The sequence below is a fragment of the Shewanella pealeana ATCC 700345 genome, from assembly GCF_000018285.1.
In the GTDB taxonomy this organism is placed as follows: Bacteria; Pseudomonadota; Gammaproteobacteria; order Enterobacterales; family Shewanellaceae; genus Shewanella; species Shewanella pealeana.
The window spans coordinates 992,402-1,050,072 of sequence record NC_009901.1; the positions used below are offsets into that span (position 1 = coordinate 992,402).

General features: G+C 44.6%; 50 protein-coding genes (2 of these 50 running past the window's edge). 29 read left to right on the forward strand and 21 right to left on the reverse strand.

The genetic code is table 11. The annotated features are described in order from the left end of the window. The 3 genes from SPEA_RS04210 to SPEA_RS04220 all read right to left on the reverse strand — a co-directional run. A protein-coding gene (locus SPEA_RS04210; RefSeq protein WP_041411278.1) for an efflux RND transporter periplasmic adaptor subunit crosses the window boundary here: on the reverse strand, window positions 1-1,004 show its 5' portion. 217 nt of this gene lie to the left of the window's left edge; only the first 1,004 of its 1,221 coding nucleotides appear in the window; the start codon lies at window positions 1,002-1,004; its stop codon lies beyond the left edge, outside the window. A gap of 218 nt (window positions 1,005-1,222) precedes the next feature. Beyond that, window positions 1,223-2,449, reverse strand: a complete 1,227-nt coding sequence (srmB, locus tag SPEA_RS04215) for an ATP-dependent RNA helicase SrmB (protein ID WP_041410837.1) — start codon at window positions 2,447-2,449, stop codon at window positions 1,223-1,225. Between the two features lie 78 nt (window positions 2,450-2,527). After that, window positions 2,528-3,322 (reverse strand): tRNA1(Val) (adenine(37)-N6)-methyltransferase, encoded by a 795-nt coding sequence (locus tag SPEA_RS04220; RefSeq protein WP_012154064.1) that lies wholly within the window; start codon window positions 3,320-3,322, stop codon window positions 2,528-2,530. A gap of 520 nt (window positions 3,323-3,842) precedes the next feature. Between SPEA_RS04220 and brnQ the strand changes: the two genes are divergently transcribed. From brnQ to recJ, 4 genes are all read left to right on the forward strand, one after another. After that, window positions 3,843-5,186 (forward strand): branched-chain amino acid transport system II carrier protein, encoded by a 1,344-nt coding sequence (gene brnQ, locus SPEA_RS04225; protein ID WP_041411279.1) that lies wholly within the window; start codon window positions 3,843-3,845, stop codon window positions 5,184-5,186. A gap of 517 nt (window positions 5,187-5,703) precedes the next feature. Further along, window positions 5,704-6,606, forward strand: a complete 903-nt coding sequence (xerD, locus tag SPEA_RS04230; protein ID WP_012154066.1) for a site-specific tyrosine recombinase XerD — start codon at window positions 5,704-5,706, stop codon at window positions 6,604-6,606. Between the two features lie 224 nt (window positions 6,607-6,830). After that, window positions 6,831-7,556, forward strand: coding sequence for a bifunctional protein-disulfide isomerase/oxidoreductase DsbC (gene dsbC / locus SPEA_RS04235; RefSeq protein WP_012154067.1), 726 nt, complete (start codon window positions 6,831-6,833; stop codon window positions 7,554-7,556). Between the two features lie 167 nt (window positions 7,557-7,723). Continuing rightward, window positions 7,724-9,448 (forward strand): single-stranded-DNA-specific exonuclease RecJ, encoded by a 1,725-nt coding sequence (gene recJ, locus SPEA_RS04240; RefSeq protein ID WP_012154068.1) that lies wholly within the window; start codon window positions 7,724-7,726, stop codon window positions 9,446-9,448. A gap of 547 nt (window positions 9,449-9,995) precedes the next feature. On the opposite strand, the gene SPEA_RS04245 is transcribed toward recJ, so the two are convergent. Continuing rightward, window positions 9,996-10,475, reverse strand: a complete 480-nt coding sequence (locus tag SPEA_RS04245; RefSeq protein ID WP_012154069.1) for an Lrp/AsnC family transcriptional regulator — start codon at window positions 10,473-10,475, stop codon at window positions 9,996-9,998. A gap of 218 nt (window positions 10,476-10,693) precedes the next feature. Here SPEA_RS04245 and SPEA_RS04250 point away from each other — a divergent pair, with 218 nt between their 5' ends. The 4 genes from SPEA_RS04250 to SPEA_RS04270 all read left to right on the forward strand — a co-directional run bounded on the left by SPEA_RS04250 (window position 10,694) and on the right by SPEA_RS04270 (window position 16,866). Next, the gene (locus SPEA_RS04250) at window positions 10,694-11,995 is read left to right on the forward strand and encodes an L-cysteine desulfidase family protein (protein ID WP_012154070.1); all 1,302 of its coding nucleotides are present in this window, start codon (window positions 10,694-10,696) and stop codon (window positions 11,993-11,995) included. Window positions 11,996-12,951: 956 nt separating this feature from the next. Continuing rightward, window positions 12,952-14,211: an SLC5/6 family protein gene (locus SPEA_RS04260; RefSeq protein WP_086024347.1), complete on the forward strand. Its 1,260-nt coding sequence runs from the start codon at window positions 12,952-12,954 to the stop codon at window positions 14,209-14,211. A 729-nt stretch (window positions 14,212-14,940) separates the two neighbouring features. Then, window positions 14,941-16,323, forward strand: coding sequence for a hypothetical protein (locus SPEA_RS04265; RefSeq protein ID WP_012154072.1), 1,383 nt, complete (start codon window positions 14,941-14,943; stop codon window positions 16,321-16,323). A 129-nt stretch (window positions 16,324-16,452) separates the two neighbouring features. Continuing rightward, window positions 16,453-16,866, forward strand: a complete 414-nt coding sequence (locus SPEA_RS04270; protein WP_012154073.1) for an NUDIX hydrolase — start codon at window positions 16,453-16,455, stop codon at window positions 16,864-16,866. 448 nt (window positions 16,867-17,314) lie between these two features. Here SPEA_RS04270 and SPEA_RS04275 read toward each other — a convergent pair whose 3' ends face one another. Continuing rightward, window positions 17,315-18,640 (reverse strand): NAD(P)/FAD-dependent oxidoreductase, encoded by a 1,326-nt coding sequence (locus SPEA_RS04275; RefSeq protein ID WP_012154074.1) that lies wholly within the window; start codon window positions 18,638-18,640, stop codon window positions 17,315-17,317. Window positions 18,641-18,765: 125 nt separating this feature from the next. Then, window positions 18,766-19,797, reverse strand: a complete 1,032-nt coding sequence (locus SPEA_RS04280) for a GlxA family transcriptional regulator (protein WP_012154075.1) — start codon at window positions 19,795-19,797, stop codon at window positions 18,766-18,768. A 127-nt stretch (window positions 19,798-19,924) separates the two neighbouring features. Here SPEA_RS04280 and SPEA_RS04285 point away from each other — a divergent pair, with 127 nt between their 5' ends. Then, window positions 19,925-20,539: a LysE family translocator gene (locus SPEA_RS04285; RefSeq protein WP_012154076.1), complete on the forward strand. Its 615-nt coding sequence runs from the start codon at window positions 19,925-19,927 to the stop codon at window positions 20,537-20,539. A gap of 213 nt (window positions 20,540-20,752) precedes the next feature. Here the strand turns inward: SPEA_RS04285 and rpiA are convergent, their stop codons facing one another. Beyond that, window positions 20,753-21,412, reverse strand: a complete 660-nt coding sequence (gene rpiA, locus SPEA_RS04290) for a ribose-5-phosphate isomerase RpiA (protein ID WP_012154077.1) — start codon at window positions 21,410-21,412, stop codon at window positions 20,753-20,755. A gap of 305 nt (window positions 21,413-21,717) precedes the next feature. Here rpiA and SPEA_RS04295 point away from each other — a divergent pair, with 305 nt between their 5' ends. Together SPEA_RS04295 and SPEA_RS04300 are read left to right on the forward strand one after the other, a co-directional pair. Next, window positions 21,718-22,662: a DUF808 domain-containing protein gene (locus tag SPEA_RS04295; RefSeq protein ID WP_012154078.1), complete on the forward strand. Its 945-nt coding sequence runs from the start codon at window positions 21,718-21,720 to the stop codon at window positions 22,660-22,662. 53 nt (window positions 22,663-22,715) lie between these two features. Then, entirely contained in the window at window positions 22,716-23,855 is a 1,140-nt protein-coding gene (locus tag SPEA_RS04300; RefSeq protein ID WP_012154079.1) for an endonuclease/exonuclease/phosphatase family protein, read from the forward strand. A gap of 25 nt (window positions 23,856-23,880) precedes the next feature. On the opposite strand, the gene SPEA_RS04305 is transcribed toward SPEA_RS04300, so the two are convergent. Then, window positions 23,881-24,381, reverse strand: a complete 501-nt coding sequence (locus SPEA_RS04305; RefSeq protein WP_041410839.1) for a toxin-antitoxin system YwqK family antitoxin — start codon at window positions 24,379-24,381, stop codon at window positions 23,881-23,883. Between the two features lie 198 nt (window positions 24,382-24,579). Between SPEA_RS04305 and SPEA_RS04310 the strand changes: the two genes are divergently transcribed. Both SPEA_RS04310 and SPEA_RS04315 read left to right on the forward strand, forming a co-directional pair. Then, entirely contained in the window at window positions 24,580-26,349 is a 1,770-nt protein-coding gene (locus SPEA_RS04310; RefSeq protein WP_012154081.1) for an alkaline phosphatase D family protein, read from the forward strand. Between the two features lie 524 nt (window positions 26,350-26,873). Beyond that, window positions 26,874-27,434 (forward strand): phosphoribosyltransferase, encoded by a 561-nt coding sequence (locus tag SPEA_RS04315; RefSeq protein WP_012154082.1) that lies wholly within the window; start codon window positions 26,874-26,876, stop codon window positions 27,432-27,434. A gap of 380 nt (window positions 27,435-27,814) precedes the next feature. Here SPEA_RS04315 and SPEA_RS04320 read toward each other — a convergent pair whose 3' ends face one another. From SPEA_RS04320 to SPEA_RS22630, 5 genes are all read right to left on the reverse strand, one after another. Further along, window positions 27,815-28,027 (reverse strand): hypothetical protein, encoded by a 213-nt coding sequence (locus SPEA_RS04320; RefSeq protein ID WP_012154083.1) that lies wholly within the window; start codon window positions 28,025-28,027, stop codon window positions 27,815-27,817. Between the two features lie 430 nt (window positions 28,028-28,457). Continuing rightward, a complete protein-coding gene (gene pepN / locus SPEA_RS04325) occupies window positions 28,458-31,127 on the reverse strand; it encodes an aminopeptidase N (protein WP_012154084.1) in 2,670 nt (889 codons plus the stop codon). Between the two features lie 218 nt (window positions 31,128-31,345). Next, the gene (gene lpoB / locus SPEA_RS04330; RefSeq protein ID WP_190272095.1) at window positions 31,346-31,939 is read right to left on the reverse strand and encodes a penicillin-binding protein activator LpoB; all 594 of its coding nucleotides are present in this window, start codon (window positions 31,937-31,939) and stop codon (window positions 31,346-31,348) included. Window positions 31,940-31,962: 23 nt separating this feature from the next. After that, entirely contained in the window at window positions 31,963-33,330 is a 1,368-nt protein-coding gene (locus SPEA_RS04335) for a COG3014 family protein (RefSeq protein ID WP_012154086.1), read from the reverse strand. 274 nt (window positions 33,331-33,604) lie between these two features. Next, the gene (locus tag SPEA_RS22630) at window positions 33,605-33,817 is read right to left on the reverse strand and encodes a SlyX family protein (RefSeq protein ID WP_012154087.1); all 213 of its coding nucleotides are present in this window, start codon (window positions 33,815-33,817) and stop codon (window positions 33,605-33,607) included. A gap of 451 nt (window positions 33,818-34,268) precedes the next feature. On the opposite strand from SPEA_RS22630, the gene fkpA reads away from it, so the two are divergent. After that, window positions 34,269-35,036 (forward strand): FKBP-type peptidyl-prolyl cis-trans isomerase, encoded by a 768-nt coding sequence (fkpA, locus tag SPEA_RS04345; protein WP_012154088.1) that lies wholly within the window; start codon window positions 34,269-34,271, stop codon window positions 35,034-35,036. A gap of 264 nt (window positions 35,037-35,300) precedes the next feature. Further along, window positions 35,301-35,672, forward strand: a complete 372-nt coding sequence (locus SPEA_RS04350; protein WP_012154089.1) for a YacL family protein — start codon at window positions 35,301-35,303, stop codon at window positions 35,670-35,672. An 81-nt stretch (window positions 35,673-35,753) separates the two neighbouring features. Here SPEA_RS04350 and SPEA_RS04355 read toward each other — a convergent pair whose 3' ends face one another. Together SPEA_RS04355 and narQ are read right to left on the reverse strand one after the other, a co-directional pair. Further along, window positions 35,754-36,383 carry a response regulator gene (locus SPEA_RS04355; protein WP_012154090.1) on the reverse strand — a complete coding sequence of 210 codons (630 nt, stop codon included), beginning with the start codon at window positions 36,381-36,383 and terminating at the stop codon, window positions 35,754-35,756. Window positions 36,384-36,474: 91 nt separating this feature from the next. Next, on the reverse strand, window positions 36,475-38,187 hold the full coding sequence (gene narQ, locus SPEA_RS04360) for a nitrate/nitrite two-component system sensor histidine kinase NarQ (RefSeq protein WP_012154091.1): 1,713 nt from the start codon (window positions 38,185-38,187) through the stop codon (window positions 36,475-36,477). Window positions 38,188-38,429: 242 nt separating this feature from the next. Here narQ and nrfA point away from each other — a divergent pair, with 242 nt between their 5' ends. Then, entirely contained in the window at window positions 38,430-39,833 is a 1,404-nt protein-coding gene (gene nrfA, locus SPEA_RS04365; protein WP_012154092.1) for an ammonia-forming nitrite reductase cytochrome c552 subunit, read from the forward strand. Between the two features lie 569 nt (window positions 39,834-40,402). Here the strand turns inward: nrfA and SPEA_RS04370 are convergent. Beyond that, a complete protein-coding gene (locus SPEA_RS04370) occupies window positions 40,403-40,945 on the reverse strand; it encodes an isochorismatase family protein (RefSeq protein WP_012154093.1) in 543 nt (180 codons plus the stop codon). Between the two features lie 258 nt (window positions 40,946-41,203). Here SPEA_RS04370 and SPEA_RS04375 point away from each other — a divergent pair, with 258 nt between their 5' ends. The 5 genes from SPEA_RS04375 (at window position 41,204) to aroG (ending at window position 46,170) form a co-directional block, all read left to right on the forward strand. Next, window positions 41,204-41,542, forward strand: coding sequence for a P-II family nitrogen regulator (locus SPEA_RS04375; RefSeq protein WP_012154094.1), 339 nt, complete (start codon window positions 41,204-41,206; stop codon window positions 41,540-41,542). 12 nt (window positions 41,543-41,554) lie between these two features. After that, window positions 41,555-42,805 carry an ammonium transporter AmtB gene (locus SPEA_RS04380; RefSeq protein WP_012154095.1) on the forward strand — a complete coding sequence of 417 codons (1,251 nt, stop codon included), beginning with the start codon at window positions 41,555-41,557 and terminating at the stop codon, window positions 42,803-42,805. A gap of 284 nt (window positions 42,806-43,089) precedes the next feature. After that, window positions 43,090-43,425, forward strand: a complete 336-nt coding sequence (locus SPEA_RS04385; protein WP_012154096.1) for a hypothetical protein — start codon at window positions 43,090-43,092, stop codon at window positions 43,423-43,425. 119 nt (window positions 43,426-43,544) lie between these two features. Beyond that, complete coding sequence (locus tag SPEA_RS04390; protein ID WP_041410841.1) at window positions 43,545-44,720, forward strand: tetratricopeptide repeat protein; 1,176 nt, start codon at window positions 43,545-43,547, stop codon at window positions 44,718-44,720. Between the two features lie 394 nt (window positions 44,721-45,114). Continuing rightward, on the forward strand, window positions 45,115-46,170 hold the full coding sequence (gene aroG, locus SPEA_RS04395) for a 3-deoxy-7-phosphoheptulonate synthase AroG (protein ID WP_012154098.1): 1,056 nt from the start codon (window positions 45,115-45,117) through the stop codon (window positions 46,168-46,170). A 76-nt stretch (window positions 46,171-46,246) separates the two neighbouring features. Here aroG and SPEA_RS22940 read toward each other — a convergent pair whose 3' ends face one another. After that, the gene (locus tag SPEA_RS22940) at window positions 46,247-46,423 is read right to left on the reverse strand and encodes a hypothetical protein (protein ID WP_086024293.1); all 177 of its coding nucleotides are present in this window, start codon (window positions 46,421-46,423) and stop codon (window positions 46,247-46,249) included. Window positions 46,424-46,755: 332 nt separating this feature from the next. Here SPEA_RS22940 and SPEA_RS04400 point away from each other — a divergent pair, with 332 nt between their 5' ends. Continuing rightward, on the forward strand, window positions 46,756-48,528 hold the full coding sequence (locus SPEA_RS04400) for an ABCB family ABC transporter ATP-binding protein/permease (protein ID WP_012154100.1): 1,773 nt from the start codon (window positions 46,756-46,758) through the stop codon (window positions 48,526-48,528). 128 nt (window positions 48,529-48,656) lie between these two features. Then, window positions 48,657-48,920, forward strand: coding sequence for a hypothetical protein (locus SPEA_RS04405; RefSeq protein WP_012154101.1), 264 nt, complete (start codon window positions 48,657-48,659; stop codon window positions 48,918-48,920). Window positions 48,921-48,964: 44 nt separating this feature from the next. Here SPEA_RS04405 and SPEA_RS23050 read toward each other — a convergent pair whose 3' ends face one another. Together SPEA_RS23050 and SPEA_RS04415 are read right to left on the reverse strand one after the other, a co-directional pair. After that, the gene (locus SPEA_RS23050) at window positions 48,965-49,162 is read right to left on the reverse strand and encodes a hypothetical protein (RefSeq protein WP_041410842.1); all 198 of its coding nucleotides are present in this window, start codon (window positions 49,160-49,162) and stop codon (window positions 48,965-48,967) included. Window positions 49,163-49,195: 33 nt separating this feature from the next. Then, window positions 49,196-49,789 (reverse strand): histidine phosphatase family protein, encoded by a 594-nt coding sequence (locus SPEA_RS04415; RefSeq protein ID WP_012154103.1) that lies wholly within the window; start codon window positions 49,787-49,789, stop codon window positions 49,196-49,198. Window positions 49,790-49,905: 116 nt separating this feature from the next. Between SPEA_RS04415 and SPEA_RS04420 the strand changes: the two genes are divergently transcribed. From SPEA_RS04420 to SPEA_RS04440, 5 genes are all read left to right on the forward strand, one after another. Beyond that, the gene (locus tag SPEA_RS04420) at window positions 49,906-50,655 is read left to right on the forward strand and encodes a ferredoxin--NADP reductase (RefSeq protein ID WP_012154104.1); all 750 of its coding nucleotides are present in this window, start codon (window positions 49,906-49,908) and stop codon (window positions 50,653-50,655) included. Window positions 50,656-50,970: 315 nt separating this feature from the next. Continuing rightward, window positions 50,971-51,978 (forward strand): Fe(3+) ABC transporter substrate-binding protein, encoded by a 1,008-nt coding sequence (locus tag SPEA_RS04425; protein WP_012154105.1) that lies wholly within the window; start codon window positions 50,971-50,973, stop codon window positions 51,976-51,978. 174 nt (window positions 51,979-52,152) lie between these two features. Next, complete coding sequence (locus SPEA_RS04430) at window positions 52,153-53,784, forward strand: ABC transporter permease (RefSeq protein ID WP_012154106.1); 1,632 nt, start codon at window positions 52,153-52,155, stop codon at window positions 53,782-53,784. A gap of 1 nt (window position 53,785) precedes the next feature. After that, window positions 53,786-54,814 (forward strand): ABC transporter ATP-binding protein, encoded by a 1,029-nt coding sequence (locus SPEA_RS04435; RefSeq protein ID WP_012154107.1) that lies wholly within the window; start codon window positions 53,786-53,788, stop codon window positions 54,812-54,814. 208 nt (window positions 54,815-55,022) lie between these two features. After that, complete coding sequence (locus tag SPEA_RS04440) at window positions 55,023-55,958, forward strand: Dyp-type peroxidase (protein ID WP_012154108.1); 936 nt, start codon at window positions 55,023-55,025, stop codon at window positions 55,956-55,958. A gap of 71 nt (window positions 55,959-56,029) precedes the next feature. On the opposite strand, the gene SPEA_RS04445 is transcribed toward SPEA_RS04440, so the two are convergent. Both SPEA_RS04445 and argR read right to left on the reverse strand, forming a co-directional pair. After that, window positions 56,030-56,494, reverse strand: coding sequence for a cupin domain-containing protein (locus SPEA_RS04445; protein ID WP_012154109.1), 465 nt, complete (start codon window positions 56,492-56,494; stop codon window positions 56,030-56,032). Window positions 56,495-56,757: 263 nt separating this feature from the next. Then, entirely contained in the window at window positions 56,758-57,228 is a 471-nt protein-coding gene (gene argR / locus SPEA_RS04450) for a transcriptional regulator ArgR (RefSeq protein WP_012154110.1), read from the reverse strand. Window positions 57,229-57,579: 351 nt separating this feature from the next. On the opposite strand from argR, the gene mdh reads away from it, so the two are divergent. Next, window positions 57,580-57,671, forward strand: partial view of a malate dehydrogenase gene (mdh, locus tag SPEA_RS04455; protein ID WP_012154111.1) — the start only. It continues 844 nt past the right edge of the window; 92 of the gene's 936 nt are visible here — the first part of the coding sequence; the start codon lies at window positions 57,580-57,582; the stop codon falls past the right edge of the window.

The following is a 57,671-nucleotide window of genomic DNA, read 5'->3' on the forward strand; positions in this document are numbered from 1 at the left end:
TTATCGCTATGAACTATGGTGACTTGATTATCTCGAACTAGGTGGCGAGGCAGCTTAACGATGCCCTCTACGGTGCGGCCCTTAATTACAGCGGTAACAAAGGTGCCGTATTTCAGCGGTAGCTGACCTTCGGCTCGGTGACCTCTAAGGTAAGGATCTTTCACTTCGGCAACTAAGTAAACCATGCGGTTTTCGGCATCGATGACGCCTTCGCTACGTACTATCTGGCCTTGCCAAGTGATCACTCGACCAGCGAGATCGGCACTTAAGCTAACATGGGTATCTGGATTGTCGACTGACTCTAGATAGGCGAGGTCGTTATTTGACAGCGGCAGTCTGACTTCGGCTATTCGGGTGTCATATAACTCACCTAGATTAGTGCCTAGAGTGACATATTGGCCAAGGTCAACGTTTCGCGCCTTGATGATGCCATCGAATGGCGCACGAATAACGGTGCGCTCAAGATTGCGTTGTGCGCGTGCGAGGGCTGCTTGCTGGAATTTAACATTGGCTTGTTCTTGTTTCAGCTGTGGTAGACGTAGACCTAGTTCTGGCGGAATGCCGCCGTCATAGCCTTTCCAGTCATTCTTAGCGACTTCCCCTTTGGCCATCTCTTCTTCTAGGGCGGCTTGGGCCTGGGCTAGTGATGCTTGTGCCTGCATCAGGTCGGCTTCGTAATCAGATGGTTCAATAACTGCGAGTTCATCGCCTTTCTTTACCACGCCACCGGCAACAAAGTTGTTTGAGATAGATTGCATACGCCCTTGAACTTCGGTGACCAACTGAGTCTTATATTTAGGGCTAACTACGCCATAAGAGGGGAGGTTTAAAGAAACGGTTTGTTGCTGCACTTCTGTGACATCAACAATAGGCACTGGCGCCGTATCGGCTTTCTGTTCAGGAGCTTCCTTGGTACTGATCAGCAGTTGAGCCGCGATAATAAAGACAAGAAGAATAAAGAGTGGAGACATTCTCCTAAGTATTGTTTTAATTTTATTTATCATCTGATCTGCGTTTCCATGCATAGACTTATCTGATTGCATAAATTAACAGACTCAGAGTCGAGGCGACATCTTTATTTGTAAATAAAATGTTTCCAACTGCGGTTTGTGGCTAGAAAGGTATGTTGTTTGCTTGTTATGGCAGACAGTGGCAAGATCTGCTGTATAAAAACAGAAAAGGGTCACATGATGTGACCCTTTTAGATTAAGAGGAAGTGATGTTACTTCTTCTTTTTCTTTTTGTTCTTCTTGCTAAAATTCTTACCTTCTGGCCCCGGCTTTTTCTTTCCAGGCGGCTTAGCTTCTTTGTTCTTTGGACGCAGATCTTTAACGAAGCGACGCTTTAATGGTTGCTCGATATAACGCTCGATTTTACCAACAACACGGATGTCATGGGCTTCAACTAGTGATATAGCTGTACCTTTAGCGCCAGCGCGGCCTGTACGACCGATACGGTGTACATAAGTATCTGCTGAGCGTGGCATATCGAAGTTGATAACATGGGTAATATCGTCAATATCGATACCACGTGCGGCAACGTCAGTTGCTAGCAAGATATTCACTTCACCTTTGGTGAAACGACCTAATGCCTGGAAGCGCGCTTTTTGCTCCATGTCACCGCGCATAAATGCACAAGTGATGCCTTCTTTTTGTAGCAAGCCTTCTAGGCTAGCTACCGATTCACGTGTCTTAACGAAGACGATAGTGCGTTGCACTTCCTCTTGTTTTAATAGAGCGCACAACAGGGCAAACTTATGCGCTTTGTCGTCGGCTAGGTGGATCCACTGGTGGATCTTGGCTTTTTCGCTACGTGGTGCTTCTGCTTCAAGCTTAACCGGATTGGTCAGTAGGTTGTGCGAGAAACGGCCAACGTCACTGCCTTCAAGCGTGGCTGAGAACAGCATAGTTTGCTTACGACCAACAGACTCGATTGCAATGCTTTCAACAACAGCCGAGAAGCCCATATCCAGCATGCGGTCGGCTTCATCGATGATCAGTACTTCTACTTCTTCTGCGTTGAAGTGACCCTTGTCTAGGTACTCCATTAAACGGCCTGGAGTGGCAACTAAGATATCAACGTTCTTCTGTAGCGCTTCTTCCTGAGGACCGTAAGGCACACCGCCAGTGATGATAACTGTGTCTAAGCCTAGACCAGTAGCAAGGTGGCTAGCATAACGATGGATTTGGCTGGCAAGCTCACGAGTAGGAGTAAGAATCAATACTCGTGCACGGCCGCCATATCGACGTGGAAAATCGATAAGGTGTTGCAACGCAGGTAGAAGAAAACTTGCCGTTTTACCTGTACCCGTAGGGGCACGAGCTAAAATATCTCTTTGCTCCATGGCAACCGGTATTGTTTGTTGTTGTATCGTAGTGGGCTTGTTGTGGCCCATTGCTTTTAGTGACTCTAACAAACAAGGGTCAAGCTGGAGATCTTCAAATTGCATGCGTGGCATCTCAATAAATAATAGCCGAGTATTATAAAGCTTATAGAAGCGACTTTAAACGATTAGATCGCTAGATCCTTAAAGCTTTAAATAAAAATCTCTACTCAATAGGCTAAAGGCTTGACTGTATTGGCCGTTTTTCTCGCGAATATAAAGCTGCTGCTGGGCAGCATCTTCAAGTTTGGCCACTACAGCAGGCTCGGTTTCTGTTTTTGGGTCATGAGCTAAGGCCGAAGTATGGCGTAAAACCAAGATCTGTCGATTGGCTTCTTTACCTTCAACGCTCGCCGCCAGCAATTTTTGACTAAGTTCTAGCTGGTATGTGCTGAGTTTAGTTTCGAATAGGCTCACCGATTCTGTCGGTAAGATAAGGCTGGCACAGCCTTCAGGGCTTAACAGCTGTTTTATTGCCGCTAGTAGACTATCGAAACTTAAGCTGTCTGTATGGCGCGCCGTAGCTCTCGAGACGTTGCTCGACTGTGGGCCATTGGCAAAATAGGGTGGATTACAGATGATGTGTTCAAACTGTTTGCTCTGCTCTGCATGATTGTGAGCTTGGCTGTGAACTTGGGTGTGGGCCTGAGCGTAGGCTTGGATGTCACAACAGATAACTTCGAGGCGATCGAACCAAGGTGAGGCATTGAAGTTTTGTTGACAGTCTAGTGCGGCGTCAGTATCAACTTCTATCGCAGTAATCTTGGCTAGGCTTCGTTGAGCTGCCATCAGGCTCAATAGGCCACTGCCAGCACCAATATCGAGTATGGTCTTGGCCTGCACTAATGGCGCCCAAGCACCCAGAAGTACACCGTCAGTGCTGACGGGCATACCGCAGCGGCTATCATCGACGTGAAAGAGTTTGAAGGTAAAAGGCATGGCAACAATGAGGTGGTGTTAACTGTGAAGCTAATTGTACGCTAATCAAAGCTATAGCGTAATCTTCTAATCTAGGTTTAATTGTTAATGCTTTATGCAAGCTTTAGTTATTTTGCATGTAAGTGGTTACTCACTTTGAACGGCATGCTGGTTATTAAAGCGGATGTGTCTTGTTGTGGGTGCTCATGGGGTGAATGTAAGTAATGGAAACGCCGTGTTAGGTAGTTGTTGCGACTTGTATCGAGAGTGGCCGTTTTTCCGTATGCATGCTTGTTTGTTAATTACGACTCTGTTAATAGTATGCCCTCTTTGTTGGGTAAAAGCCCAATTTTGGAGTCGGTAAACCAGTTTCAAAGCAATTTAAGCGTTCTCTTTTCCGCTGTTGTTCAAAAACTCGCCAAGAATGGGCCGTATTTACCACGGAACAGTGTAAAGTAATAATTACACCTTTTTTTGTTGTCATCCTAAGTGGTGCCTTAGGAATATGACGGCATGAAATATTTAACCAAATAAAATTATGATGGGGCATAAAGTGCAGAATAATCAAATGAGTATTGCAGACACGCTAGGGTTAGGTTTTATGACCTTTGCGTTTTTTTTGGGGGCTGGTAATTTAATCTTCCCTCCTTTAGCTGGCTATTTGGCAGGCGAAAATATCACGCTAGCTATGTTTGGCTTTCTTATTACAGCGGTCGGTCTTCCCCTTATTACTCTGATTGCTGTCGCTAAGGCGAACGGTAAAATTATGCAGTTGCTGCCTCCCATCGCAGCGACCGCATTAGCAGTGTCAATTTTTATCATCATAGGTCCAGCGTTCGCCGCACCAAGAACCGGACTCGTGGCTTATGAAGTCGGCTTTAAGCCATTTTTAGAAGATACATCAGCCACCTTTATGATAGCTGGTTTGACCTTTAACATAACTCAGCTTATTTATACGTTGGGCTTCTTTGGTCTTTCAATGGTGTTAGCGCTGTTCCCGGGTAAGTTGTTGGATAGCGTCGGTAAAGTATTAACCCCTATTCTGATCCTGTTGTTAGTAGGTCTAGCGATCTCTGTTATCGTGATCCCTGGTAGCGATATTGGTGCTGCGGTTGGCGATTATCAAGCAAATCCACTTACTAAGGGGATCTTGGAAGGCTATAACACCATGGATACCTTGGCTTCATTGATCTTCGGTATGTTGATTATCGATATCCTGCGCAAGAAAGGTATCACTGAGCCAAAAGCACAGACTAACTATCTGATTAAAGCTGCACTAATTGCTGCGGCAGGCTTGGCATTTGTTTATGTGTCTCTATTTTACTTAGGCGCAACGGCGGGGGATTTAGCTGTTGGTGCAGAAAACGGCGGCGTGATCTTAACTAATTACGTTATCGCTAAATTTGGCGCAAGCGGCATGGTATTGCTTTCATCTGTAGTAACACTAGCCTGTTTAACCACTGCGGTAGGCCTTATTAGTGCCTGTAGTGAGTACTTTAACGAGCTATTGCCAAAGATCTCTTACCGTCGTTTTGTTGTATTGGTGAGTGTTGTTTGTGCAACCGTTGCTAACGTTGGTTTAGCGCAGCTAATCGACATCAGCGTGCCTGTACTCATGACTGTTTACCCTGTGGCGATCGCATTGGTTGCGGTGACCTTCTTAACTGAACGTTTTGCTCACCCAAAAACAGCGCATCGCTTAGTTGTTAGTGTGGCGCTATTCTTCGGTATTATTGATGGCTTTAAAGCGGCTAAAGTTGATGTAAGCATGTTTAACTTTATGCCACTACATAACGAAGGCATGGCATGGTTGCTACCAACAGCTATCGTGATTGTGGCTTGTATGCTGATTAAAAAGCCTAACCAGCAGCTAGCGGCAAACTAAAGCGAGCGGCAAACTAAAGCGAGCGGTTAAAGCTAATAGCTAGTGTGAATAGCTAAAGCCAGTTTGATGGCATAATATTGAGGCGATGTTTCTAGGAACATCGCTTTTTTTGTTTAAAAGAAGGTTTAAAAGAAGGTCCTAGGAAGAGCAGGTTCTAGGTGCTAGGGAAAAGCTAAGACGGCAAGAGCCGGAAAGGCAAACAGACTTTTGTAGGTCGGCATTTATGCCGTCAAAGGTTAAAATAAGGTTCTAGGATAAAGCCAAGACGGTAAAAAATGGACGGCCAGCGGCCTTACGGAACGCTGCGCTTACGGAAAACCTTGAAAAGCCAAGAAAGGTTCTAGGCCCTAGGAAGGGCTGAGACGGATAAAGCCGGAAAAGATAAAGCCGGAAAACCAAAGATAACGGCCTGACGCTTATGGCTTTTGCTTTTCCTAGTAGGGCTTTAGCCCGTCCTCGCAGCGAAGCGTCCTAGGATCTAGGTCCTTCTTTATTAAATCGTAGGTAGGAATAATAAGTGTCAGAGAAGTACACGCCCAATAGTATTATTGATCTGTTTTTAGATGACTTATGGTCAACCAAGGGCTTAAGCGATAACACCTTGAGCGCCTATCGCACCGATCTGCGTCATCTCGACCGTTACTTGCAAAAGCAAGGTGACGATCTAGTGACTTGTTCTCAGTTCGACATCCGCAACTATTTGGCTGAGCGCTTCGACAAAGGCTTCGCTAAGACCAGTAGCGCGCGCATGATGAGTAGCCTTAGACGCTTCTATGGCTACCTTATTGTCAAAAAGCAGATCGATAGCGACCCGATGGCACTGATTGAGTCCCCCAAACTTGCGCGAAAGTTGCCTGACTCCCTCAGTGAAGAAGATATCGACCGTTTGCTGGCCGAACCTGAACAAGACGATCCGATAGAGAGTCGTGATAAAGCCATGCTTGAGCTGCTATACGCCACAGGGCTTCGTGTGTCAGAGCTGGTGGGACTGACCATGGAGCAGCTAAGTCTGCGCCAAGGTCTGGTGCGCATTACCGGTAAAGGTGGCAAGGAGCGTCTAGTACCGCTGGGGGAGCTGGCCATCACCGAGATAGAGTCATACCTTAAATTTGCCAGAGCCGAGCTACTCAAGGGCAAGCAGAGTGATGTGCTATTTCCATCGAAACGGGCGCAGCAGATGACTCGTCAGACGTTTTGGCACCGTATCAAGCTTTATGCGCTTAGAGCGGGGATCAGCACAGAGCTTTCTCCGCATACTTTAAGGCATGCATTCGCGACCCATCTACTTAACCATGGTGCAGATCTGCGCGTGGTGCAACTGTTGCTGGGTCACAGCGACCTGTCGACAACACAGATCTATACTCATGTGGCCACAGCAAGATTAGCTAGCCTACATAGCGAGCATCATCCAAGAGGCTGATTTAAGCAGCTTGATATGCATCTGCTGTTACAATTTGTTGGCTGGTGAATATCTTTCAGCAAATCTAGACTTAAACATAAATATTTGATGGATTTCACGTCTGTACGATTTAGTTACAGCAAATAATTTGCTTTAACTGAGTTGAGTCTGTAACTTTTCAGCTCCAGACAAGGTCTAATCTTTTATATCCATCAGTCTGCCCCTTACATAGAGTAGGAAAACTAATGAAGTTCACTCGAACATTTTCTTTGATTGCTGCGATGATGATAGCACCAGCAGCCCTAGCTGCATCGAATAGCAGCGACGATACTGCCGCGTTAAAACAAAAGCTAAGTGACGCATTAAGCGTTGAAGTGATCTCAATTAAGCCTTCACCCGTTGCAGAGTTATATGAAGCCTACACAGATCGCGGCGTGCTTTATATTTCTAGAGATGGTTCAAAGCTATTTCACGGTAGCCTTTATGACTTAGATAAAGGTATGAAGAACCTTACTGAAGCCGCTATGGCCGGTCCTCGTTTGGACATGTTGAAGCCACTTGAAGACAACATGTTGGTTTACAAGGCCAAGAATGAAAAGCATGTAGTGACTATCTTTACCGATGTCAGCTGCGGTTATTGCCGTAAGTTGCACAACGAAATGGACGGTTATAACGATCTAGGTATTACAGTGCGTTACCTTGCCTTCCCGCGTGCTGGTGTGCCATCGGCTAATGCCGACGAGATGGAGTCTGTATGGTGTGCAGCCGATCCGCTAAAGGCGATGGGCCAAGCTAAAAATGGTAAAGCGATTAAGCAAGCTAAGTGTGACGCTAAGATTGCTGAGCAATATAATGTAGGTCAAGCTATTGGTATTAACGGTACACCGGCAATCATTCTTGAAGACGGTACTTTGATCCCTGGCTACCAGCCACCTAAGGCACTGTTACGTACACTCGAGTCAGTACAGTAATCTTTAGGCCGATATAAGACCAACATAAGACAAAACACTGTCTTATGAAGTACAGTCTTATAAAGTAATCGCTAAAAAGGTGAGCCTAGGCTCACCTTTTTTGTGCCCCTTTTCTAGCAGTCTTTGTTATGCTGCTACTGTTTTTAGTTTTAAGGGTTTAATCCAACGTGATCCATAAGATAGTTCGCCGCCCAAGAGTCGATGATAGCCACCTGCCCGATACATTTTCGCCGATTTTAAAACAGATCTATGCCAGCCGTGGAGTCAGTGCGTCTGACTGCGAGCTGAGTCTAGCTAAGTTACTCAGGCCCAATACTATGGCAGGGCTTGAGCAGGCTGCCAAGATAGTTGCTGATGCCATTGAGGCACAAGAAGCAATTCTTATTATGGGTGACTTCGATGCCGATGGCGCGACCTCGACCAGCGTCTGTGTGTTGGCGCTGCGGATGATGGGCGCACAGAAGGTGGATTACCTTATTCCGAACCGCTTCGATTACGGTTATGGATTAAGCTCTGAGATTGTTGCGGTTGCGGCGAGTAAAAATGCCGAGCTGTTGATCACCGTCGACAACGGAATTTCATCCATTGAAGGCGTTGCCGCGGCAAAGGCCTGTGGCATGACGGTGGTGATCACCGACCACCATCTACCGGGTCATACCTTGCCGGACGCCGATGCTATCGTTAACCCAAATCAAGATGGCTGCGGCTTTGCTAGTAAGTCGATTGCCGGTGTGGGCGTAGCCTTCTATCTGATGTCAGCGCTTAGAGCCGAGCTTCGAAGCCGCAACTGGTATCAACTGCAAAACATAGCCGAGCCTAATCTTGCTCAACTACTGGATATTGTTGCCCTAGGCACAGTTGCCGATGTGGTGTCGCTAGACACCAATAACCGTATCTTAGTGGAAGCGGGTTTACAGCGAGTTAAAGCGGGACGTTGCCGTGTTGGTATTACCGCCCTATTGGAAATCGCTAAACGTACACCGTCACGCATCGTTGCTTCAGACTTTGGTTTTGCAGTGGGCCCAAGGCTTAACGCCGCAGGTCGTCTCGATGAGATGGCGTTAGGGGTGGAAACCTTATTGTGTGACGATATCATGCTAGCAAGGCGCATGGCATCAGAGCTCGATGGTCTAAACGCTGAGCGACGCGACCTTGAAGCCGATATGCAGCAAGAAGCGCTCAAGAGTCTTGAGAGTATCGAGCTCAACGAAGCCGAATTGCCGTGGGGAATTGCAATTTTCCAAGCCGACTGGCATCAAGGTGTGATTGGGATCTTGGCTTCGCGGATTAAAGACAAGTATCACCGTCCTGTAATCGCCTTTGCCGAAGCGGGTGAGGGCGAAATTAAAGGTTCGGCGCGCTCGATTAAAGGTTTGCATATGCGTGACCTATTAGAGCTTATCAACACCCGACACCCTGGGCTTATTTTAAAATTTGGTGGCCACGCTATGGCGGCGGGGTTATCTATTCAAGCGGGGCAATTTGCCCAGTTTGCCGATGCCTACGATAAAGCCGTACGTGAAGTGCTAGCGCCTGAATTACTGACGGGCGAGCTAGTCTCTGATGGTGAGTTGGTACCCGAGCAGTTCAAGCTTGAGCTTGCCAGTGAGCTTAGAGCCGCAGGCCCATGGGGCCAGTCATTCACTGAACCCTTATTTGATGGTTACTTTAGGGTGATTCAGCAGCGCATCGTTGGTGAAAAGCACTTAAAATTGATTCTGGAAACGGAGTGCGGCCGAGTGATGCTCGATGCCATCGCTTTTAATGTGGATTTGAAGACCTGGCCCGATGCCACGATTCAGTATGCACAGGTGGTGTATAAACTCGATGTGAATGAGTTTAGAGGCAACGAGAGCTTGCAGCTGATGGTTGAGCAGATTGAGCCTAAATAAGCCTATAGTGGAATGACACCAAGGAAGAGGGATGCACTAGTTGCATCCCTTTTTGTTTTCAGCCCTAAACCACCTACTTCAGTAGGTGGTTATCATCAATTAGGCTTTGCCTGAAAAACCTTCTATGAATTCCGGGGGTAAGGCTATGTTTAACGACTTATTCGCACGCCGACTTTTGTTTGAAGATAAAGTGTCCATGGAGGCTCGCTTATCGCATCCCTGCGATACACGGCTTATAAGTTCATTTAAACATAGCTTGTTAGCTCAAGTGATGCATGAGCTTTGCTAATAGTGGGGGGCAAGCTCCTAAATCAGGACCACAAATGTTCCCTACATTTGTTGGCATTTCCGCCAATCCATGGCAGTCAGTGATTTAGCCCATGCTTTAAAGAAAGGCCTATAGGGATATATTTACGGCGTCTTGCTAACGCACTGTAGGAAAGCTCCCTTTTAGGGAGTCTGCTTTGTAACACATGGGCAAAGCCACCTTCTTAAGAAGGTGGATTCTTTACTAGGTTTACACAAACGGGGAGGCGATGAGCGTTAACTACGCAGGTTTTAATGGCAACACCGTGCTGAATTTCAATGACTCCATCGCAAAGGTGGACGTAACATTGGTTAACCCAGCCACTTGATTGACCAAGCGTTTATAAAAGTGATCAAATGCAGCCATATCTTCAACTTGTACCCGCATCATATAATCATATTCCCCAGCCATGCGGTAAAATTCCATCACTTCAGGCATGGCATAAATAGCTTCAATAAATGTCTCATACCAAGCATGGGAGTGATCACAGGTCTTAACCTGCACAAATGCGGTGAAATCGACGCCTATTTTACTGGGATCGAGTAGGGCTACCCGCTTGTTGATCACGCCTTCTTCTTCTAAACGCTTTAGGCGTTTCCAGCAGGGGGTGGTTGTTAAATTAACGGCTTTAGCTAACTCGTTAAGCGATAAGGTCACATCGTGCTGCAGCATGGTGAGCAACTGTCGGTCAACTTTATCTAGTTTTACTTTTTCAACCACAAGGTTCTTCCTTACAGAGATTATCTATTGATTATCTGTTTTTGCTTATTTAAGCGTCTGCATAACTCTCGACTGCATTCTAGTAGAAAATCCTTCTCTTTTATGCCTTGTTTGTAGAAGAAATGGAAAAATAATTCTTCAAGTAATCCATTACAATGAAACAAAGATTGCAATGTCTTTATTCCAATTAGTGTCGATTACTAGAAGCGAGTTGAACGATGAAACAACACTTATGGCCTTTATTCCTTGAAGCAATTAAACGCGATGTAGTTCCTGCCCTTGGCTGTACCGAGCCCATTTCTGTTGCATTAGCTGCCGCAATTGCCATTGGTGAGTTAGGGATAAAAAACCAAGCCAGTAACGTCAAAATGGACGTCAGTGTTTCTGCTAATTTAATGAAAAATGGCATGGGCGTTGGTATTCCTGGCACTGGGATGGTTGGCTTGCCTATTGCTGCTGCAATCGGGGCGGTTGCAGGCGATAGTAATGCGGGTCTTGAGGTGTTAAAAAATCTCACTGATAGCGACGTTCAAGCGGCTAAATTAATGCTGGATAACGGCCAAGTGACAGTAGGCGTCGCTGATGTGGCTAATGTTTTATACGCCAAAGTGACGGTTTATTATCAGCAGCAAACGGCGAGCGTCACCATTGCCGATAGCCACACCAAGGTTATCGCGATTGAAAAAAATGGTGAACAATGTTTACCCGCTCCAGAGGTCGAGTCTGTTAATGACAAAAGTAACAAAGCCAATCCGTTTACTGAGGCAAGACTGCAAGATATTTATGATTTTGCCATGCATGCACCATTGGATGACATAGGTTTTATTATGCAATCCAAAAGCCTAAATGATGCCTTATCTATTGAAGGACTCAGTGGTCATTATGGTTTAAAGATTGGTGCGACATTGGTTAAAAACCAAGAGAAAGGCCTATTATCTGGTGGCTTATTGACTGAAGTACTCGCCCGTACTGCAGGGGCTTCTGATGCACGTATGGATGGCGCCATGATGCCTGCGATGAGTAATTCGGGCTCAGGCAACCAAGGTATCGCGGCAACCATGCCTGTCGTTGCTTGTGCTGAGTTTCTTAAATCCAGCGAAACACAAACTATCCGTGCGTTAATGTTGTCGCATTTAACCGCTATCTACATTAAGAGCTATCAAAACAAGCTCTCAGCCTTATGCGGAGCGACAACGGCAGCTATGGGATCAGCTGCTGGCATTACCTATTTGCTAGATGGTGAAATTGAGCAGGTAAGTGCTGCAATTTGTAGCATGATTGGTGATGTTAGTGGCGTTATTTGTGATGGTGCAAAAACAGCTTGTGCAATGAAAGTGTCTTCATCGGCAGGGGCTGCGGTAAAATCTGCCTTGATGGCCATTGATGGCATTCGAGTTACCGGCACTGAAGGCATTGTTGCTGATGATGTTGACCAAACTATCAGTAACCTTGCGACATTAGCTAATGGCGCAATGACACAAACCGATGTGCAGATCTTAGAGATTATGATGCACAAGTAAGTACAGGCTTTTTGATAAAGCCTAGTAAGAGCTCTATTAAGAGTTCTATTAAGATAGTTTATCAATAAACTAAAGCTTGAACACAAAGCCAAGTCGGTACTCAGTTAACAGTCACTGTTAATTGAATGTCGATTTGGCTTTTTAGTTTTCAGCCCTACACCAGCTACTTCAGTAGGTGGATCCTTTACTTCTCCCTTCGATAAACAATCCTAGAAAGCAATTTCAAGACAGCTAGTTTCAATAAAAAGCTAACCTCAATCATGACTGCTGCACTAGCAAGATTTTCTCTTTTCAGTTTCTAATTCTAATTCATTCTTGGTCAATGGGATCCTCAGGGCTAAATTGCTCAGTAAGTCAGTATTCCATCAGCGACTGCCTCTACATGTTCTCTCACTTCTAATAGAACCGCCAAGTAAACGATACCCGCTTGATTTTTATACTGATTTTAACTGTGTGTGGGCTAGTGATATTGCTCACGCATTGATTTGGTTTAGTTGTGCCTATCACTTTAATTCGCAAAATGTGCGCTACACCTCTCACGGCTAAAAAGTGAAGTTGTGAAGTTCGTCTTGTTTTTGCGCGCATGTTAGCAAGCAAGTAATGACTAATAAGGTGAAGAGCATCAAACTATTGAGCCGTTAAAAGTGATTAACTCTTGATCTGGATCAGTACGAAAAAACGATGTGAAAAAATCACTGAATTGAGAGTATGTTTTGCTAAATATACGCCAATAGCTATGAATTTTAATAAAAAATTTCTCTTCATCCTTGAGTATGCTCAGGCCTAGCAAACGCTGTAAAATCATGTGTTCTCATAAACATAAACATAACCATAATTATAATTTTTATCATATCAGTGGCTCTAGCCAAATTTAATGGAATTGATATATGAGTGAACTAGTTCAAGGCGCACCTAAGGGTGACACCCAAGCGCAACCTCTACACCAACGCGCCAATATGACCAAAGCCGAATGGCAACAAGCCACTAAGTTCGACAGTGTCGACCTTGGTTGGATTGTGATGAGTATTGGTATGGCTATCGGTGCAGGTATTGTATTTTTACCTGTTCAGGTTGGCGTGATGGGACTATGGGTATTTTTGCTGTCATCCATTATTGGTTACCCAGCAATGTACTTATTTCAAAAGTTATTTATTAACACCTTAGCCGAGTCAAAAAAGTGTACTGATTACCCTGGTGTTATTGAAAACTACCTCGGAAAAAACTGGGGTATTGCATTAGGTGTGCTTTATTTCTTGATGTTGGTCATTTGGGTGCTGGTTTACTCGTTAGCCGTGACCAATGACAGTGCCTCTTACCTGCATTCATTTGGCGTCACTGAGGGCAAGCTTAGTGACAATGTATTCTATGGTTTAGGCTTAATCTGCATATTGGCTTTTATCGGCTCAAAAGGCGAAAAGCTGCTATTTAAACTGTCTGGTTTTATGGCAGTGACAGTGCTGACGCTGGTGGCAGTAATGGGAGTATTGTTGATGGCGCGCTGGGATATGGCGAATATTCCAAGTATGGGTGAGTTTGGCCCAATGCTGAAGAATGCCATTATTACCCTACCATTTACCTTAACCTCGATTCTGTTTATCCAATCGTTAAGCCCTATGGTTATCTCGTATCGCTCACATGAAAAGTCGATTGAGGTTGCGCGTTTCAAGGCTGAGCGAGCAATGAAAATTGCCTTTGCCATCTTATTCGTGGTGGTGTTCTTCTTCGCAGTATCGTTCACCTTTGCCATTAGCCAAGCGCAAGCAACTGAGGCGATGAACCAGAATATCTCTGCACTGGCGATTATTGCACAGTACTTCCCTGGCAGCTGGGCGACTATCACCGGTATCGTGATTAACATCTTTGCGGTTGTAACCTCGTTCTTCGGTGTGTTCTTAGCATTCCAAGAAGCCTGTCGTGGTATTGCAATGAACATACTGCTGCGCAGCCGTAAAGAATCTGATATCAACAAAGAGCTAGTTAATAAACTTATCACCGTCTTCATTATCTTACTGGCTTGGTCTGCGATTGCCTTAAATGCACCAATCCTGTCGTTCACATCTATCTGTAGCCCTATCTTCGGTTTAGTGGGCTGTTTAATTCCAGCTTACTTGGTGTACAAGGTGCCACACTTGAACAAATATAAGGGTTGGGCGACGAATCTGATTATTGTGACGGGTGTTTTGTTGTGTATCTCACCTTTGTTAGCGTTTATGTAATTGCTGATTAGCAATTTGGCTAATCAAGCTGGCGCTTGGGCTTTAGTAATCAAACTTCGTTTGATGAAAGTGATTAAGTTAGACTGCGTCTAACAATTAAAGTCGTGGGATTCCATCCCACATTAGCTAATCAAACTTCGTTTGATGAAAGGTCGTGGCGCTTCGCCCCACATGTGGGGCATCAGGCAGCGCCTGACCAACGCTTTACTGCTATAGACAATCAAGCTGCGCTTGATAAACGTCGTGAGCTTCCAGCTCACACTCGGGCAAGAAGGGGACAACAGCTTCCCCCTCTTGCATCTCCCCAGCCGCCCCGGCGAAGTTACATGCGTTGGGTGCGAGCCTCATACTTATGGATAAATTACTAACGCTTCCGATGGGGCGTCCTGCCCCGCGAAAGCTAGCCAGACATCCATGTCTGGGCTCACGAAATTTATTCCAACGTATTTCGGCAACTTCGATGGGGAATCGGTGTTTTCTGTGTGATCGGCTATGAACGTTACTGCTTTGTAGTGATAAAAACGAGACTAACCGTTGGTGTTTTGTGGAACTACAGTGTTTCATAATCTTCTGTCAATTTTAGTACTACTCATTAAAACAATAGGTTACATTGGGTATTCTGAATGTTATCGAGACGCACAGATAATATTTAAAGATGCAGCACAGATAACAACGTTATCTGTGCAGCTATTTAATAAGCTGTTATGCACCATGAGTAAGGAATAGAAATTGCCAACTTGTCATCACTGGGGAGGAGCAGACGGAGCAGATTGTAGAGATGTATCTACGGATATCGTATATAAGGATGAAAATGGCCATCATTTTTGTTTGTTACATGCTCCTAAATATTACGTAGCTCCTAAAGGTTTTTTTCTAGGAGATAGAGAAAATTATTCACCTAAATCTAAAAATATAAGCAAAGATACATTTGATAAGCATCTGGAAACTTTAATAAGTAATCAAAGTTCCAATCCGGACACTAGAATTGATCATATCTATTTCCCATCAAATTTCCCCAACTCGTTTGACAGCTATAAAGAGCCGGAAAGAAGATATTCATTTCATCGCTGTCATAATCTAACTTCTTTTTCGAATAGCCAATTTAAAGCTATTAGAATTCATAACTGTGAAATGGGTGGCTTTCATATTCACAATCTAGAACTAGAAGAGTTAACTTTAACTAGCACCAAGATTATTAAAGACTCAATTCTAAGGGACAGCAAAATAGACACTGTGTCTATTAATCATACAACTTTCGAATGTCCATTTAGGATCTCAAAAATAAAAGAAAAAAATAGTAGCAGTAACTACAAATGTTCAATATATCTCAATGAAGTCAGCTTCAAGCAAGATGTTCAGATCAGCAATATAGAATTCAATGATGAAAACTCAGAGTTTAGAGTGGTTAACTCTATATTTGAAAGGGATTTATACTACAGCGACAATAAAATTAATGACTTTATAAACTTCGAATATTGTAAGTTCAATGGTGGTAAAGCATACCTGGAAAATATTGATGTTAGTAAAATAAAATTATCCAGAATAAACCTTGAGTATATACGTTTCACAAATTGCATTTTTCCTGAACGCTATGAGGAAATAGAGATTGAATCAGCTACGCGAGCAGAAGAAGTATATCGAGATCTTAAGAAAGTCGCCTTCGATCAAAAAGACTATTCTTTGGTATCTAAATGGCATTATTTAGAGAAGGAAATGTTTTTAAATAATCAAAAGGTAGAGAGAAACCATCTCATTAGTATGTTTCTTACAATATATAAACTTCTTAGCGGTTATGGAGAGAAGCCCTCGCAAGCTTTGAAGTCATTATCCTTATACTTGTTGTTTATTGTAATATCACTAATTACATTAGCAGTTACACACACAGGGATTAGCACTACTATAGACTGGGAAATAGTAAGATCATTGATTTATAGTTTGAGGGATTTCATACCTTTCTTTATTACTCCAACAAAATCGTCGTTGCTTGAGTATATAAGTGGAAATTGGGGGTTAGTATTCGTATACAACTTGATTGCAGCTGTCGGAAGAATATATTGTGTTATGCAGGTTGCTTTGCTTACATTTTCAATAAGAAACAAAATGAAGCGGTAACCGAAGTGCATAACAAGGCGCTGCTGTCGGACAATTTTTCCGCTGCGATCCAAAATTGCCGCAGAGCGCGGCGTTACCCCATTGGCGCCATATTCTAGTTATAAAGTGAAGTTAGTTCTAAGGTAAATAATGATGAAAGTGATTGATAAGCTTGCTTGGGTTTTTATTCAAGATGGTAAGTTGTTGGCGGTACGCTCGAAAGGTAAAGAGTTGTTCTATCTGCCGGGTGGTAAGCGTGAGGCGGGTGAGAGTGATGAACAGGCGTTGATGCGTGAAATCAAAGAAGAGCTGTCTGTTGAGCTTGTGCCGAGTAGCATTGAGTATATGCAGACTTTCACGGCGCAAGCGGACGGTAAGGCTGAGGGCGTGTCGGTTAAGCTGACCTGCTACTTTGCTGATTTTACTGGTGAGTTACTGCCTGATGCTGAAATTGAACAGCTTGAATTTCTTGATATGAATGATGAAGCGGTTTGCTCGGTTGCGGCCTTAGTTGCAATGCGCTGGCTTGAATCCAAATCACTGCTCAACAGTAAGAACACCTAATCCCTATCTCAGCTTTAGCCATAACCTAAGAGCTAATTGGTCATAACTGGCTGACAGAAAACACCACTCCCCATCGAAGTTGCCGAAGTGCGTTGGAATCAATCGCGTGATGCCGACAGGGATGTCGGCGTAGCTTTCGCGGGGCAGGATGCCCCATCGGAAGCGTTAGCGATTTACCCATAAGTATGAGGCCTGTATCTAATGCATGTAACTTCGTCGGGGCGTCATGGTGGATGCAAGGAGGATAAGGACGAGCAGTCCTCCTTGCCCGTGTGTGAGCTGGAAGCTCACGACTTTGGTCAGGCGAAGCCTGATAGGTGGCAAAGCCACGACTTTTTATCAAACGACGTTTGATTACTCAAAACTTGTTAGATGCAGTCTAACTCTACGCTCAAACGAAGTTTGAGTACCAAAGCGAAACTTAGGTCGCAATCCTAAACCCCAGTTTTTAGTCAAACCGACTAGGTGAAAAAGGTGTGAGATCCAAACAGGTTTCCTCATTGGATATGAGTTCACTGACAAGTTTCCCCGTTATTGGGCCAAGACTGAGTCCCATCATGGCGTGCCCTGTGGCTATGGTTAGATTCGCTAACTGAGGAACTCTGCCAATAATCGGTAGGCCATCTGGGCTGCAGGGGCGAAAGCCTGACCAAAACTCTTCTGATTTAACCTGAGCTGTATCTAAGTCGGGTAAATAGCGGGCTGCGGATTTGGTTAGACCCTTGATCCGGTTCTGACTGATGCCAAGTGACTCTTGGCTAGATAACACACCGAGCTCCATGGTGCCGCCAAATCGAATGCTCTTATCTAACGGGCTTACCGCCACTTTGGCTTCACTTAAGATAAACGGGGTGCGGCACTTAAGCTTGGTGCCCTCTTTGACGGGCGGCTTGTCGAAGCTAACACAGATCCCTTTGCCCGATTGTACTGGCAGGTTAAGCCCCAGCTGTTTGGCAAGCTTGGGCGACCAAGCGCCGTTGGCGAGGACAAATTCATCGGCGTTAATCTCAGCATTTGCGGTTGTTGCTCCACTGATTTTTTGAGTAACGGTATCGGTTGTGAAGCCTGTTATCTCAGTGCGTTCCCTAAACTCCACTCCTTGAGCGGCTAAGTAGTTTTTCATCGCCATAATAAACTCATAGGGGGCGATATGGGCATCTTCTGGGTAAAAGCTAGCGCCCATGACATCGAGTTTAATATTGGGCTCTAGTTCTCTTAAGGTTTGGGGAGTGAGCATCTTGGCTTTCAATCCGAGCTTGTTGGCTTGGCACACAGTGGTTGCCTCGTCGTTTAGGCCTTGCTCTGTGTTACACAGCATCAAGAGCCCGTTTTGATGAAACTCAAAATCTAATTCTGGCACTTGGTGGAGTATCTGATACAGCTCAAGAGACTTAAGGTTGATATCTAAAATCGCCTGTTGACTGGCTAAGGTATGCTGCGGCGTGCACTTTTTAGCAAAAGATAATAGCCATTTTAAGAAGTCGATATTAAGGCTTGGACGTACATAGAATGGGCTCTGTGGATTGAGCATCCACTTTAGGCCTTTTTGGATCATGCCCGGCGCAGCTAGCGGAATGAAGTGACTCGGGGTGATGTAACCCGCGTTACCAAAGGAGCAGGCCTTGCCTATCTCATCTTTGTCGATAACCACCACAGACTTACCTGCCTTATTTAGATAATAGGCAGTGCAAATTCCGATAATGCCGCCACCAATCACAGCAACATCCTTCACAGCAAGATCCTTGGGAGCCTTGTTCATCTGCTTATCCATCATCTTCTTTCCTTGGGCGCGGGTTTTATGGGATAACCTACAGCGCTGAGATGAATCTAGTTTGTTCTAAATCAAGTGTTGTTAATAAACAGAGCCAAGATGAATTATTCTAATGATGGATAAATAGTTTAGGTGAAAAGCTTGGGCTTACGTAATGAATTAGGACTGCAACCGAAGCGCTTGCGAAACAGCTTACACAGATAGCTCACGTCCTGAATACCCACTTCGTCAGCCAAATATTGCAAGCTATGGTCGGAATTTACCACTCGCCAATGCAGGTGCTGTAGTCGCATTTCACTCCAGTATTCATGAGCCGTCTGCCCAAAACAGTCTTTAAATTGTCTATCCAGTTGGCGGCGACTTATCGCTAATTTATCAGCCAGTGCATCGACTGTGTCAGAGCTGGCGAGTAATTGGCGCATCAGGCTGATAGCTCGACCAACGTGGCGACTTGCTGTGTTGTTTATTTGAATATTGGTATTGAGGGATTTGAGTTGGTGCCTTTGCTCTCTCGCTTCATCCACAAGCATGTCCGCCAGCCCCTTGAGTGCCTTTGTCCGGCCGCAATGGCGGGCTAATAGCTCAACAGCGAGATCGATAGCTGCACTGCCTCCGGCGCAGCTGATCCGCTTCCTATCGATGCAATAGAGCTGTTCGGTGCGGATGTCGATTCGTGGAAAGGCGGTGCGAAACTCTTGTACGTGGCGCCAGTGCACCGCCACACTGTGGTTATCAAGTAAACCTGCTGCGGCAAACAGAAAGCAGGCATTATCAATACTGACTAAGGTGACTCCTTTCGCTGCGGCTAAGCGCAATAGATCTTGATACTGTTTGGGTAGCTGCTGACAGCTTCGGGCACTACGGCCGCCAAACACGACTAAATAGTCATAATCGGTTAATTCAATCTCATCCACAGTCGTTGTTAGTTCAACTGAAACACCGCTGCTGGATAGCTGGTGGCAGGGCGTTAACCCGACAATCTGCCAGCTGCAATATTGCTGCTGACTGTAATCCTCCTCGTCGGCAGAAAAGCGCAATTTATCCAGAAAACCTGCGAATGGCAGCATGCTAAATTCGGGTAAGGGCAGTAGCAAAAAACGTACATCTGGGGCGTTAACTTGGCCGTTTGCGGCTGCGTTTTCGATATTTGAATGAGACATATGATTTCTTCGTACAGTAACGTCTAAATATTACCTTGCTTTGTCTTGATTGTATCAGGTTCGATAGTTCCTCCTCTCCTATAATCCGCTCCAACATAGAAACTATCGCTTTATCACAGGAAAAAGTATGGCATTAGACACTTGGCTTATTTATCTCGTTGCTGTTATCGGTCTGTCGCTCGCCCCCGGGCCCAATGGACTGCTGGCCTTAACTCACGGGGTAATGTATGGGCATAGAAAGACACTTTTTACCATTAGCGGCGGTGTGCTGGGTTTTGTTGTGTTGATCGCTCTGGCTATGTTTGGCATCGGTGCATTACTGCTTGCCTCAACGGATCTGCTATTAGTCTTTAAGTGGATAGGCGGCATATACCTTATTTGGCTGGGTATACGCATTTGGCGCTCCCCTGCAATAGCGTTGCAGCCCGTAGGTAAGGCGGTGGCTGTGAGTCAGTTTGGGCTTTTTAGACAAGGCGCGTTAGCGGCCATAACCAACCCTAAGGTGCTGTTATTTTTTGGTGCCTTCTTGCCTCAATTTATCGATCCAGAAAAGTCATTACTCAGCCAGTTTATGGTGATGGCTGCGACATTCGCGGTGGTCGAATTTGTTGTCGAATACTTGATCGCCAGAGTCGCGACTAAACTTAGACCATGGCTTGCTCGCAGTGGTAAGCGCTTCAATCAATGTTGTGGTGGAATGTTCGCGCTGATTGGCGCCAGCTTACCCTTGTACAATAATTAAATCAGGGTTTCCTTGGCTCGGTATAGAAGGGGATCGCAGTGGCTTATTGGATTGTTATGAGTGGCTTTTTCGAAGAGCTAATGGCTTATCTAAATGTGAGTGACTAGCGAGTTTACTCTATCATTCTCAGTTAACGCCTTAAATGGTAAACAAAAAAGCCACTCAAATGAGTGGCTTTTCAATGCTTAGATAACGAGAGAACTAGATAACCCGTTAAAAGGTAACTGTCTTCACGCCTTCAGGTGTGCCAACTAATAAAATATCAGCGCCGCGCTTAGCGAATAGGCCGTTAGTCACTACACCAACAATGCCGTCAATCTGCTGTTCTAGCTCTTTTGGCTTCATGATCTTCATGTTGTACACGTCGATAATGATGTTGCCGTTATCGGTAACACAGCCTTCGCGGTAAACAGGATCTCCGCCCAGCTTAACAATCTGGCGCGCCACGTATGAACGTGCCATTGGGATCACTTCGATTGGCAGTGGGAACTCACCTAAAATGTCGACTTGCTTGGTGTTATCAACGATACAGATAAACTTATCTGCAACTGCGGCAACGATTTTCTCGCGAGTCAGCGCTGCTCCGCCACCTTTAATCATGTCCATTTGGCTGTTGATTTCGTCGGCGCCATCAACATAAACAGATAACTCATTGACGCTGTTTAGGTCAAAAACGGGAATACCTAACGCCTTCATTTTCTCTGTTGACGCTTCAGAGCTTGATACTGCACCTTCGATATCGAACTTCATTGTCGCTAGTGCATCAATAAAGTGATTGACCGTTGAGCCGGTACCTACACCAACAATGCTGTTTTCTTCTACGTACTGAAGCGCAGCCCAACCGGCAGCTTTTTTCATTTCATCTTGAGTCATTATGAAATCCTTTGTTTAAGATAGAAGTTAAAGATAAAAGTTATAGGCAAGCATAGAAATATTGCCGACAGTATACTCGTTTAGCGAAGCAAAGTTGCTTGAATTTTGCTTTAAAAGTCACTCGTAAGGACTATCATGTTTACCTTGGGCCAAGTGAAAGAGCATTTTTTGCTTTGGCTAACAGTTTATTGCCATTAGCTTATTCACAATAACCGCTATAGTGTGAGTATTATTGATGTAAATCGCTAGATTAAGTATGAGATGGATTTTCGGCGTGAGCGCCATTAAGTGATAAAGGAGTCGATATGGCAGGGGCAAGCTTATTAACCTTGTTAGATGATATCGCGACGATTTTAGATGATGTCGCCGCAATGAGTAAAATTGCCGCCCGTAAAACGGCGGGTGTGTTGGGCGATGATTTAGCCTTAAACGCTCAGCAGGTGTCGGGCGTTAGCGCCGATAGAGAGCTGCCTGTGGTGTGGGCGGTTGCAGTAGGTTCATTTAAGAATAAGTGCATCTTAGTGCCTGCGGCTATGTTAATCAGTGCCTTTATTCCTTGGGCGGTGACACCGCTACTGATGTTTGGTGGCCTGTACCTTTGCTATGAAGGTTTCGAAAAAATTTACCACAGTTATTCTGCCAACAAGCACCACCAAATCGATGAGTCTCAGGCAAGCCCAGAGGAGATTGTCGATCTAAAGCTATACGAGGCCAATAAGGTTAAAGGCGCGATACGGACCGACTTTGTGTTGTCAGCGGAGATCATCGCCATTACCTTAGGCATTGTGGCCGATAAGAGCTTGAGTACTCAATTTTTCACCCTAAGTGTTATCGCTATCGTGATGACCATAGGTGTGTATGGTTTGGTGGCTGGTATAGTCAAAATTGATGATGCAGGTCTGTATCTGAGTCAGCGTCCCGGTGAAACTCTGTGGGCGAGATTTAAGCGTCGTTTTGGTCTGATGCTGCTTAACTCGGCGCCTTATCTAATGAAGACTTTATCTGTGGTGGGCACCATAGCCATGTTTATGGTGGGCGGCGGCATTTTAACTCATGGCTGGCACTGGATGGGGGCGCAGATAACGTTGGCGGCGCAGTGGATTGAAGCATTCGAGTTTGTCGGACCTGTGGTCGCCTTTATCACTCCAAGTATTTTAAACGCAATTTTTGGCGTCATAGCCGGTGCTGTAGCGGTATTGCTGATGGAGCTGTTTATTAAGCTAAAGGGCGATAAAGGCTCTGCCGAATAGCTTTAGTGTTAAAACTTAATTGTTAGCTTAGATATCCATATGGAAAGGTCGTAATGGCGAATACAAGTACCAAAACAAACAGGGTCAAACTAGCAAGCTTTAACCTGTTTAATTACATTGAACCGCCTTTAGCCTATTACGATTTTGAAAATATCTATAGCGCAGAGCAATGGCAAAAAAAGCAGTCTTGGTTAGCTGAGTTTTTAGCGCAGCACCAGCCGGATATTATTGGCTTTCAAGAGGTGTTTTCAGCGTCTGCATTGGATGAACAAATGCACGCTGCTGGCTATGAGCATTTTGCCACAGTTGGTGAACCCACCGTGATTGACGATTATATTTGCCGCGACCCGGTTGTGGGCCTTGGCTCAAAATTTCCGTTCACAGAGGTCACCGCGATTGAAGCAGAGGCTGAATATATTCACGCGCTTGGGCTAAACCCGAACTTTGCATTTAGCCGCAAACCACTTCGTGCCACAGTTCAATTACCGCTGATTGGCCTTTGCGATATTTACGTGGTGCACTTTAAATCTAAGCGCCCGCATCTGGATGAGTTGCCAGCAGCCAAGTTTGTTCAGTCAAAGGTTACTCAAGCAACAAATGCCTCGTCGGCAGCTTTGGTTAATTTTGGTGAGCTATTAGGGCGTAACAGCCTTGGCCAATGGGCATCGAGTATTCAGCGCGGCAGTGAGGCGGCGTTACTGTTTCATGCCATGCTGCAAAGACGCATAGAGACCAATCAGCCGATGATATTAATGGGCGACTTTAATGAAGAGCTGACAAGCTCGGTATTATCGCCGTTAACTAACCGCGAGCTGCGTTTTGAAAAAGAGGGGCTAGGTCAGTTAGCGAATTTTCCGCTAACCGATGCTTATAAGCTGTTTCAGCAAGGTTTACAGGACTTGTTTGGCGTTAAGGCAACAGATTCAAGCCTTGATGAAATTGCTGCGGAAGAAGAGCGAATGCTTGCCAAAGCGCGGGCATCGCGCGCGCCGACTCATTACTACGGCGCCAGCGGTAATGTGCTGGATTACATTTTATTGTCGGCAGACTTTGATCCAAGCTTTGATAATAGCGTTGCCGAGGTTTGTGACTATCACACCGAAGACAGGCACTTAGTGAACCCAAGCTTTGAGCGTGATAGCCAAAGTAGCGACCACGCGCCGGTTACTTGCACCTTACGCATTAGGCGCTAACGTTAAAGCAGACTTTGTAGAGATGTTATTCTATCCATTGACCGTTTTTATAGACTCTTGTTTCTTTTATAGTTCCATCTTCATTAAAATACGTCCACAGTCCTTCAGGTCGGTCATTTTTATGAAAAGACTCACGAGCTAAGGCGCCACTTTCATAATAAAGCAGCCATTTTCCGAGTGCTTGGCCATCCTTAAATTGGCCTTGTTCTTCTATTGTGCCATCTTCATAAAACTTGGTTAGGATCCCATGGGGTTTGCCATCTTTAAAGTGCTCGGTTCTTGTTACTCTGGCATGGCCATCATAGCTGACAACTTCTCCTTGGAGTAGCCCGTCGCTAAGGTAACCTTTAGCTCTAACTCTTTGCAGTTTGTCCTTATGCAAAAATACCCCAGTATAGAGAGCGTCTTGATAGTAGATAACACCATCTCTTTGCTCTAAGTCGTCAAAGAGCATGCTTTGCTCTGTGCTGCTACAGCCGCTAAGTAAGGTAATTAAAACTACCAATGTTGAAATAGCCTTACACATTATCCTTCGTTCCTTTTAGGCGGAATACCACTAAATTTTTTTGATGTTTTGCTGACAGCATTAAGCTGCCGATTAAATTAATTGGTATTTAACAATTGGTTTACATTTCTGTCTTTTTCGTGTCATGGTGGTGCTTTAGTATCCAAACTGATTAGACCTCGTACCACGCAAGAACGTAATATTAAAGGAATAATAACAATGAAACGACCTTTTACTCGAAGAGACTTTTTGGCAATGTCGGCAAAGGGGGTTGGCGCTGCCGTTGTATCCTACGGCCTGATGGGCTGTAGTAGTGACGATGACGACAATAATGGCATTTATGCCGAATTCCTCCACGGCCTTGCTAGTGGCGACCCAAGCCATGACGCGGTGATACTTTGGACCCGTGTCACCCCTAAGCGTGATGGCGAGATCAAGGTGTCGTGGGAGGTGGCGACCGATGCTGCATTTACCCAGTTAGTGAGTAATGGCGAGACCATGACAAGCGGTGATAGAGACTATACGGTTAAGGTTGATGCCACAGGGCTTGAGGCGGGTCGCCAGTATTTTTACCGCTTCAAGACGGGTAATAAAACCTCGCAGCCGGCAATGACTAAAACCTTGCCACAGGGCGCCATCGATAGCGCTAAGTTTGCCGTGGTGTCATGCGCTAACTTCCCTGCAGGATATTTTAATGTCTACGAGATGGCATCAAGAATGGACGATCTCGATGCGGTCATCCACTTAGGCGATTACATCTATGAGTATGCACGGGGTGAGTACGCCAGCGAGCGCGCCGAAGAGCTTGGGCGTGAAGTCTTGCCCGAAGGTGAGTTGATGAGTCTATCTGATTATCGTACCCGTTACGGTCAATATCGCAGTGATATCAGTTTGCAGAAGTTGCACGGTAAAACGCCATTTATTACCGTATGGGATGATCATGAAGTGGCCAATGACAGTTGGCGTGATGGCGCTGAGAATCACAACGAGGGTGAAGGGGATTTCGATGCCCGCAAAGAGGCCGCGTTGCAGGCTTACTTCGAATGGCTGCCTATCCGACCATGGAGAGAAGGCAATCATGAAGAGATCTATCGCTCGTTCAATTTTGGTGACTTAGTTGACCTGCATATGCTTGATACACGACTCCTAGGCCGAGATAAGCCACTGGATTACGCCGAGTATATGGATCCTGCTACGGGGGGCTTAGATAGCGCACGCTTTATGGCGGACATTACCGACACCAACAGAACCATGCTTGGGCAAGATCAACAAGCTTGGCTGCAAACGGCGTTACTGACTTCGACGGCGACTTGGCAGGTATTGGGGCAGCAGGTATTGATGGGGCAGATGATGCTACCTGCAGCCATTGCGACTCAACAACTGTCGATCCCTGAGTTTGGCCAGTTGGCGGCGTTAGCACAATTTGCTGCCCGAAAAGCGGCGGGCGACCCAACGCTGACCGCAGATGAGCTTAAGTACCTATCTTTCTACGGGCATAAGTTGACGCCTGAGGCGATGGCTCTGCTGCAGTTGCCTTCTATTCCTTACAACCTCGACTCCTGGGATGGTTACGCCTACGAGCGAGAGGTGATTCTAGCGACGGCAAAATCACAGACAAAAAATCTAGTGGTGATTGCAGGAGACACCCATAATGCTTGGGCTAATGAACTAAAAGACGCCGCCGGTGACGCTGTGGGAGTCGAGTTTGCGACTAGCTCGGTATCATCACCGGGGCTTGAGTATTACTTAGGCATAGAAGAGAAAGATATTGCCGCAACCGAGGCGGCGATTGTCGATTTAGTCGATAACCTTGCCTATACCAACTTGATGAATCGAGGATTGATGACGCTCACCTTCACTCACGAAGAGGTTCGTACTGACTGGCGTTACGTCGATACAATTTATTCTCGTGACTTTACAGAAGATAGCGAGAGAAACTTCTCAATGGTTACCAAAGCGGGCAGTCATGGGCTTATAGCGGCAAGTTAGTACTTGCTAGGCTATCAATTAACCTATCCATTCTCTGGTCTATTTATTTGGTTACTAACTTGGTTATTAACCAAATTAGTAACTAACAGGCTAAAGAGTGATTAATAACTTAAGGCTACCTTAGCGGTGGCCTTATTTTTTAGTGATAGGGTGTAAGTTTTCCGCTTTTTTGCAGCAATTATTAGCGTTTTAGTATAAAATTCGCCTCCAAAATCCGGTGGGTGCCTAGACTTTGAACAGTGAATGCGATTTATCGATTCACTGGGCGCTATTCCCGATCTTGGGATAGACGTCGTCACCTACTTTTTATCGTAATCGGCTTAACTGTTTTGATCTATTCTTAGAGAATAATCTTGGCTTGGTGTGGTAAACAAGGCGCACTAATCTTATGTTTTATTCTTTACTTTGTAGCACTCCTCGTCAGAGTGCTAACTTGAGTAGAGCGAGTTCAGTTAGCGTTTAATTACAGCTGAGATTGCGATAGGACTTAATTCAGATATTAATAACAAGATGGGGACGGTCAGATGTCAGAGAAACGCTTTATTACCGCACAAGAGCTGCTAGAGGATTCATTTCGTTTAGCGGCGCAAGTTTATGAAAGTGGCTTCCGTCCACAGTTTATCGTGGGGATTTGGCGTGGTGGTGCTCCAATCGGTATCGCGGTACAGGAGTTTTTTGACTTTAAGAAAGTTGAGACTGACCACATCGCAGTACGTACCTCGTCTTACTATGGCATCAACAAGCAAAGCAAGCAGATCAAGGTTCATGGGCTACATTACATCGTAGAAAACGCTAATGCCGGTGATGGTCTACTGATTGTCGATGACGTGTTTGATTCAGGTCGCAGTATCCATGCGTTGATGGAAAACTTAAGCGACTTGATGCGCTTGAATATGCCAAAAGATGTGCGTATTGCTTGCCCATACTACAAGCCACAAAATACCGCAGTGCCATTAAAGCCAGACTACTTCATTCATGAATCTGATGAATGGTTAGTGTTCCCACACGAAGTCTCAGGTTTGTCTGCAGAAGAACTTGCCGAAGGCAAAGGCGACTTGAAGAACATTAAAGATCTGTTTGTTTAAGCCTTATAGCGCTTGAATTCGCAGCTAAAAGCCACCGCAAGGTGGCTTTTTTGTTTTAAAAAAAGGGCCTAGGACCTAGGACGCTCTGCTGCTAGAGCGGACTTCGCCCTGCTATACAATCAAAATCAGGCACGCAGTTATCTTTTGCTTTTTCTGCTTTTTCGCCTTTGCATTTCCTAGGACCTAGGACCTAGGACCTAGGACGCTTCGCTGCTAGAGCGGACTTCGTCCTGCTATACAATCAAAATCAGGCACGTTGTTATCTTTTGCTTTTTCTGCTTTCCCGTCTTTGCCTTTACCGTCTTAGCATTTCCTAGCACCTAGAACCTAGAACCTAGAACCTAGGGCCTAGCACCTTATTCTCCTGCTCTTCTGAGAATCTAAAGCCTATCTATCTCATCTTTGAGTTGATACGACTTGTCTGTGACTATCTGCTCTAGGGTGCCGACCCGCTCCCTTAACTTTTCTAGCTCGGTTTTAATACTCACTAATTCATCGAGTTCGACTCGACCTTTATGTTTGTTGTATTCCTTAAGCGCAGCGATAGCAAACACGCCTATGATAGCCAGTGCGGCAACCGTGAACGGCCCCATATGTCGCTCCTTGATGAGTAGCAGTGCTACTCAAGTATAGCGGCAAAAGCGGAAAAGCAGGTTCTAGGAAGAGCAAAGACGGGGAGGGCTGAGACGGTAACAGCGAACGCCCTGCGGTCTAGGGAACGTGACTGTGTCACTTACGGAACACTGTGCTTACGGAAAAGATAGTAAAAGCAGGAAGCAAAGAAGTGGACATTAGGATGCTTTGCTTTTTGCTTTTCCTAGAACCTAGAACCTAGAACCTAGAATCTAGAATCTAGGTTCTAGGACGCTGCGCGGCTAGAGCGGACTCCGTCCTGCTATAAGATCAAAAGAGGGCATTGATTTAGGCTTTTGCTTTTCCGGCTCTTACCGTCTTAGCACTTTCCTAGAACCTAGAACCTAGGACCTAGAACCTAGGACCTTCTCTTAAACCTTCTAATTCGTGCTAATGCTTCATCTTAGATTTGATCAATAAGCACTTTTGTTCGTGTTGCACAGCCTCTTTGAGGGCGCGTAGGCTAGGCTCTGACAGTGTTGTTGCTAATAGTGCGGTTGCTGATTGAGGTGCTGCGCTGGAATCAATTAGGCGTTGTAATCGACTGGCGTTGGCATAACTGCATTCAGTTGGGATCAGTGTCTTGTTATAGCTGCGCATAAATACGGGATCATGTGTTTTGCCCATCTGTGCCAGTGTATCGAGGCGTTGCTCGGCCGTTGCGGCGCTCAGTAGCTTCTGCTCGCTTGGATAAAGATTTTCCATCACGGTACGCAGCTTGGCAAAAGGCAGGTTTGTGGGTTGCTGAATTCGGTTTAACCACTGGCGTTTTTTTGCAGCTTCGGGGAGAATGACCTCTGCGGCTAATGCCGATTTTTGTCCGCTATCAGATTTATCGGCTGCGCGCTCTTTGTTAAGCCAGTAGCGACCATTGCGGTGATCATAGCGGTTAAGGTGAATGCTCATCTTCCAACGAAGATCTTGGTCGATTTCAATGCCTTTAATGCTGGAGGTTTGTTTGAGTAGGGCATCCATATGCTCTAAGGCATCACGGCTGCGGCCAAACTCGATATAAATTGCAAACCAGCGACGCTGAATATCACGGTTAGCTTTATTGACCATCACCTTTCTAAGGCTCATCTGCTCAATCGCCCTTATCGCTTGCTTGGCGTAGCGTTGATTACTCGGATCCATTTTGTCCAAGTAAACCCTTGTACTCGATAGGCTGGTTAACACTTGATCTAAGATAGTGAGGTCGCGCTCGCCGGGTAAATTGATAAGCACAGTACCTATGTAATCATTTAACGTTAAACTGCCATTTTCAACGCTGTCCCACAGGCTTTGCCACAACATGGATCGAAGTAGTGGGTCGTCAACAGATGCCAAGTTCGCTTGAGCGGCTTTAAATGAGACTGGATCTAGGCTGACCTTTACAAAACCCCAATCTTGATAATTAGGATAGACAAGAGCTGGACAGTGCAGGCCGATAACTTGCTTAACTTCTGTCTTTTCGCCGCTATAGGTAACGGGCACGCTGATGTTGTGGTGCAAACGGTTTCGGCCTTGGGTAAATAAGCCTAACAGTACTTTTTGCTCCCTAAGGGTTGGTAAGGCACTACTTGGCGCCGTTTGTTTGAGGCTGAAGCTGCTTATCCTGCCATTGCTGCAGCTAAACTCTGCTTCTAGGGTGTTAACTCCAGCTTTATACAGCCAGTCTTGGCTCCATTGGCTTAGGTCCCGCTTGGCGGCCTGCTCTAGACTGGTGATAAAGTCTTTTAGCTCGGCGTTTTGGTAACTGTACTGAGTCAGGTAGTTGTGCACCCCTTGTTGAAATGTTTTCTCGCCAATAAGGTAGCTTAGTTGCTTCAGTGTCGATGCGCCCTTGGAGTAGGTGATGGCGTCGATATTATCGAAGGCGTTTTGGCTGCTGGCGACAGCCACCTCGATAGGGTGAGTACTGGCTAAACTGTCTTGTTGATAAGCCGCTTGTTTGTTCTTGGCATAAAAACTACGCCAAGCATGGCTAAACTCTTCAATCTGGCTGGTGGCCATAGTTCCCATAAATGAAGCGAAGCTCTCGTTTAACCATAGGCCGTTCCACCATTTCATGGTGACGAGATTGCCAAACCATTGGTGCGCCATCTCATGCATGATAACACTGGCTAGGCGTTGCTTTTCGGTTGTCGTCATCTTGCTATTGGATAGAAAGCGGCTCTCACTGAAGGTGACTGCTGCGGCGTTCTCCATGGCGCCATAGAGAAAGTCCGGTACTAAGACTTGGTCGTACTTATTAAATGGGTAGGGGATACCAAAGTAGTTATCAAAGAAAGTTAATCCCTGCTGAGTATAGTTAAACCAGTCTTGCTCATCGACCTGCTTAGCAACAGATTGGCGCGCAAATAAACGTAATGGATACTTACCTGAGTTATCCGTCCACTCATGGTATGGGCCGGCATGCATCGAGAAGTTATAGGGGCTGAGCTTAGGTGACTCGGGGAATATCCAGCGGCGCTGTTCGCCTTGAGCGCTAACAGAAGTCTCTCTCATAGCGCTGATCACCGTCCACTCTTTAGGTGCGGTTACCGATAGTGTGTAGCTCGCCTTAAGATCGGGCTGATCGAACACGGCAAACATCTGCTGCGCTGCTGCGGGCTTAAAATGAGAGTAGAGGTAGACCTTATTATCGACGGGGTCTTTGAAGCGATGTAGGCCCTCGCCATTGCTGCTATAGTCGCGTGTAAACTGCACCTCGATAGTATTGCTACCGCTGATTAATAACCGCGGGTTGAGCTGGATGTAGCTGTTGTTGTAGTTAGGATAGACCTTTTTGCCATTGAGGGTAAAACTGCTAATTCTAGCCTGGTTGAGATCTAAACTCAGCGGTTGAGTGGTGTCACTGAGCTCAAAGCTGACTTTGCTAACGGCGCTAAAGTGCTGCTCGGTTAAGGTGAAGTCCAGATCGTATTTTACTTCAGAGATCCGCTCGGCACGCGCAGCAGCCACTTGCTGGCTAATATAGGGAGTGGCATCACGCTCTATATTCACTTGGTTACCGCTGGCATTGGCGGCAATCAAAGAGCAAAACACAGCGGCGGTAAAGCCTATAAACGGCAACTTCAAAACAGCATCCTTAATATTAAACCTAATGGACTTTAGCCCTTATTATTTTCTAAACTTGTGTCTGCCTTTTGAGGCGAAATCGTCACGATTCGCGAGCAGAAAGGCCATAAGTTACCTTATTTCGAGTGGCTGAAGAAGCATTAAAACGCTCAATTTTAGCCAATAAAAAAGCCAGCAACTTGCTGGCTTTTTTATTGGAGGGTAAATCCGTTACACAATTATAGGCCTAAGAAAGACTTAGACTTAACCTTGCGGATCTCTTTCTCATCAGACCATTCGATTAGGCCTGTTTCAAGATCCATTAAACGCATGGTCATCTTGTAGTAAACGTCTTTAGTGCTGCCATCTTGCTTAACGATGCTAGACAGGTTGCCGTATAGCATGAACTGGGCACCAATTTGACGACCGAAGTTAATTGCAGTCGATGGATCAACCATGCCTGAGTTGTTCTGGTAATCTAGCTGCTTACGAACTGAATCCACTTTGGTCATATCGATAAAGCGGAATTTACCTGAGCGTAGTAGCTTGTTGCTGATTGAATCGGTAACTGATTCTGTATCGATATGCTCAGAGGTTTTGTTCTTGATCTTATCGACAAAAATAATTGGGCGGTCATTGGCTGTCATCGCCACAACGGGTGGGAAGGTCAGCATGCTGTCGACCATCTTAGCGGCTATAGCTTGAAGATCGGTTGAGCCGAAGTTCTCGTTAACGGTTTCCACTTCTGTGGCATCACCGTATTCAACTTTTGATTGGCAGGCAGATAAACCGATAACTGCTGCAAGAATAAAAATGACTTTAAATTGTTTCATAGTAAGTTCCATACAAGTGATTGCTAAATGATTATTGAATAAAAACGGGTGTAATTACCAGTGTCAATTACCCAGACTAAGGTTGTACGTCCGCTTTTTACTTCAATGGGATCGGCTGGATTGTTGTCTAGCATGAGTGAATAATGCCCAGGTTTTACATATGAGCGAGCGAGCTGTGCCTGTTCAGGCAAGGTTAACCAGCTGCGTCTATCGGCTTGCTCGCTGACCACGTTAAAGATCTGCATGGCTATAGAGGCGTAATCTATGTCATTGTTACGTTTCTTGGTGTCACTCTCGACGCTGCGTGCCATTTCAGATTTTGCATAGATCCGCGCGGCTTGTCTAACGAGCGCCGCAGGAAGCTCTTCTTTGAGGGCGGTAATGGCTAAGGCATCGATATTGGCTAGGGGGGCGGTTTTTAGTACAGTACCTAAGCCTTGAATTTGTGCCTGTTTGACGGGCTGTCTATTAGGGTAATAGGTTGCTAATGAAGCCGTTTGCCAATTGCCGTGAATGGTAAAAGGTACGGTGAAACTCTGTTTCTCTGGTACAAAGCCGCGCTCAAGCATAACGATGACTTGGCCATCGCCTTTCTTTGGCAATACTGCATCGCCCCAGCGCCGCTTAAACTCATCGTACTGCGGCATAGAAAGCTGCTTTGCGAGTCTGACTAGATCTTGCTGCAGATAGGGATTATTAGGGGTGATCTGTGCGGCCTTGCGATAATCGATAAAGGCGTCGTTAGGCTCGCCTAAAATCTCGTGCAACATCCCGGTAGTGTAGTAGCTATAGGCGTTCAAAAAGGAGCTGGTGGTTGTGCCCGCTGCCTTACTAAGCTTATTCATCTCGGCGTCTATGGTGCCGTTTGCCATGGCTTGTACTGATTTATTGGATTTTTGATATCGCGCTTGTTCTTGGCTTTGTAACTCATTACTACGGCGCACTTCCACTAATGCACCTTGGGCGTCGCCAGCGAACAGATAGTTAAGAGCCTGATACTGATGCAGCATGATGCGCTCATAACCTGGGCCGCGATAGGGGATAACGTTATCGTTGACGAAAAGGCTACTGGCAGTGGCGCCTGCGTCGCTTAGGCTAAGCTTGGCCTTGTCATCGAATGCGACATAGGCAGATACTGCTTGCTGATAGTATTGTTTACTGGCTTCGAAGTTACCGGCAATCTGTGCACTTCTCCCAGCCTCTTGTGCGTAGAGTAAGCCATCGGCTCCATCAATTTTTGATTCAACAATGTTTGCTGCATTTTGTGGGGTCGGAGAATTTAGCTGAGCCTTAACGGGGGAAATTTGAGACGGGTAATTAATAAAGATACTGTTAAACGCGCAGCCACTAAGGCTAAGCATCATAGTTGCTAGCAGTAGTAAGCTTCTCATTTGTGGATCTCATTTTGCATTAGTAGCATTGCCTTCCTTTAAACTGACGTTGTCTGGCTAATGAACTCTGAACAACATTGGATTTGTTGGACGACTTTATTCAGTTATAAATGACCTAATAAAAACATACAATATTTCAGTACGATATCAAGGCTTTTATAGCGAACCTAAGCTGAACATAAGATGAATACCCTAATCCGATGCTTAAAAAGTACAGGCAATGTTGTACTCTTTTTGCTCGGTTAAATCTACTCATCTTAAGTGGCTTGAACCATTAATAGTGGGGAGGAGGTGTTTCTTCTGACTGGCTTGCCATATTGCTAGGTTCAACAGCATGTAACTTGCTGAGAAGGATGCGTAGTTGATCCTGCTGTGATGCAAGCAAGTTATTAAGTTTAATTACCTGGGTGTTGAGCTCTTCAATAGTGCCATCTTGAAAGGCAATCTTCATTTCTAGCTCTTCGACTCGATTTTCTAAATTATCCAAATTAACCTCGATGGATAGGGGGCTTCACTTTCTCTGCGACTCATTGTAACAGGCACCAGAGATGTTATGGTTATGCAGAGTATACAACGCCTGCCTATCTATATGGAAACTTGGTTTATAAAACAATGGTGGCAAAAACTTAACCTGATATCTGAATGAAAGCTGACGAAAGAGCTAACTGAATGATGTTGTGAATGAACTCGATCTAATTTCTGCTGTCTTTAAGATGACGATTAAGATAATCATTGCTAAGTTAATGGCTATAAACCGCTATATTTGTCGAGACAAGTGTAGATAATAGACTCATATTCAATTGAAGAAGGTTGGGTATTATTAAGCGAGTCGCTTTTAACCGATCTGATTGGAATAACCAATTTAACTAGTATAGAGTGGTTCGCCTAAATAAAAATAAAGGTTAGTTTAACCACGTGTAAATGCTGAGGAAGCTTTAATGAAATCGATTTATAAATATTCACTAGTGGCTTTGGCCGTAGTTGGTCTTACGGCGTGTAACCAAGAGCAAGCCGTTGCTGTCGACGCCCCTGTAGAATTAAAAACTGAAGCACAAAAAGAAGCTTACAGCGTGGGCGCATCAATCGGTACTTATATGGCAGGCCATATTAAGGAACAAGAAGAGCTTGGTCTTAACGTTGATAGAAGCTTGATTGTGACGGGTTTCAGCGAAGGCCTAAACAGTGAGCTAAAACTGACTCAAGAAGAGATGCAAACAATTTTGCAAACTCTTGACGAGAAGCTAAATGAAAAGCGTCAGGCACAGGCTTTAGCATTGGCAGAGAAGAGCCTAGCCGAAAGTAAGGCTTTCCTAGAGACGAACAAGGCGAAAGAAGGCGTTGTGACTACAGACTCTGGCCTACAGTATGAAGTCATCACCGAAGGTACTGGTGAAAAGCCTGTGGCTGAAGACACAGTTAAAGTGCATTACGTTGGTACATTAACTGATGGTACTGAGTTTGATAGCTCAGTTGCACGTGGCGAGCCAGCGACTTTCCCACTAAATCGTGTTATTGCTGGTTGGACTGAAGGTGTTCAGTTGATGTCTGTTGGTTCTAAGTACAAGTTTGTTATCCCTGCAGATCTTGCTTATGGCGACCGTGACACTGGCACTATCCCTGCAAACTCGACGCTAGTATTTGAAGTCGAGCTGCTGGATATCCAAAAGGCTGAAGCGCCTACTGCAGATGCAGCGCACGCACATTAATCGATAATCATGGCTTCATCACTCTATACAGTGGTGCTAGCGAAGAGAATTGATAGCTTAAAAAAGGACGCATTCAGCGTCCTTTTTTGCGTTAGGTCATAAGCCTGCTTACTCAGAAGCTTCTGTATTAAAATTCCTATGTTCTGTTTTATTTCTAGCCTTAGCGGATACTTGTGACACTTTATCTTGTGCGAATTGGCGCAAGCATAGAGTTATTGGGTTAAAATGACTTTTAGAAGTGATATTTAATTTTTGAGTCCAATTATGGAATACGATTTTTTACGTAATACGATTACCGATACTGTGTTTGCCCGCTTTAGTATGGATCATGAGGCATTAGGTTTTTGGTTGTCAGAAGAGCTTGCCGATAATAGCGAACTTTATGTTGAGATCTGTCAGCAGATCGAGCGATTACAAAATGGCCAAGGTAATGAGTGGCGTTTGGTAGGCAAAGCGTTATCGCTTGAATTGGATAGTGAGCAAGCCCGGATCTTTGCCAATGACATCGAAGATAACGATGATCAAGAATTGGATGAATCTATGTCATTTTATGACGGTGAGTCAGAAGCCTTTTGCGGATTAGAAGACTTTTATGAGGTGATTGTGAACTGGCGTCGTTTCTTAGATGAAAATTGATTGCCGATCCTCAGATTTATTTCTGTCCAAATAGGTACAAAAAAAGCAGCCATTGGCTGCTTTTTTGTTTGAAAAGGTGCGTTACTGATTTAGGTAGCGAACGGCCATCTCTGTACGCGACTTTGCATTGGCTTTACGCAATAAGTTTTTCACATGCACTTTAACTGTGCCTTCACTAATGTGCAGCTGCTCAGCGACGATACGATTACTCTGACCTTCGGCAAGGTGCTGCAGAATTTCGAGCTCTCTAGGGGTGAGGTTTTCGAGCCACTCTTGTTCGTTAACCGAGCTATTGAGTTCTGACAAATACTCTTGCACGGTATCGCTGATCACCCTGTGGCCCAACATGGCATTTTTGAGCATCTCAAGCAGTAGATCTGGCTCAGTATCTTTAAGTAGGTAGCCATCGGCACCGGCTCGGACTAAGCGGATCACGTCTTGCTTAGCATCAGATACCGTTAAGATCACTATACGAGAAGTGACCCCTTCCTGCCTGAGCGCATTGAGGGTGTCTAAACCCGTCATTCCCTTCATGTTGAGATCGAGCAGTATGATATCAGGTTCGTTATCAGTAACGGCTGACAGCGCATCTAACCCACTGCCTGCTTCTCCAAATAAGGTGAAATCAGAATCAGAGGTAACAAGCTGACAGATCCCACGGCGTAGCAGTGGGTGATCATCAATAACTAGAACTGAATAGGGCTTTCCCATTTTAAGGCCTCCTGCTGAGGTATATTCGTCAAAGTAATAACGCAAAAATCCATTAACCGCCCTCAAAAATCAGCAGCATAGAAGTTGAAATCTATTCGCTTGGCTCCTGTTGAGGAGGGAAGGTAAGGGTCACAGTCGCCCCTCCTTTTTTATTCTGGCTAAATTCTACCACACCCGAGAGGCGGCTGGCGCGTTCATGCATAATTCCTAGACCAAAATGTTGATCCCTTTCTTTTAACTCCTCGATACCAATGCCGTCATCACTGATACTGAACACCACCTTTTCCCTCGATACCTTCTGGCAGCTAATATGGATATGTTTGGCGTTGGCATGTTTTATTGCGTTTAAGGTGGCTTCACGAGTGAGCTGTAAAATATGAATATGTTGATGAGCACCTAATAGCTGCGAAGGTAATTTGTAATCCAAGCTAATAATGGCATCTGACTGACCACGTAGCTGCTCTATCATGGCCTCTATCGCATGGCCTAGGTTTGGGTCTTTGATGGTGAGCCTGAAAGTAGATAATAACTCTCGTAGCTGCACGTAGGCGGTATTAACACCTTCATTAATTTCTTGTAACTGCTCTGCTGCCCTAGGGCTCTTTGAGGTCTTATCTAACTCTTTAGAGAGTAGATTAACTTGGATCTTTAGGAAAGAAAGTAGCTGCCCAAGGGAGTCATGTAGCTCTCTGGCAATCACGCCACGCTCTTCCATAAGGGCGAGTTGCTGACGCTGCTCACCTGCATTATAGATCACCATAGAGCGGGCAAGCATGATGGCAAAGTTATTAAACAGCTGGAAAGAGAAGGGCTTAGAGGAGAGTACTTCTAAGTAACCTAAGTTGTTGTCCTCAAATTGTAATGGGAATTGTTGGGTGTTTTCACCATTGTGCGGCCAATCACCATCGTTGTCTGTGCTGATGATGTCGACAACCTCACCATCTTGAACCATGACCAGGCGTAAATGGGCCTCACTCTGGTGGGTTTGAAGCTGGTTGAGCGCTAGGGTCAAGCTATTAGAGTCGAGTTTGCTGGAATGTAACATCACTAGGCTATCGTAGAGTAAGGTCAATTCGTTGTTAGCACGGGTCAAGGCGATGGTTTTTTCCTGTACCTGTTCCTCAAGCCCTTGGTAAACACCAGCCAGCTTTTTCACTGTAGAGTCCAAAGCACTGCTTAATGCACTTAATTCTAGGTACTCTGTTTTAGGCATCTCTACATTAAAGTTACCTTGTGAAATTGTATCTGCAGCCTGCATCAATTGTTGCAGCGGTTTAACAACCTTGCGTTTTGCGAGTCTTACAGTAAAGAAAGCAATTAACAGCATTAATGCTAATCCTGTTATTTGACTTACGGCTAAAAACCTCAGTTTTAGGGCTGCATATTGTTCTGTTTCGAGCACGAAAAGATCGATTGTATCGACAAAATCTTTTAGCGCCGCAGCATATAATCGGGAATTTTCAGATTCTATGTAGTAGCGCATGACCTGCCATTTATCGATAACGCTCAAATACTTCTCTTTTAAATCCAGAGGAGTATACCAACCCATTGATTGCTTAAGTGCTTGAGAGTGCAGTGTATTTTCGAACTCTTTAATTTTGTCGTTGGCGCCTTCACTGCCTGAGTTTGCATAAAACATCAGTCGGTAACTTTGCATACGTAGCGAACCTGAGGCGTTAATGGCCCTGGCATCACCTAGGCTATAAGACAAATTGATGATGGCGAAAATAGCTAGGCCACTCGACAATAGAATGAGTGTGAGCATGAAGCCCCAAATTGCCGAAGTGAGTCTGCCTTTTTTCATAAAAAATCTCGTTATTAGAATTTATGTATTACTAATTTATAACTACTTAATATTAGTGGATACTTGATTACATTAACAAATGCGCAAAAGTGTGAGCAACAACACGTTCACAATTTGATCTACCGCAAGCTTTAGGGTGGATACCTCATAGGAGGTATGTCTTTGTTGCGTATAAGTGATTAAATTCAACCTTGAAATAGGTGGGACTATACAAAAGAATATAAAAGTAACATGGAGATGAGATGGTGAAAACATTAACTAAAAAGTCTTTTGCACTCAGTGCAATCGTAGCTGCAAGTTTAATGGCTGGTAGCGCACTAGCCAGTGATAAAACTGAACCTCGTAACGAAGTTTATAAAGATAAGTTTTCAAAGCAGTATAACAGCTGGCATGAAACTTCTGAAAGTGTAGAGATCATTGATGCACTTGAGCAAGATCCAAATCTAGTTATTCTTTGGGCCGGTTATGGTTTTGCTAAAGATTATAACAAGGCTCGTGGTCATGTTTATGCAGTAACGGATCTGCGTAATACGCTACGCTCTGGTGCTCCTAAGACTGCTGAAGATGGTCCAATGCCAATGGCATGTTGGTCTTGTAAGAGCCCTGATGTACCTCGTATGATCGAAGAGCAAGGTGAAGACGGTTACTTCAAAGGTAAGTGGGCTAAAGGCGGTGCAGAAATCGTTAACTCTATCGGTTGTTCTGACTGTCACGAAAAAGGTAAGTCTAAGCTACGTATCTCTCGTCCATTCGCTGAGCGCGGCATGGAAGCTCTTGGCACTCCATTCGATGAAGCTTCTCGTAAAGACAAGCAATCAATGGTTTGTGGTCAGTGTCACGTAGAGTACTACTTCGAAAAGACTGCTGATAAGAAAGGCTTCGTTAAGTTCCCATGGGACAAGGGCACAACTGTTGAAGATATGGAAGCATACTATGATGCTATCGATTTCGCAGATTGGACTCACGCCGTTTCTAAGACGCCAATGCTAAAAGCACAGCACCCAGGTTATGAAACTTGGCAGCTAGGTATGCACGGTAAGAACAATGTAAGTTGTACTGACTGTCACATGCCTAAAGTTAAGAATGCTGAAGGCCGTAAGTTTACCGACCACAAAGTGGGTAACCCATTCGATCGTTTCGAAGAAACTTGTGGTACTTGTCATGATCAAAGCAAAGAGTTCATGGTTAACCTAGATAACGAGCGTAAAGCTAAGGTTAAGCAGATCCAACTTCAAGCTGAAGATCAGTTAGTTAAAGCTCACTTCGAAGCTGGTGCAGCTTGGGAAGCTGGCGCAACTGAAGCTGAAATGGCACCAATCCTAATGGATATCCGTCATGGTCAATGGCGTTGGGATTATGCAATCGCTTCTCACGGTGTTGCATCTCACGCTCCAGATGAAGCGTTACGTGTACTAGGTACTGCGCTAAACAAAGCTGCTGATGCTCGCGTTAAGCTAGCTCAACTTCTTGCTAAGAAAGGTGTTAAGCAGCCTATCGCGCTTCCAGATATCTCTACTAAAGCTAAGGCTCAAGCTGCTCTAGGTATGGATATGAAGAAGATGAATGCTGATAAGGCTGAATTCAAGAAGACTATTCTACCTAAGTGGGATGCTGAAGCTGAAAAGCGTGAAGCTACTTACAAGTAAGTCTTACACTGCATAGTGTTTAATATTAAAAGCCCTCATTAGAGGGCTTTTTTATTTTCAGCCCTAAACCACCTACTTCAGTAGGGGCCGTTATCATCAATTAGGCTCTGCCTGAAGTACGTTCAATGGCATTGCGGAGTAAGGCAATGTTTAACGACTTATAAGCACGCCGACTTTTGTTTGAAGATAAAGTGTCCATGGAGGCGAGCTTAGCATCCATGCGATACACGGCTTATAAGTTCATTTAAACATAGCTTATTAACTCAAGTGATACGTGAGCTTTGCTAATAGTGCGGTACAAGCTTCTAAATCAGGACCACAAATGTTCCCTACATTAATTGGCATTTCCACCAATCCATGGCAGTCAGTGATTTAGCCCATGCTTTAAAGAAAGGCCTATAGGGATATATTTACGGCGTCTTGTTAACGCACGGTAGGAAAGCTCCCTTTTAAGGAGTCTGCTTTATAACAGATGGGCAAAGCCACCTTCTTTAGAAGGTGGATCTTTTACTGTTGCCATTTATCTAGTTTAAACAAAGTTACACTCCAATTTAATTGGCTTAGCTTGTCTATTTGATTAGCTTCAGTAGTGATTTAAAGCGCTCGCCCCTTGCCTGACGCTGTAACTCAAATAGCAGTGACTCCACATTGGTCTGTACCGCGCCACTTGCTTGTATCATTTCAATACCGCTGGTTTTATTGTCCTCTTCCCTCGAGGAAACTGCATCTATCACAAGGTGAACATGGTAGCCATTATCTAATAGCTCTCTACAGGTCTGGTAGACGCAGATATGGGTTTCGATTCCCGCAAGGATAATATGTTTCTGCTCAAGGCCTGTGAGTCTTGTCTGAAATTCATTAGCCTGCCAACCACTGAAGTGCTCCTTGGCAATGGGGGTTGTGGTCTTAGCTAGCTCTAGGGCTAACTCGTCACTGGTTGCGCCGAGTTTATCAGGGAGCTGCTCCAGCCAAAGGATAGGAACCTCAAATAATTGCGCCCCCTTAATCAGCTGCGCTAGTTTTCGATGCAGTTGCTCACTTTGGTGCATGATGCGTGCTAGTTGTCCCTGTACATCTACCACAACCAATACACACTCTTCTGGTTTTAGCATCTTTGCCTTCTTTAAATTTATAAGGGTGCATGCCAGTAAAACTGATCTAGCTGAGCGCGCCAATTGGAAATAAGTCTAAGGTGGTAATACTTACGCTTTATCTTTGTGCAGGCGTTGAATAATTGCACCTTGCTGGTGCATTTATATGCACGTAATTATGTCGTGATTCACTTATCTCCTTGAATTTGCGTGATTAGATATTCTGGCCTAATGCTTGAATTATGTTTTAGTAAATTGAAAAAGGAATTGGAGTGAGTCATGAAATTGGTTAGCGCGATCATTAAGCCATTTAAATTAGACGATGTACGAGAGGCTGTGGCTGGTGTCGGTATTGAAGGCATGACGGTGACAGAGGTGAAGGGCTTTGGACGTCAAAAAGGTCACACCGAGCTATATCGTGGCGCCGAGTATCAAGTGGATTTCTTACCTAAGGTAAAGCTTGAGATTGCAATTAAGGCTGACAGGTTAGAGATGCTACTTGAAGCGATAACTGGCGCGGCTCGAACCGGGAAGATAGGTGACGGTAAGATTTTTGTGACAGATCTTGAGCAAGCTATCCGGATCAGAACTGGCGAACATGATAACGACGCACTTTAAGGGGATAAGCGAATGGATGATTTAACCAAATTGGGATTGACGGTAACTGAGTTACGCTTCGCCCTAGATACGTTTTACTTTTTGATTTCAGGTGCACTCGTGATGTGGATGGCGGCGGGATTTGCCATGCTTGAGGCGGGCTTAGTGCGCTCGAAGAATACCACAGAGATCCTAACTAAAAATGTCTGCTTGTATTCGATAGCTTGTGTCATGTACCTGATTGTTGGCTATAACATTATGTATGTTGATAACGTCGAGGGAGGATGGTTTCCCTCATTTGGGTCCTTGATTGGTTCTCAGTCAGAAGGGGCCGACCATGCACTAGAATCTGACTTCTTCTTTCAGGTGGTATTTGTTGCCACGGCAATGTCTATCGTATCGGGCGCGGTGGCTGAGCGCATGAAACTGTGGGCCTTCTTAATTTTCTCAATCTTTATGACAGCGGTGATCTACCCGGTTGAAGGCTACTGGACTTGGGGCGGTGGTTTCTTGTCGACGGCTGGCTTCGTCGATTTTGCTGGTAGTGGTATTGTGCATATGGCTGGCGCAGCTGCAGCGATTTCAGGTGTGTTATTACTAGGTGCTCGTAGAGGTAAATACGGCGCTAATGGTCAAATTAATCCCATTCCAGGTTCAAACTTACCCATGGCAACATTAGGCATGTTTATCTTGTGGATGGGCTGGTTTGGTTTTAATGGCGGTTCTCAATTGCTGCTATCTGACGCCGAAAATGCTAGCGCGGTGGCTAAGATTTTTGTTAATACCAACTCTGCGGCGGCTTTCGGTGCGATTTCGGCATTAATAGTATGTCGACTCATCTGGGGCAAGGCGGACTTAACCATGATCTTAAACGGCGCATTAGCCGGTCTGGTGGCGATCACCGCCGATCCTTTATCGCCGTCACTAGCTATGGCTGGGGTGATTGGCTTGGCTGCTGGTGGTTTGGTGGTGTTCTCGATTGTGGCCTTCGATAGAATTAAGATTGATGATCCTGTTGGGGCTATCTCAGTCCATGGTGTGGCGGGTTTATTAGGCTTAATCTTGGTTCCAGTATCTAACAGCGAGGCTTCGTTTTTGACTCAGCTATATGGCGCGGCAGTGATTTTCGCTTGGGTGTTCTTCGCCTCGGCTGCAGTATGGATGGCACTTAAGCTGACCATGGGGATCCGTGTTACCGAGGAAGAAGAGTATAACGGCATGGATGCATCCGACTGCGGTATCGACGCATACCCTGAGTTTGTCTCTGTTAAGAGTGGCAGCTAGTCATCTCGCAGTTAGATTAATAAGTCAAATAGACTTGGGTAAGGCTATCTTGTGAAGCTGTTTAGCCCAAACATGACTCAAAACAATAGATTAAGACCCCAGTGAAAGCTGGGGTCTTTGCTTTAAAAGCTATAAACCACGAAGCACTTACTTCGTTTGTGGTTCATTGTTATCCTTCTAAGTCATTGCATGTTTATCGGAATTTAAGACTCTGCCTTTTCGTATTTAATACACAAGAGATTTAGGCTAAAGTAGATGCAATATTGCTCATTAATGGCTCATTTATGAAAGCGTTTAATTTTCTGAGTTGTCTACTGCTTACGGTACTAATACCACTTGCAACACTAACAACAAGTGTGAGTGCAGGGCAGGTCGTTGTGCGTAAGTCTAGTGAACCTTTCGATGCCTTTGCGGTGAGAGATGAGGTGCAAAGGCAGCATGAATGGCGTGAGGCGTTGCGTTTTCAGCAGCAACTTCAAATCTTACAGGCCTTGCCTTTAGGTTGTGTGCCTGTGGTCATGCCTTATCGTCACTTCTCTTGCCAAGGTTTATATTACCGCCCCTACCAGAACAAAGAGCTATTTATTCAAATCGATCCCCCAAGTATTGAGCTCCCATAGTCTAAGATAGATTAAGCTGAGGGCTCTCTAGAGGATTTACGTTCTGTAACGCATTTATACCTTCGATTGAACTCTCATGACGTATGCTTAATGCAGAGAATCTTTGCGTAGAGAGTGTGATGAAACGTTCAATTCTGCTACTAATTCTGCAACTAACCCTATGCACGCTGCTAGTGAGTGGCTGCGCAAGCCAGGGTCTTAAAACGTCTGATGACTTAACTGTTTATTTTCATGATGAGTACTTTAGCCCTGCTCAAGAACTACCTGATGCCGACACGCTATTTGAACTGCCCGAAGACGCGCTGAACTCGCTTCGAAGGGAGTTGACTCGTTCAAAGGGCTACCAACATCAATCTAAGGTTATGTTGCATGAGTGGTTAGCTAATTACATCAATGCGGCGGATGGCGGCTTTCGCTATGCCGATAACGTCACGCGAAGCGCGAGGGATACCTTCGATGATAGAGAGGGTAATTGTTTGTCATTAGTGGTATTAACGGCGGCTTTGGCAAAGGAGTTAGCAGTTAAGGTAGAGTTTCAAGAGATTGATATTCCGCCCGTGTGGGATAGGCAAGGTGGCTTCTATCTTGTTAATGGTCATATTAACCTTAAACTTCTGCCTCAAGATAAAGGCAATGTCTTCAATATCTCGACCCAATCGATTCAAATTGACTTCTTACCAGAACGAGCCATGCAGGGCTATCAAAAGCGTCGAGTGAGCAGAGCGATTGTCGTCTCCATGTTCTATAACAATATAGCGGCCGAAGCGCTTGTTGAAGGGAATTATGATCGCGCCTATGGGCTGTTAAAGCTTGCACTTAAGCAAGAGGAATTGTTTTTACCTGCGCTAAATACCTTAGCCGTCCTCTACCGATATAAAGGATTAGATCAGCAAGCTGAGGTTTTGTATAAATATGTATTGAGTGTGCAGCCTGAAGATATGAATGCCCTTAATAACTACGCCATCATGTTATCGGCACAAGATCGCTTAGATGAATGGAGTGATGTGCATAAGGTGATGGAGCTGGCACGTATTCGCAACCCTTATTACTACTACGGTATGGCACAGCAGGCTTACTTCGATAAAGAATATCAGGATGCACTCATCTGGTATAAGAGGGCAATTGCAAAAGCCGATTATCGCCACGAATTCTATTTTGGTCTGTCTCGTACTTATTGGGTCACCGGGGATCTAAGTCGCGCTGAGCAGAGTTTAGAGAAAGCGCTTAAGCTAACGACCGATGAACATAATAAACGCCGTTATCAGGCTAAACTACATGCCATGAGAAGTCATTAACGCCTTTTCCTCGTATATCGTTAGCGGCAGTATTGTGCTTACGTTCTGAACACAATTGTCATGATACCTCTTCATATATAAGCCTGCTCATTGGCTTGTTTTTTGCGACCCTGAAGGCACAGCTCTGTATGTTGTTTATGTTACAGGGCTCTATTTAAGGTTAAAAATCCGAGTTGTCGATAATAATCAGATGTTTCATTGGGCTCTTAAGGTCATTTTGTTATCACTACTATAGATTTGTTTGTCAGTTATCTTCTTTTTAAACAATAGATTAAAAATAATTATATGAAATAATAATAACTTGATTGCAATCTGGCTTTTTACTGGATAAATTGAATGCAGTATCGCAATTGAGAGATCTGTATTCATAGGCTAGACGGAGCTAAGTATTACCATGTATTACCAAAATGATGATGTTCGAATTAATAAGATTAAAGAGTTGTTACCTCCAATTGCTATCTTGGAGCGATTTCCTGCAACTGAGAACGCATCGGCTACCGTGTTTAATGCCCGTGAAAATATCCATAACATTTTAGCCAAGCAAGATGACAGGCTATTAGTGGTGATTGGCCCATGTTCTATTCATGATCCTGTGGCGGCCCTAGAGTATGGTAAGCGTTTAGTCGAACTGCGTGAGCGCTATAAAGATCAGCTTGAAATTGTTATGCGGGTTTACTTTGAGAAACCTCGTACAACAGTGGGTTGGAAAGGCTTGATTAACGATCCGTACATGGATAACAGCTTCAAACTAAACGATGGTTTGCGTACAGCAAGAAAATTGTTGTTAGATCTAAACAATATGGGCTTACCTACAGCAGGAGAGTTCTTAGATATGATCACGCCTCAGTACGTAGCCGATCTTATGTGTTGGGGAGCCATTGGGGCACGCACAACTGAGTCTCAAGTTCATCGTGAGTTAGCTTCGGGCCTTTCGAGTCCAGTAGGCTTTAAGAATGGTACCGACGGCACCATAAAGGTGGCGATCGATGCGATTGGCGCCGCAAGCGCACCGCATCATTTCCTGTCTGTGACTAAGTTTGGTCATTCGGCGATTGTCGAGACCAAGGGAAATCCCGATTGTCATATCATTTTGCGTGGTGGTAAAGAGCCAAATTACAGCGCCGAACATGTCGCCGATATCAATCTACAACTAGAAAAAGCCGGTCTTGCTAAAAACATCATGATCGATTTTAGCCATGCCAATAGCAGTAAGCAGTTCGAACGCCAGATGCTGGTCGCCGAAGATGTGGGTGCTCAGATGGCAAATGGCGATATGTCGATCTTCGGCGTAATGGTTGAAAGTAATTTGATTGAAGGTCGTCAGGATCATATTGAAGGCCACTCACTTTGTTATGGCCAAAGTGTGACAGACGCTTGTATTGGTTGGCAAGATTCTGAAAAGCTATTAGATATACTTAACGAGAGTATCGTTAAGCGCAGAAATCGATAGAGTAATGCTAATCAGTATAAATAGAAAAAGGAGGCATTAGCCTCCTTTTTTGATCAAGTAATTTAATGGGCTAGGATTAAGTTTTCTCTTGCCCGATTAAGTATTCGTTGGCTTTCGCTAAACTGCCAAAAGAAGCAATTAGATTACTCTGTCCCTTTTCTTGGATCTCAGGGTTTCCTGATTGAGTCATCATCCATATCCATGTTTGGATGAGTGGTAAGGGGGGATATTTTGGCTTGGATGAGTCCAGCATGTTTGCATCCTTTTTTAGTTAACGTTAAAAGAGCATGTTTCAGCTCTTCTTGCCTGTTTACGCTTAATATTTTTGCCGAAGAGTATCAAATTCTTTTCTTTGGGTTAACAGAATTTGCGCTACTTAACACAAAATTACCGAGAAAGGTGCAAACTACCCCTTATGGAGAGTCTAAAGTACACTCAGTCGGGCTAAAGTCGTACGATACCACAGCTTGTTATCTGTGGTCGTTAACTTTTTATAAACATTACTCTGATGTGTTTTGTACTGAATAAAGCTTACTTAATTGAAAATGAACTTAGTCTGCACTTCTATAGAATTTGGAATTTTAAATGCGTCCCTCTTTATATTTCGATGGTCCAATTGGTAAATTAAATTGGCATGTGCTGCGCATGTTATGGCCTTATCTGATCGAGTTTAAACAAAGAGTCGGCTTGGCCTTGCTATGCCTGGTTATTGCAAAATTGGCCAGCGTAAGCCTGCCGTTTGTTCTTAAAGATCTGGTTGATGGTCTCTCTAACTCATCTGCCAAGGAGCTGATCTCAGTTCCCATCTCTTTAGTCATTGCCTATGGTTGTATACGCTTACTGAACACCATTATTTCAGAGGTGAGAGATACGCTATTTGGTCGAGTGACAGAGCGAGCTATCCGCCGTTTAGGGATGGCGGTGTTTGAACATCTGCATCGTTTGGATATGGCGTTTCATTTAGAGCGCAGAACCGGTGGGCTATCGCGAGATATCGAGCGCGGTACCAGTGGCATGAGCTTCTTGATGCGCTTTATGGTGTTTAACATAGTGCCGACAATTCTCGAAATCATTCTGGTCGTGGGGATCTTATTTTATAACTACGGCTATGCCTTTGCCGGTGTGACGCTGATTTCCGTGATGGCCTACGGGGCTTATTCGATCGTAGCTACCGAATGGCGTACTGGCTATGTACGTGATGCAGCTAAAGCCGACTCGGTCTCTAGTACCCGAGCTATCGATAGTTTGCTTAACTATGAAACGGTTAAGTATTTCAATAATGAACAGTATGAAGCTAAACAGTATGATGTGGCTTTAGCGCAATGGGAGGAGGCTAAGCGTAAGAACCGGCTTTCCTTGTTTGCATTAAATGCGGGTCAGGCTTGTATCATCTCGGTGGCGATGACATTGATGTTAGGTATGGCAGCGTATGACGTGGTACAAGGCGAGATGACCATAGGTGATTTTGTATTGATCAATGCCTTTATGATGCAGCTATTTATTCCACTTAATTTTTTAGGCTTTGTCTATCGAGAGATCCGCGGGGCCTTTGCCAATATCGAGAGGATGTTTGATCTATTGGAGAAAGTACCTTCGATTCAAGACTCGGCTGGCGCGAGTAATCAGCTATTGAGTCAAGGTAGGGTGTCATTTGAGCATGTGGGATTTAGTTACGACTCAAGAAAGATTTTAAATGATGTCAGCTTTACTATAGAGACGGGCCAAAAAGTAGCAATCGTTGGTGATAGTGGCGCGGGGAAGTCGACACTGGTTAAGCTATTATTTCGTTTTTATGATGTGGGCGATGGGCGGATCTGTATCGATGGCCATGATATTCGCGCCTTGACACAGAGCTGTTTACGCCAAGCCATAGCGATAGTACCTCAAGATACAGTGCTGTTTAACGATACCTTGATAGAAAATATTCGTTATGGCCGCCCAGAGGCTACCCGAGAAGAGATAGATGCTGCGATTAAGATGGCACACCTTAGCCAATTTATTGAGAGTCTACCTGAAGGCGGGGAAACGAAAGTTGGCGAACGAGGCCTAAAGTTGTCCGGTGGTGAAAAGCAACGAGTCGCGATTGCGAGAGCTATCTTGAAGAAGTCCCCCATCTTAGTTTTCGATGAGGCGACTTCATCTTTAGACAGCCATTCTGAACAGGCAATTTTAACGGCCTTAAAGGAGGTGGCAAAAGGCCATACTAGCTTAGTGATAGCGCATCGACTCTCGACTGTTGTCGATGCCGACCGTATCATAGTCTTGAGTAAGGGCAGAGTCGTCGAAACGGGTAACCATAGTGAGTTACTCGCTGCGAAAGGCTTCTATGCCAATCTTTGGCGTGTGCAGCAGGAGTAATCGCCTAAAAAATTGCTTATTATTAAAGTATTATTAAGAAAAGCCTGTTTAGGGTTCAGCATAGGTTCAGTTTCATGTGTCTATAATCAATCTCAACTTAACGGGACGCTAATACAGAGAAGGTCACAATGAAAAATATACCTATACTCGTACACATTGAAGGACAGGACAGCAAAGTTAACACCGATTGGCTCGCGATTATGGCGACGCTAAAAAAGCGTGGACTCGAAAATGATGAACTTGAAGTGGTGTATTTTGAATTATGTGCCGGTATGCGAGTGACAACTCGAGGCTTAGGCCTAGCGAAAGCCAGCCCTATCGATCCATTACAAGGCCTGTTACATGAACCCAAGTTTTCGGCTAGGGATTATGCGGGCATGCTAAGTGCTTAAGCTATTGACCGATTAAGTTTTTAATCACTTAAGTTTTCAACCGTTCAAGTAATTGGCTTACCCATTTTCCAGCCCTCGCAGATCAGTTTAGCTTGAGGAGAAGGTTCTTTTGTTGGTTTCAATCCAATGATTTTACCTTCTCTAAAGCAGATAAACTCACCTTCAATGTTGGTCATTCGCTGACAAGTGCTACAACTTGCCGATAGCGGCTTATTGTTTGAAGACGTATTTGAATTGCTCACCGTATATCCCTCACTGCTACTTATTACGTCAAATTAATCATGTGTAGAAGTTGAAATAACCCTTTTCCCAAAGTGGCTCTGAGTCAGAGTTATCTCTCCAGATTTAGCGATAGAAAGTAGATATAGAGTCCCATATTGAGCCTCATCAATTGCCGGGATAATCGGCCCGCCTAACGCCTTAATGATAAGTGGGACAGTGTTGGAGTGTCCGGCAATCAGGCTGTTGCCCGAAGTTTGATTCACTAGAGTGACCACTGAAGCTACATGAGCCTCCGTTCCAAACTGAGTATCGGCAATAATTACCGGGAGCTTTCTTTGGCTAGCAATGGGATCTAAGGTCAATTGGGTTCGTTGATAGTTAGAAGCGATAAGCTGAGAGAGTTCGAGTGGTTTCAGCGCTTCACTCAACGCTAGCGCTCTTTGTTGTCCCGCTTCAGTCAATATTGGGTTACGACTGCCCTCTTCAATTTTTTCAGCATGCCTAACGAGTACCACAATCTTCGTTTGGGAAGTGCTTATAGCGTCAATGACTCCGGAGTTAATAGGCTGGGCACCACTGGCTAAGCTGGTAATGAATAGTAGCTGCCCCAGCATAACGACTGCGATTGATTTTAGCTGCCATCTCATAAGTGCACTCCGATAATACTAACTTGTCTGTTGGCTAGACTATTCTTTCTGAATATGAAATAAAAGCTAATGTAAGTTTAATTGTTCATATTCAGTCAGCTGTTTTAGGAGGTGCTATGTGGATTGAAGGTCGGGTCATAGAGAAGCGAGACTGGAACGATAAATTATTTTCGCTAAAGATTAGCGTCGATATTGGACACTTTACTGCAGGACAGTTTATTAAGCTCAGTCAGGTTGTGGATGATAAACGAATTGGCCGAGCTTACTCATTAGTTAACCCTCCGGGAAGTGACTATATAGAAGTGTTAGCTGTGGCTGTTGAAGAGGGACTGTTATCACCGAACCTGCAAGAACTTAAGGTCGGTGACACTATAGACGTTGCTACCAAAGCGACCGGCTTTATGACCTTAGACGAATTACCTAAAGAAGAGCATAGAGGCAAGCACCTATGGTTTTTAGCCACTGGCACGGCGGTTGGGCCATTCATCTCTATGATGGATACCAGTGAGCCTTGGCTCTCCTATGAGAAAGTAGTCTTGGTCTATGGGGTGCGTAAAATTGAAGACTTAGCTTATCTCGAGCATCTTAAGCAATATGAAGCAAGCTATCCTGAGCAGTTCAAACTGGTGCTTTCTGTGACGCGTGAAGAGCTTAGGGGCGCTTTGTCTACTCGGATCCCCGATGCTATTATCTCCGGAGAGCTAGAAGCTAAAGTAGGCTTAAAGCTTAGTCCTGAAATTTCGCAAGTGATGATTTGTGGCAATCCGGAGATGATTACCCAATCACAGCAGGTGTTACAAGATAGAGGATTAGTGAAAAATCTTCGCCGTGCTCCGGGTCAAGTTACCGTTGAGAGGTATTGGTAAAGTGATATGGCTGTTGCAGGCTTGGCATTTTTCAGATGCTGAATAGTATGGCCTATCTCATTCGGCTTTAGCCTACATCAAGTGGATTAATGATAGATGAGGTTAGGTTTAGACTTTATCGCAGGCCGTTATACATTAAATATTAGCTAACCCTATGTAAGTTAAGTATTTGCTTAAGTTTGATGACTTGTCTATTTTGGGTTGAAGCTGTGACAAATGCTTGCTGTTTATGTGAGTTTTTATTACTCTTGTCGCAATTGAGAATTATTATCAGTTGTATCTGGTGATTCGGACACTTGTTAAGGGAGAAGAGTAATGAAAATGGTAAAGAGTCTAGCTGTGATAGGACTGGCTTGTTTTGCATCTATAGCCAATGCTGCTGATAGATTAACAGTTTATTCCTACCGACAAGCCTTTTTGATCGATCCTATCTTAGAGAACTTTACTAAAGAGACTGGTGTAAAAGTTGATGTCGTCTTCTCTAAGAAGGGGATCGCCGAGCGTATGGTACGTGAAGGACGATTGTCTAAAGCCGATATCGTACTGACTTCTGACTTTTATCGCTTGATGGAGTTAGTTGAAAAGGATTTAGTCGTACCAGCGAGTAGTGACATTCTCAAGCAAAATATTCCTGCAAAATATCGCTCACCAGACGATGAGTGGTATGCGCTAACCATGCGAGTACGCAATATCTATTCTTCAAAAGACCGTCTTGGCAAGCTCGACATCAACTACGAAGATTTAGCTGACCCTAAGTACAAGGGCAAGATCTGTACTCGCAGTGGTAAACATCCCTATAACGTTTCTCTAGTTGCTTCTATGATTGCTCATTATGGAGAGCAAGAAACTAAAACATGGCTTGAGGGTTGGAAGGCAAACTTAGCTAGAAAACCACAGGGTAATGATAGAGCACAGGTTAAAGCTGTAAGCGAAGGCTTATGTGACTTAGCAGTCGGTAACAGCTATTACTTAGGTAAGATGTTACAAAACCCAGATCAAAAGCAGTGGGCCGATGCGATAGAGATTAACTTCCCTAACCAAGATAATCGTGGCTCACATATCAACGTATCCGGTATGGCATTGGCTAAACATTCTAAGAATCAAGCTTTAGCGCTTCAGTTGATGGAGTATTTATCTGGTAATAAGGCCCAGCAAGCTTATGCAGAAGTAAATTTTGAATACCCTGTTAAAGCCGACGTTCAGCCGTCAGAACTCGTCGCTTCTTGGGGAGAGTTTAAAGCCGACGACCTACCGATTTACAAGTTGGCTGAATATCATGGCGCAGCGATTAAGTTACTCGATGAAGTTAAGTTTGATCTCTAGCCAAAGACTCGTGATAACTTAAGGTTGAGCTAACCTAATGGGGCTAAGCTTAGAATAGCGCTCAGAAGTTAATGCGTTAGCTCGGCTTACAAATATTTAAGTTAACCTATCGTTAGATAGGTTTTCTTGTTTTTATCAAAGTACACGGATGTTTATTTTTAGGTAGTTAATCTTATGGTTTTAGGCTTAGCTAAAGGCTGGTCTGTTGCGGGTTACACCTTGGCGTTATTTATCATAATGCCACTTATTGCGTTAATCGTTCAGTCGTTCTTGCCCGATGAAGCTGTATTTGGCCATCTGTTTAATACGGTTTTACCCACCTACATCAGTAACAGTCTGTGGTTGATGCTTTGGGTTGTCGTTGGCTCATTATTCATTGCTGTTCCAGCTGCTTGGCTTGTGGCTAAGTGTCAGTTTCCTGGACGTCAAATCTTTCAGTGGGCACTGTTACTGCCATTAGCCATGCCCGCTTATGTGGTCGCCTATGTTTACACGGATCTGTTTGATTATGCTGGCCCCGTACAGGGAGCACTACGCAGCTTTTTTGGCTGGCAGACTCCTCAAGATTACTTCTTCCCCGAGGTGCGCTCATTAGGCGGCGCATCCATCATGTTAGCGCTAGTGCTGTTCCCCTATATTTATCTGTTAGCCCGCACCGCTTTTATGGAGCAGTCAGCTAGTTTGAGTCAGGCTACGCGCGTGATGGGTTGCGGCCCATGGAAAAGCTTTTGGCGTCTAAGTCTGCCGATGGCTAGGCCTGCATTGGCAGTCGGCGCGGCCCTAGTGGCGATGGAAACCGCGGCGGATTTTGCGACTGTGAGTTACTTTGCTGTGCCGACATTGACCACGGCGGTTTACGATACTTGGTTTGAATATGGCAGCTTAACGGCGGCGGCAAAGCTTTCCACTATTATGTTATTAGTTATTTTTGCCATGGTGGGTTTTGAGCGATTCGCGAGGCGTAAGCAAAAGCTATTTCAGAAGCAATCGACACCGGGAGAACTCGATATTTATCCACTGTCTGGTTTGAAGGCATTTGCGGCAACGACCTACTGTGGCGCTCTTTTGACTCTAGCCTTCCTGTTACCTTTTATTATCTTGCTGCAATACGCCTATGGTTATTTTTCCGAAAGCTGGAATGAAGAGTTTTTTGAATACAGTTTTAATAGCTTATGGATCTCTATGCTAGTGAGCGTCATCTGTGTGGCTATCGGTATTGTGCTGATGTTTATTCGCCGCATTAGCCCAAGGCGCGCAGATATACTCCCTTCTAGATTGGCCTCAACGGGCTATGCATTACCCGGCACTGTATTAGCTATCGGCATTTTAGTGCCTTTTACTCGGCTCGATTTTGCCATCAATGATCTGGTTGAATACCTTGGTTTTCAGGGCCCAGGGCTTATCTTAACCGGCAGTAGCTTCATTATTGTCTGTGCCTTTACGATCCGCTTTGCTGCTATTGCGATAGGCAGTATTGAGAACAGTTATAAACGCATCTCGCCATCGCTGGATATGGCGGGGATCACTATGGGTCTTAAACCATTAGGTCTTTTAAGGTGGGTACATATACCTCTTCTTAGAAAAGGTATCTTTGCTGGATTACTGCTGGTGTTTATTGAATGTATGAAGGAGCTGCCAGCAGCATTGCTCTTAAGGCCAATAGGCTTTGAAAACTTGGCGACTTATGTATTCCAATTTGTGTCGGACGAACAGCTCGAACACGGTGCGTTAGCCGCCATCGTAATAGTACTCGTCGGCTTAGTTCCACTTATCTACCTTAACCGTTCCTTGGAGCAGGATAATTAATATGGCCACTTTACAAGTTAAGCAAGTGTTTAGCGACTACCAAGGACAACAGGTGCTAAAGGGCCTAGATCTCACTGTAGAAAAGGGAGAGATAGTCGCTCTCTTAGGCCCTAGCGGTTGCGGCAAGACCACCTTATTACGGGCTATTGCTGGGCTGCAGGCGATAAGTCACGGTAGTATCACTATAAACGATAGAGTCGTTGCGGATGATAGTTGTTTTATTGCCAGTGAGCAGCGTGGTGTTGGGATGATTTTTCAAGATTATGCATTGTTTCCTCATTTAACCGTTGCTGAAAATATTCTATTTGGCGTAGTTACACGCGATAAAGCCGTAAGGCGGGCGCGTTTACAAGAGATGCTCTCCCTAGTAAAGCTTGATGGGTTAGCTAAACGTTATCCTCATGAGCTTTCAGGCGGACAGCAACAGAGGGTATCTATTGCAAGGGCACTAGCCTATGAGCCCGAAGTGCTGCTATTAGATGAGCCTTTCTCTAATATTGACGCCAAGGTACGCCGAGAGATGATGCTAGAGATCCGGGATATCTTAAAGAAGCATAATGTAAGTGCGGTTTTTGTGACTCACAGTAAAGATGAGGCCTTTGTCTTTGCTGATAAGTTAGCGCTGTTTAACCAAGGTCAAATCGTACAGTGCGGCGAAGCGGAAAGTTTGTATTCTGCGCCTTCTGATAAGTATGTGGCAGACTTTCTAGGTGCCGGAAATTATTTAGAGGCGAGGGTACTTGATGGTCACCGTATCGTTACCGCAGTAGGTGAGATAGAGAGTGAGTCCGAGCTCAATTTACCCATACAAAGCCAGGTTGAAGTATTGTTAAGGCCACAACAGCTTTTATTGAAGGCCGATACTGGGGGGATAGGAGAGGTCATTAGCCGCCGCTTCTTAGGTAATATCTGCCAATATCAGGTTCAAGTAGCCGATAATATGCTTGATATACACAGTTCAGAGCTTGATTTTTTAGTCGGTCAGCGGGTCGCTATCGAGTGTAAGAATCATAGTTTGGTCTTGTTTTAAAATAATTTTATGTGATTTCCAGATGGTCAGAACTGGATGATAGCCGATAGAAGGCGGGAACAATGTATAGTCGCTGGCATTAAATTCAGTGGTTCCTTAAGGAATTTGCTACAAATTCTAGTTATTGTGCGTCAGTTAATGATATTAATAACTAAAGTTATAGATAATAATGCCGAATATTAATTAAGAGAAAGGGTTACATATAATAATGGATAGTCAGGTTATGCCTCGTGAACAGCTTGGAGTATGTGCAGAAGGAAACTTGCACAGTGTCTATTTAATGTTTAATGCTAATGAGAGTGTCGAGTCTGACATGCGTCCTTGTGTTGCCAATGTCGCGCAATACATCTTTGAATTGGCAGATCAATATTCTGATAGTGCATTTAACGGTTTTGTCGCAATTGGTGCAAACTACTGGGACACCTTATACCCCGATGCTCGACCAAGTCAGCTAAAGCCTTTCCCTGCTATGAATCGTGATAATCGAGATGCGCCAGCTATCGAGTATGACTTGTTCGTGCAAGTCCGTTGTGACCGTTTTGATATTTTACACTTAGTCGCTAATGAAGTTTGCCAAATGTTTGAAGGCTTAGTAGAGCTTGTAGACGAAGAGCGTGGCTTTAGGTTCCTCGATTCGCGCGACCTAACGGGCTTTGTCGATGGCACTGAAAACCCTAAAGGGCGCAGCAGACAAGAAGTGGCCTTGATTGGCGATGAAGATAGCCCATTTAAAGGTGGTAGTTATATTCATGTGCAAAAGTTTGCTCATAACTTGAGTAAATGGAATCGACTTCCAGTTAAGAAGCAAGAAGATATAGTGGGTCGCACCAAGTCCGATAATATCGAATATGCCTCGGCGGACAAACCGCTGACGAGCCATATTAAGCGTGTTAATCTTAAAGATAGCGAAGGTAAATCGATGGAGATCCTAAGGCAGAGCATGCCTTACGGTTCAGTTAAAGAGCAAGGTTTGATGTTTATCTCTACTTGTCGTAATTCAGTACATTTCGAGAAGATGTTAGAGAGCATGGTGCACGGTGACAATGAGGGAAATCACGATCATTTATTGCATTTCACTCAAGCGCTAACGGGCTCATCATTCTTCGCGCCTTCTCTAGATTTTATGATCTCAGTCAACGGCTAATAGGCTCGCTTATTTGAACAATAAAAAAACGCACGTTAAGGTGCGTTTTTTATTGGGAGTAATAGTGAAAATTATTCGCTATCAACTTCGTCTTTATCCCAATAGTTAGTGGTGCGTCGAGCGTAAATTTCGTTGACAGATTTTACCAGTACCTTGTTGGTTTCTGGATATACGACTACGTCGTGAATGTCTCGGTTTCCGACGACAAGAAACACAAAGTCTTTATCGCTATGGTTGACGAGTTTGTGAGAAATGCCGGTATCAGCATTGAAGCAGATATACTCTCCTTGGCTAAAGGAGTGAGGCTCATCGTCGATATAAAGCGTTGCTTCTCCATGCATGGCATAGATGTGCTCTTCTTCTTTAGTGTGGTAATGCGATACCGCTGAAGACTTACCTGGCGCTAATCGCTCCATGGTCACACCGATTTTTTCGCCGCCAGCCGCGTCACCTAAGTGTTTTTGCTCACTGGCATATTTATCTTCATGCTGCCAAGGTTCCCAGCATATATCATTGATATTTATTATATTACTCATACTTATTATTCCCCTCGACTAACAATACTGTCGCTTAGGATTATAACGATTATTGCTCAAGAGAGAAGCAGCTATTCAATATATTGTATAAATCATGCTGTTTCATACAGGGAGCGTTAAGCTGAGTGATGGCTTGGGAGAACACACGAGAAAGGGGAGTCGTACATCTAGGTGGAGATAAAAGACAAAATGCCGTAGCCCTTGGGTTACGGCATTTTTGGTGCAGATAGTCCGTCGCTTAAGCTAATGATTAAAGCATGAGCTTAGTCGGCGTAATTAAATAATGACTTAACCGTTTCTAATGTGTCTTCAATACTATGGATACTAGATGGGCAGATGAAAATCGTATCATCACCAGCAATGGTACCTAAAATACCTTCAGGCTTACCTATTGAATCAAGTAGACGAGCGATTAATTGTGCAGCGCCAGGGCTGGTTCTGACAACAATCATAGACTGGTTATGGTCAACATCTAGTACTAGGTTTTTAAGCGGGCTGCCAGCAGTAGGCACGCCTAGCTCTGCTGGGAGGCAATAAACCATCTCTTGTTTAGCGTTACGGGTTCTAACCGCACCAAACTTGCTTAGCATACGAGATACTTTAGATTGGTTGATATTGCTAAAGCCCTCAGCTTGTAGGGCGTTAACTATTTCACTTTGGGAACCAAATCGTTCCTCTTTTAAAATAGATTTGAAAGTCTTAACTAAATCATCTGGGCTTCTACTAGCTTGCATATATTATTATTCTTTATTCAAAAAAATCTGCACTATCATGATTATTTTCGTCATTTTTGTCAATTGGTATTCGTTTTTCTGAATAAAAATTCATTAAGAGATTCACTTAGGCTTAATGGTGTAACTTAAGTTAGAATGATTATTCTAATTTTTAACTTGCTAATTTATCATGCCTGCAGCTCTGTAAGCATGATATTCACTAGCTTTTTTCGTTTTTCGTCTTACATTAGCGTTGTAGATTATATGGGACACGACTAAGGGATAATTGAATTCTTTTTGTGAATCAAGTACTGTTGCGGCATTGGGAAGATGGATCTAAGTCACAAAATCCGAGAATTAACGGAGATAATTATGAAAGTTGCTGTACTTGGTGCTGCTGGTGGTATTGGCCAGGCGCTTGCCCTATTGTTAAAAACTCAATTACCTGCGGGTTCAAAATTGTC

Excerpts from the sequence above, each read along its gene's own strand:
- dsbC (WP_012154067.1), top strand. The coding sequence starts at position 6,831 with ATGAAGTTCACTCGAACATTTTCTTTGATTGCTGCGATGATGATAGCA.
- narQ (WP_012154091.1), bottom strand. The coding sequence starts at position 38,187 with ATGAAAAAAGGCAGACTCACTTCGGCAATTTGGGGCTTCATGCTCACA.
- lpoB (WP_190272095.1), bottom strand. The coding sequence starts at position 31,939 with ATGAAACAATTTAAAGTCATTTTTATTCTTGCAGCAGTTATCGGTTTA.
- SPEA_RS04430 (WP_012154106.1), top strand. The coding sequence starts at position 52,153 with ATGGTTTTAGGCTTAGCTAAAGGCTGGTCTGTTGCGGGTTACACCTTG.
- SPEA_RS04440 (WP_012154108.1), top strand. The coding sequence starts at position 55,023 with ATGGATAGTCAGGTTATGCCTCGTGAACAGCTTGGAGTATGTGCAGAA.
- SPEA_RS04420 (WP_012154104.1), top strand. The coding sequence starts at position 49,906 with ATGTGGATTGAAGGTCGGGTCATAGAGAAGCGAGACTGGAACGATAAA.
- SPEA_RS04375 (WP_012154094.1), top strand. The coding sequence starts at position 41,204 with ATGAAATTGGTTAGCGCGATCATTAAGCCATTTAAATTAGACGATGTA.
- SPEA_RS04315 (WP_012154082.1), top strand. The coding sequence starts at position 26,874 with ATGTCAGAGAAACGCTTTATTACCGCACAAGAGCTGCTAGAGGATTCA.
- SPEA_RS04310 (WP_012154081.1), top strand. The coding sequence starts at position 24,580 with ATGAAACGACCTTTTACTCGAAGAGACTTTTTGGCAATGTCGGCAAAG.
- SPEA_RS04385 (WP_012154096.1), top strand. The coding sequence starts at position 43,090 with ATGAAAGCGTTTAATTTTCTGAGTTGTCTACTGCTTACGGTACTAATA.
- aroG (WP_012154098.1), top strand. The coding sequence starts at position 45,115 with ATGTATTACCAAAATGATGATGTTCGAATTAATAAGATTAAAGAGTTG.
- SPEA_RS04415 (WP_012154103.1), bottom strand. The coding sequence starts at position 49,789 with ATGAGATGGCAGCTAAAATCAATCGCAGTCGTTATGCTGGGGCAGCTA.
- SPEA_RS04305 (WP_041410839.1), bottom strand. The coding sequence starts at position 24,381 with ATGTGTAAGGCTATTTCAACATTGGTAGTTTTAATTACCTTACTTAGC.
- SPEA_RS22940 (WP_086024293.1), bottom strand. The coding sequence starts at position 46,423 with ATGCTGGACTCATCCAAGCCAAAATATCCCCCCTTACCACTCATCCAA.
- SPEA_RS04435 (WP_012154107.1), top strand. The coding sequence starts at position 53,786 with ATGGCCACTTTACAAGTTAAGCAAGTGTTTAGCGACTACCAAGGACAA.
- SPEA_RS04295 (WP_012154078.1), top strand. The coding sequence starts at position 21,718 with ATGGCAGGGGCAAGCTTATTAACCTTGTTAGATGATATCGCGACGATT.
- nrfA (WP_012154092.1), top strand. The coding sequence starts at position 38,430 with ATGGTGAAAACATTAACTAAAAAGTCTTTTGCACTCAGTGCAATCGTA.
- argR (WP_012154110.1), bottom strand. The coding sequence starts at position 57,228 with ATGCAAGCTAGTAGAAGCCCAGATGATTTAGTTAAGACTTTCAAATCT.
- SPEA_RS04260 (WP_086024347.1), top strand. The coding sequence starts at position 12,952 with ATGACCAAAGCCGAATGGCAACAAGCCACTAAGTTCGACAGTGTCGAC.
- SPEA_RS04320 (WP_012154083.1), bottom strand. The coding sequence starts at position 28,027 with ATGGGGCCGTTCACGGTTGCCGCACTGGCTATCATAGGCGTGTTTGCT.
- rpiA (WP_012154077.1), bottom strand. The coding sequence starts at position 21,412 with ATGACTCAAGATGAAATGAAAAAAGCTGCCGGTTGGGCTGCGCTTCAG.
- SPEA_RS04335 (WP_012154086.1), bottom strand. The coding sequence starts at position 33,330 with ATGAGAAGCTTACTACTGCTAGCAACTATGATGCTTAGCCTTAGTGGC.
- SPEA_RS04400 (WP_012154100.1), top strand. The coding sequence starts at position 46,756 with ATGCGTCCCTCTTTATATTTCGATGGTCCAATTGGTAAATTAAATTGG.
- SPEA_RS04445 (WP_012154109.1), bottom strand. The coding sequence starts at position 56,494 with ATGAGTAATATAATAAATATCAATGATATATGCTGGGAACCTTGGCAG.
- SPEA_RS04350 (WP_012154089.1), top strand. The coding sequence starts at position 35,301 with ATGGAATACGATTTTTTACGTAATACGATTACCGATACTGTGTTTGCC.
- SPEA_RS04370 (WP_012154093.1), bottom strand. The coding sequence starts at position 40,945 with ATGCTAAAACCAGAAGAGTGTGTATTGGTTGTGGTAGATGTACAGGGA.
- brnQ (WP_041411279.1), top strand. The coding sequence starts at position 3,843 with ATGGGGCATAAAGTGCAGAATAATCAAATGAGTATTGCAGACACGCTA.
- SPEA_RS04250 (WP_012154070.1), top strand. The coding sequence starts at position 10,694 with ATGAAACAACACTTATGGCCTTTATTCCTTGAAGCAATTAAACGCGAT.
- SPEA_RS04270 (WP_012154073.1), top strand. The coding sequence starts at position 16,453 with ATGATGAAAGTGATTGATAAGCTTGCTTGGGTTTTTATTCAAGATGGT.
- SPEA_RS04275 (WP_012154074.1), bottom strand. The coding sequence starts at position 18,640 with ATGATGGATAAGCAGATGAACAAGGCTCCCAAGGATCTTGCTGTGAAG.
- SPEA_RS04380 (WP_012154095.1), top strand. The coding sequence starts at position 41,555 with ATGGATGATTTAACCAAATTGGGATTGACGGTAACTGAGTTACGCTTC.
- SPEA_RS04425 (WP_012154105.1), top strand. The coding sequence starts at position 50,971 with ATGAAAATGGTAAAGAGTCTAGCTGTGATAGGACTGGCTTGTTTTGCA.
- SPEA_RS04405 (WP_012154101.1), top strand. The coding sequence starts at position 48,657 with ATGAAAAATATACCTATACTCGTACACATTGAAGGACAGGACAGCAAA.
- SPEA_RS04300 (WP_012154079.1), top strand. The coding sequence starts at position 22,716 with ATGGCGAATACAAGTACCAAAACAAACAGGGTCAAACTAGCAAGCTTT.
- SPEA_RS04280 (WP_012154075.1), bottom strand. The coding sequence starts at position 19,797 with ATGTCTCATTCAAATATCGAAAACGCAGCCGCAAACGGCCAAGTTAAC.
- fkpA (WP_012154088.1), top strand. The coding sequence starts at position 34,269 with ATGAAATCGATTTATAAATATTCACTAGTGGCTTTGGCCGTAGTTGGT.
- SPEA_RS04390 (WP_041410841.1), top strand. The coding sequence starts at position 43,545 with ATGAAACGTTCAATTCTGCTACTAATTCTGCAACTAACCCTATGCACG.
- SPEA_RS04220 (WP_012154064.1), bottom strand. The coding sequence starts at position 3,322 with ATGCCTTTTACCTTCAAACTCTTTCACGTCGATGATAGCCGCTGCGGT.
- srmB (WP_041410837.1), bottom strand. The coding sequence starts at position 2,449 with ATGCAATTTGAAGATCTCCAGCTTGACCCTTGTTTGTTAGAGTCACTA.
- SPEA_RS04285 (WP_012154076.1), top strand. The coding sequence starts at position 19,925 with ATGGCATTAGACACTTGGCTTATTTATCTCGTTGCTGTTATCGGTCTG.
- SPEA_RS04355 (WP_012154090.1), bottom strand. The coding sequence starts at position 36,383 with ATGGGAAAGCCCTATTCAGTTCTAGTTATTGATGATCACCCACTGCTA.